The 56,442-nt window shown below is 59.6% G+C and carries 48 protein-coding genes, 2 tRNA genes, 2 pseudogenes and 1 riboswitch; of the genes and pseudogenes, 28 read left to right on the forward strand and 24 right to left on the reverse strand.

Annotated features, from left to right (window positions below):
• Positions 1–822 precede the first annotated feature (822 nt).
• On the reverse strand, positions 823–1,845 hold the full coding sequence (locus tag ACLBW8_RS00005) for a transporter (protein ID WP_064453826.1): 1,023 nt from the start codon (positions 1,843–1,845) through the stop codon (positions 823–825).
• An 846-nt stretch (positions 1,846–2,691) separates the two neighbouring features.
• Between ACLBW8_RS00005 and ACLBW8_RS00010 the strand changes: the two are divergent.
• Together ACLBW8_RS00010 and ACLBW8_RS00015 are read left to right on the forward strand one after the other, a co-directional pair.
• Positions 2,692–2,802 (forward strand): annotated as a pseudogene (locus ACLBW8_RS00010) (hypothetical protein); the annotation flags it as partial.
• A 228-nt stretch (positions 2,803–3,030) separates the two neighbouring features.
• Positions 3,031–3,735, forward strand: coding sequence for a methyl-accepting chemotaxis protein (locus ACLBW8_RS00015; protein ID WP_447804999.1), 705 nt, complete (start codon positions 3,031–3,033; stop codon positions 3,733–3,735).
• A 191-nt stretch (positions 3,736–3,926) separates the two neighbouring features.
• Here the strand turns inward: ACLBW8_RS00015 and ACLBW8_RS00020 are convergent, their stop codons facing one another.
• Complete coding sequence (locus tag ACLBW8_RS00020) at positions 3,927–4,232, reverse strand: PepSY domain-containing protein (protein ID WP_016974715.1); 306 nt, start codon at positions 4,230–4,232, stop codon at positions 3,927–3,929.
• A 99-nt stretch (positions 4,233–4,331) separates the two neighbouring features.
• On the reverse strand, positions 4,332–5,459 hold the full coding sequence (locus ACLBW8_RS00025) for a glycerophosphodiester phosphodiesterase (RefSeq protein ID WP_221295516.1): 1,128 nt from the start codon (positions 5,457–5,459) through the stop codon (positions 4,332–4,334).
• 232 nt (positions 5,460–5,691) lie between these two features.
• On the opposite strand from ACLBW8_RS00025, the gene ACLBW8_RS00030 reads away from it, so the two are divergent.
• A complete protein-coding gene (locus tag ACLBW8_RS00030) occupies positions 5,692–6,015 on the forward strand; it encodes a DUF2025 family protein (protein ID WP_064453822.1) in 324 nt (107 codons plus the stop codon).
• A 72-nt stretch (positions 6,016–6,087) separates the two neighbouring features.
• Here the strand turns inward: ACLBW8_RS00030 and ACLBW8_RS00035 are convergent, their stop codons facing one another.
• Entirely contained in the window at positions 6,088–6,408 is a 321-nt protein-coding gene (locus ACLBW8_RS00035) for an antibiotic biosynthesis monooxygenase family protein (RefSeq protein ID WP_064453821.1), read from the reverse strand.
• Positions 6,405–7,112, reverse strand: a complete 708-nt coding sequence (locus tag ACLBW8_RS00040) for a CTP synthase C-terminal region-related (seleno)protein (RefSeq protein WP_447804269.1) — start codon at positions 7,110–7,112, stop codon at positions 6,405–6,407. Before ACLBW8_RS00040 ends, ACLBW8_RS00035 begins: the two co-directional genes overlap by 4 nt.
• Before the next feature lie 80 nt (positions 7,113–7,192).
• Here ACLBW8_RS00040 and ACLBW8_RS00045 point away from each other — a divergent pair, with 80 nt between their 5' ends.
• The gene (locus ACLBW8_RS00045; RefSeq protein ID WP_064453819.1) at positions 7,193–8,077 is read left to right on the forward strand and encodes a LysR family transcriptional regulator; all 885 of its coding nucleotides are present in this window, start codon (positions 7,193–7,195) and stop codon (positions 8,075–8,077) included.
• Here the strand turns inward: ACLBW8_RS00045 and ACLBW8_RS00050 are convergent.
• The 5 genes and pseudogenes from ACLBW8_RS00050 to ACLBW8_RS00070 form a co-directional block, all read right to left on the reverse strand.
• Positions 8,074–8,607 (reverse strand): DUF1003 domain-containing protein, encoded by a 534-nt coding sequence (locus tag ACLBW8_RS00050; RefSeq protein WP_407017282.1) that lies wholly within the window; start codon positions 8,605–8,607, stop codon positions 8,074–8,076. The genes ACLBW8_RS00045 and ACLBW8_RS00050 overlap by 4 nt on opposite strands.
• A 76-nt stretch (positions 8,608–8,683) precedes the next feature.
• The gene (locus ACLBW8_RS00055) at positions 8,684–9,178 is read right to left on the reverse strand and encodes a methyl-accepting chemotaxis protein (RefSeq protein ID WP_447805000.1); all 495 of its coding nucleotides are present in this window, start codon (positions 9,176–9,178) and stop codon (positions 8,684–8,686) included.
• A 54-nt stretch (positions 9,179–9,232) separates the two neighbouring features.
• A pseudogene (locus ACLBW8_RS00060) lies at positions 9,233–10,042 on the reverse strand (PAS domain-containing protein); the annotation flags it as partial.
• A 224-nt stretch (positions 10,043–10,266) separates the two neighbouring features.
• A complete protein-coding gene (locus tag ACLBW8_RS00065) occupies positions 10,267–11,325 on the reverse strand; it encodes a diguanylate cyclase (protein ID WP_447804270.1) in 1,059 nt (352 codons plus the stop codon).
• A 190-nt stretch (positions 11,326–11,515) separates the two neighbouring features.
• Positions 11,516–12,142: a TetR/AcrR family transcriptional regulator gene (locus tag ACLBW8_RS00070; protein WP_447804271.1), complete on the reverse strand. Its 627-nt coding sequence runs from the start codon at positions 12,140–12,142 to the stop codon at positions 11,516–11,518.
• Positions 12,143–12,264: 122 nt separating this feature from the next.
• On the opposite strand from ACLBW8_RS00070, the gene ACLBW8_RS00075 reads away from it, so the two are divergent.
• From ACLBW8_RS00075 to ACLBW8_RS00085, 3 genes are all read left to right on the forward strand, one after another.
• Positions 12,265–13,323 (forward strand): MBL fold metallo-hydrolase, encoded by a 1,059-nt coding sequence (locus ACLBW8_RS00075; protein WP_064453814.1) that lies wholly within the window; start codon positions 12,265–12,267, stop codon positions 13,321–13,323.
• Between the two features lie 108 nt (positions 13,324–13,431).
• The gene (locus ACLBW8_RS00080) at positions 13,432–14,160 is read left to right on the forward strand and encodes a hypothetical protein (RefSeq protein WP_447804272.1); all 729 of its coding nucleotides are present in this window, start codon (positions 13,432–13,434) and stop codon (positions 14,158–14,160) included.
• A 182-nt stretch (positions 14,161–14,342) separates the two neighbouring features.
• Entirely contained in the window at positions 14,343–14,900 is a 558-nt protein-coding gene (locus ACLBW8_RS00085) for an AAA family ATPase (RefSeq protein WP_128589733.1), read from the forward strand.
• Here the strand turns inward: ACLBW8_RS00085 and ACLBW8_RS00090 are convergent.
• From ACLBW8_RS00090 to argH, 7 genes are all read right to left on the reverse strand, one after another.
• A complete protein-coding gene (locus ACLBW8_RS00090; protein ID WP_082895945.1) occupies positions 14,830–15,210 on the reverse strand; it encodes a helix-turn-helix domain-containing protein in 381 nt (126 codons plus the stop codon). The two genes, ACLBW8_RS00085 and ACLBW8_RS00090, sit on opposite strands and share 71 nt — an antisense overlap.
• Before the next feature lie 106 nt (positions 15,211–15,316).
• Positions 15,317–16,264, reverse strand: coding sequence for a hypothetical protein (locus ACLBW8_RS00095; RefSeq protein ID WP_447804273.1), 948 nt, complete (start codon positions 16,262–16,264; stop codon positions 15,317–15,319).
• A 92-nt stretch (positions 16,265–16,356) separates the two neighbouring features.
• On the reverse strand, positions 16,357–17,532 hold the full coding sequence (locus ACLBW8_RS00100) for an MFS transporter (RefSeq protein WP_259763503.1): 1,176 nt from the start codon (positions 17,530–17,532) through the stop codon (positions 16,357–16,359).
• A 177-nt stretch (positions 17,533–17,709) separates the two neighbouring features.
• A complete protein-coding gene (locus ACLBW8_RS00105; RefSeq protein ID WP_064453808.1) occupies positions 17,710–18,531 on the reverse strand; it encodes an ABC transporter substrate-binding protein in 822 nt (273 codons plus the stop codon).
• A gap of 25 nt (positions 18,532–18,556) precedes the next feature.
• Positions 18,557–19,321 carry an amino acid ABC transporter ATP-binding protein gene (locus ACLBW8_RS00110; protein ID WP_447804274.1) on the reverse strand — a complete coding sequence of 255 codons (765 nt, stop codon included), beginning with the start codon at positions 19,319–19,321 and terminating at the stop codon, positions 18,557–18,559.
• 24 nt (positions 19,322–19,345) lie between these two features.
• Positions 19,346–20,224, reverse strand: a complete 879-nt coding sequence (locus ACLBW8_RS00115; RefSeq protein WP_017134649.1) for an amino acid ABC transporter permease — start codon at positions 20,222–20,224, stop codon at positions 19,346–19,348.
• A gap of 105 nt (positions 20,225–20,329) precedes the next feature.
• Complete coding sequence (gene argH, locus ACLBW8_RS00120) at positions 20,330–21,757, reverse strand: argininosuccinate lyase (RefSeq protein WP_432750962.1); 1,428 nt, start codon at positions 21,755–21,757, stop codon at positions 20,330–20,332.
• 228 nt (positions 21,758–21,985) lie between these two features.
• Here argH and ACLBW8_RS00125 point away from each other — a divergent pair, with 228 nt between their 5' ends.
• Complete coding sequence (locus ACLBW8_RS00125) at positions 21,986–22,945, forward strand: LysR family transcriptional regulator (RefSeq protein ID WP_447804275.1); 960 nt, start codon at positions 21,986–21,988, stop codon at positions 22,943–22,945.
• Between the two features lie 240 nt (positions 22,946–23,185).
• Here the strand turns inward: ACLBW8_RS00125 and ACLBW8_RS00130 are convergent, their stop codons facing one another.
• The 5 genes from ACLBW8_RS00130 to ACLBW8_RS00150 all read right to left on the reverse strand — a co-directional run bounded on the left by ACLBW8_RS00130 (position 23,186) and on the right by ACLBW8_RS00150 (position 27,725).
• Positions 23,186–23,830, reverse strand: coding sequence for an HAD-IB family hydrolase (locus ACLBW8_RS00130; RefSeq protein ID WP_064453804.1), 645 nt, complete (start codon positions 23,828–23,830; stop codon positions 23,186–23,188).
• A 69-nt stretch (positions 23,831–23,899) separates the two neighbouring features.
• Positions 23,900–24,613 carry an HNH endonuclease gene (locus ACLBW8_RS00135; protein ID WP_447804276.1) on the reverse strand — a complete coding sequence of 238 codons (714 nt, stop codon included), beginning with the start codon at positions 24,611–24,613 and terminating at the stop codon, positions 23,900–23,902.
• Positions 24,614–24,679: 66 nt separating this feature from the next.
• Positions 24,680–25,291, reverse strand: coding sequence for a BRO-N domain-containing protein (locus ACLBW8_RS00140; RefSeq protein ID WP_447804277.1), 612 nt, complete (start codon positions 25,289–25,291; stop codon positions 24,680–24,682).
• Between the two features lie 313 nt (positions 25,292–25,604).
• Entirely contained in the window at positions 25,605–26,855 is a 1,251-nt protein-coding gene (locus tag ACLBW8_RS00145) for a ribonucleotide-diphosphate reductase subunit beta (protein WP_447804278.1), read from the reverse strand.
• A 600-nt stretch (positions 26,856–27,455) separates the two neighbouring features.
• Positions 27,456–27,725 (reverse strand): DUF2790 domain-containing protein, encoded by a 270-nt coding sequence (locus ACLBW8_RS00150; RefSeq protein ID WP_447804279.1) that lies wholly within the window; start codon positions 27,723–27,725, stop codon positions 27,456–27,458.
• A gap of 397 nt (positions 27,726–28,122) precedes the next feature.
• On the opposite strand from ACLBW8_RS00150, the gene acs reads away from it, so the two are divergent.
• The 7 genes from acs (at position 28,123) to argR (ending at position 36,168) form a co-directional block, all read left to right on the forward strand.
• On the forward strand, positions 28,123–30,078 hold the full coding sequence (acs, locus tag ACLBW8_RS00155; RefSeq protein WP_064453800.1) for an acetate--CoA ligase: 1,956 nt from the start codon (positions 28,123–28,125) through the stop codon (positions 30,076–30,078).
• Between the two features lie 696 nt (positions 30,079–30,774).
• The gene (locus ACLBW8_RS00160; protein WP_017138432.1) at positions 30,775–31,560 is read left to right on the forward strand and encodes an ABC transporter substrate-binding protein; all 786 of its coding nucleotides are present in this window, start codon (positions 30,775–30,777) and stop codon (positions 31,558–31,560) included.
• A 91-nt stretch (positions 31,561–31,651) separates the two neighbouring features.
• A complete protein-coding gene (locus ACLBW8_RS00165) occupies positions 31,652–32,341 on the forward strand; it encodes an ABC transporter permease (protein ID WP_053257623.1) in 690 nt (229 codons plus the stop codon).
• A complete protein-coding gene (locus tag ACLBW8_RS00170) occupies positions 32,338–33,036 on the forward strand; it encodes an ABC transporter permease (RefSeq protein ID WP_064453799.1) in 699 nt (232 codons plus the stop codon). The genes ACLBW8_RS00165 and ACLBW8_RS00170 overlap by 4 nt, the downstream gene beginning before the upstream one ends.
• 1 nt (position 33,037) lies before the next feature.
• Positions 33,038–34,150, forward strand: coding sequence for a succinylglutamate desuccinylase/aspartoacylase family protein (locus tag ACLBW8_RS00175; RefSeq protein ID WP_064453798.1), 1,113 nt, complete (start codon positions 33,038–33,040; stop codon positions 34,148–34,150).
• Positions 34,151–34,177: 27 nt separating this feature from the next.
• Positions 34,178–34,942, forward strand: a complete 765-nt coding sequence (locus tag ACLBW8_RS00180; RefSeq protein ID WP_128588444.1) for an ABC transporter ATP-binding protein — start codon at positions 34,178–34,180, stop codon at positions 34,940–34,942.
• Positions 34,943–35,187: 245 nt separating this feature from the next.
• Positions 35,188–36,168, forward strand: coding sequence for a transcriptional regulator ArgR (gene argR / locus ACLBW8_RS00185; RefSeq protein WP_064453797.1), 981 nt, complete (start codon positions 35,188–35,190; stop codon positions 36,166–36,168).
• Here the strand turns inward: argR and ACLBW8_RS00190 are convergent, their stop codons facing one another.
• On the reverse strand, positions 36,169–41,214 hold the full coding sequence (locus tag ACLBW8_RS00190) for a dermonecrotic toxin domain-containing protein (protein ID WP_447804280.1): 5,046 nt from the start codon (positions 41,212–41,214) through the stop codon (positions 36,169–36,171). It lies immediately after the preceding gene.
• Between the two features lie 305 nt (positions 41,215–41,519).
• Here ACLBW8_RS00190 and ACLBW8_RS00195 point away from each other — a divergent pair, with 305 nt between their 5' ends.
• The 7 genes from ACLBW8_RS00195 to astE all read left to right on the forward strand — a co-directional run bounded on the left by ACLBW8_RS00195 (position 41,520) and on the right by astE (position 49,416).
• A complete protein-coding gene (locus ACLBW8_RS00195) occupies positions 41,520–42,740 on the forward strand; it encodes an aspartate aminotransferase family protein (protein WP_447804281.1) in 1,221 nt (406 codons plus the stop codon).
• 245 nt (positions 42,741–42,985) lie between these two features.
• Positions 42,986–44,005 (forward strand): arginine/ornithine succinyltransferase subunit alpha, encoded by a 1,020-nt coding sequence (gene aruF, locus ACLBW8_RS00200; RefSeq protein ID WP_064453794.1) that lies wholly within the window; start codon positions 42,986–42,988, stop codon positions 44,003–44,005.
• Positions 44,006–44,056: 51 nt separating this feature from the next.
• Entirely contained in the window at positions 44,057–45,082 is a 1,026-nt protein-coding gene (astA, locus tag ACLBW8_RS00205) for an arginine N-succinyltransferase (RefSeq protein WP_053257616.1), read from the forward strand.
• Positions 45,082–46,548 carry a succinylglutamate-semialdehyde dehydrogenase gene (gene astD, locus ACLBW8_RS00210; protein ID WP_447804282.1) on the forward strand — a complete coding sequence of 489 codons (1,467 nt, stop codon included), beginning with the start codon at positions 45,082–45,084 and terminating at the stop codon, positions 46,546–46,548. The genes astA and astD overlap by 1 nt, the downstream gene beginning before the upstream one ends.
• Positions 46,549–46,723: 175 nt before the next feature.
• A complete protein-coding gene (gene astB, locus ACLBW8_RS00215) occupies positions 46,724–48,070 on the forward strand; it encodes an N-succinylarginine dihydrolase (protein ID WP_447804283.1) in 1,347 nt (448 codons plus the stop codon).
• A 39-nt stretch (positions 48,071–48,109) separates the two neighbouring features.
• A complete protein-coding gene (locus ACLBW8_RS00220) occupies positions 48,110–48,400 on the forward strand; it encodes a topoisomerase II (RefSeq protein WP_447804284.1) in 291 nt (96 codons plus the stop codon).
• 11 nt (positions 48,401–48,411) lie between these two features.
• A complete protein-coding gene (gene astE / locus ACLBW8_RS00225; RefSeq protein ID WP_262666072.1) occupies positions 48,412–49,416 on the forward strand; it encodes a succinylglutamate desuccinylase in 1,005 nt (334 codons plus the stop codon).
• Between the two features lie 163 nt (positions 49,417–49,579).
• Here astE and ACLBW8_RS00230 read toward each other — a convergent pair whose 3' ends face one another.
• On the reverse strand, positions 49,580–50,089 hold the full coding sequence (locus ACLBW8_RS00230; protein ID WP_064453790.1) for a 6,7-dimethyl-8-ribityllumazine synthase: 510 nt from the start codon (positions 50,087–50,089) through the stop codon (positions 49,580–49,582).
• 113 nt (positions 50,090–50,202) lie between these two features.
• Positions 50,203–50,372: riboswitch (FMN riboswitch) on the reverse strand.
• Between the two features lie 190 nt (positions 50,373–50,562).
• On the opposite strand from ACLBW8_RS00230, the gene ltaE reads away from it, so the two are divergent.
• The 6 genes from ltaE (at position 50,563) to ACLBW8_RS00260 (ending at position 56,372) form a co-directional block, all read left to right on the forward strand.
• Complete coding sequence (gene ltaE / locus ACLBW8_RS00235) at positions 50,563–51,567, forward strand: low-specificity L-threonine aldolase (protein WP_447804285.1); 1,005 nt, start codon at positions 50,563–50,565, stop codon at positions 51,565–51,567.
• A gap of 146 nt (positions 51,568–51,713) precedes the next feature.
• The gene (gene alaS / locus ACLBW8_RS00240; protein WP_064453788.1) at positions 51,714–54,332 is read left to right on the forward strand and encodes an alanine--tRNA ligase; all 2,619 of its coding nucleotides are present in this window, start codon (positions 51,714–51,716) and stop codon (positions 54,330–54,332) included.
• Between the two features lie 97 nt (positions 54,333–54,429).
• Entirely contained in the window at positions 54,430–55,671 is a 1,242-nt protein-coding gene (locus ACLBW8_RS00245) for an aspartate kinase (RefSeq protein WP_064453787.1), read from the forward strand.
• 174 nt (positions 55,672–55,845) lie between these two features.
• Complete coding sequence (csrA, locus tag ACLBW8_RS00250) at positions 55,846–56,034, forward strand: carbon storage regulator CsrA (protein WP_003175645.1); 189 nt, start codon at positions 55,846–55,848, stop codon at positions 56,032–56,034.
• Between the two features lie 62 nt (positions 56,035–56,096).
• Positions 56,097–56,187, forward strand: a tRNA-Ser gene (locus ACLBW8_RS00255).
• Positions 56,188–56,295: 108 nt separating this feature from the next.
• Positions 56,296–56,372: transfer RNA gene (locus ACLBW8_RS00260), tRNA-Arg, on the forward strand.
• Positions 56,373–56,442: the final 70 nt, after the last annotated feature.

The following is a 56,442-nucleotide window of genomic DNA, read 5'->3' on the forward strand; positions in this document are numbered from 1 at the left end:
CCCAGTGCGGCTAACCCGGCGTCCTGCCGGGTTAGCCACGGATTCAAGCCTGCGTTCGGCCATCGTGGTTAACGGGGCCTGTCAGATCAAGATCAACAGCAGATCAAAAGCAGAGCACGGCGGCCTAGTAGCCGACCTGAGTGGTAGAAGCAAAAGCAGATCAATAGCTGGGCAGAGCGACACTACTGCTACCTGATGTAATGAGATCCAACTGTGGGAGCGGGCTTGCTCGCGAATGCGGTGTGTCAGTCACAAATAAGTTGACTGACACACCGTATTCGCGAGCAAGCCCGCTCCCACATTTGATTGGGTTCAGTTTCCAAGATCAGGTCGGCTGTAAGGCCGCCTCAGCTTTGCTTTTGATCTAACCACTCAGGTCGGCTACCAGGCCGCCGTGCTCTGCTTTTGATCTTGATCTGCTGTTGATCTTAGGCGCCCCGTTAACCACGCTGGCAGGACGCCGGGTTAGCCGCGATGGGCCAAGGATGGCCCATGGCGGCGGCCCACGGTCCAAAGCCGGAGTGAGGGCACACCGAGCCTAAGCGAGGTGCCGAGTGGTGGGGCAAGAGCCCTTTTGGTTACTTTTGGGGCGTTTGCCAAAAGTGACCCGCCGTAAGGGCGGAACCCATGTCAGCCGTAACCCAAACAACGGATATGTACTCAGCGCCCCCCGACAACCACAGCACTCAACCCGTAAAAAAAGATGTGTAGATACCTATGCTGCGATGACGGTGGTTCAGTCAATATATTTGTCGACTGAAACTCCGCTATCGCAGGCAAGCCAGCTCCCACACTTGATCCCCTTTCAGGTCGAGATGGGGTTCAGTAATCTTTGCGTTTGCGGAACGCCCAGCGCCCGGCAATCAAGGTAAACGTCGCCACCAACGCCACCAGAATCCAAAACCCTTCCGGGTCAGTCGACAGCGGCACGCCCCCCACGTTCATGCCGAAAAAACCGGCAATGATATTGATCGGCAGCGCCAGCACCGTCACCACCGTGAGGGTGAACAGCGTGCGGTTGCTTTGCTCGTTGAGGTTGGCGGCGATCTCTTCCTGCAACAGCTTGATGCGCTCGCCCAAGGCCATCAGGTCGTTAATGATCAGTGCAAACTCCTCGGTGGATTTGCGCAATTCCTTCACGTCTTCTTTTTGCAGCCACTGCGGCGGGCGATTGAGCAGGCGCAGCAGCGACCCCGGTTCCAACGCCAGCAGGCGTTGCAGGCGCACCAGCACGCGGCGCGCAGCACCGAGTTCGGCGCGGTTGGTGGAGAGGCGTGAGGACAGCAACTGGTCTTCGATTTGGTCGACGCTTAGGCTGGTTTTACGCACGATCTGCGTCAGCACTTCGCCCTGGTCGCGCAACAAATGCACCAACAATTCCAGCGGCGAACGGAAGCGTTCACCGGCCTTCACCGACGAGCGCAATTTATCCACCGAGTGCAACGGTTGCAGGCGCGCACTCACCAGCAAGCGGCTGCGGGCGCACACCCACAGCGTGGAGATATCCGAGGAGACCATGCTGCTGAAGTTGAACACCACGTCGTTGACCACCGCCAGCAGGGCCGAGTCGACATGCTCGATACGGGTGGAGCGCGAGCCTTCGTGCAGGGCTTCGAAAAACTCATCCGGCAATGCCAGGTTGGCCTTCATCCAGCGCTCGCACGCCGCGTGAGCCAGATTCAGGTGCAGCCAGAGGAACTCTTCCGGGTCTTGCGGTGCTTTCAACGCCGCCAGCGCAGTCGCTGAGTCAATCTGCTCACCTTTTTCACCGGGGCGAAAACGAAAACCGTAAAGCAGGCCAAACAGATCGGGATCCTGATGGCCGTGGTCGATGCTGTGGTTCATGGAGGCTCGCAGAGAAAGCGCCTGTAGGACGTTTCACAGGTTCGCGTGGGCGAATCATTGCAAGGAAATTTGACAAAATTGTGACGCTTTGCGGTTTCTTTCGTTTAGATGACATTTTATTGACCGCCCGTCTGTCACCGTTCAAGAAGCGTCTAGCGCAGCCGATTCAAGGCATAAGGACCGCTGCGAATGGGCTGAGCCTTGATGACAGGGACGTTATGGCGTGCTTGCACCTTTTTCCTTGTTTTGAGGCTTCTCCCCATGAATATTTTGCGCACTTCCTTGAGAGCACAAATTTTGTCGCTGCTCAGCGGCAGTCTGCTGGCGATTTTGTTGATCGCACTGGCTTGTTTCAACTTCCTCTCTAACGGCGTGCAAAGTTATCGCAGCCTGATCGATGGGCCCTTGCTCACCTCTCAATTGATTGACGAAGCCAACCTGCAATTCAAGGTGCAAGTGCAGGAGTGGAAAAACGTATTGCTGCGCGGCAAACAGCCCCAGGACCTGGAAAAATACTGGGGCCAGTTCCAGGACCGGCAACGCGATGTGCAGGGCATTCTCACTCGGCTGGTCAGCCAGACTCAGAATGACCCCGGCCTGAGCCGGCGCATTGACAGCCTGCGCCAGGAACACTTGCAGTTGGGTGTGGCTTACCAGAAGGGGCGTGATGCCTACATGGCTGCCGGTGCCGACCCGACTGCCGGCGACAACGCTGTCAAAGGTGTGGACCGTGCCACCAGCGAGCAGATGAGCACCCTGGTCAGTGACCTGCGCGCGCAGGGCAGCCAGCAGTCCCAAGCCATCAGCGCCTATACCGAACGCACGGTGATGGTGGGGCTGGCAATCATGTTGCTGTCGGGTGTGGTGATCGGTCTGTTCAGCTTGTGGCTGATCAACCGCAACCTGATCCTGCCGATTCGCGGCCTGATCGACTACGTGACCCAACTGAGCCACGGTCGTTTTGCCGAACGTGTCGCCAGTCGCCGTCAGGATGAACTGGGCCATCTGGCCGCCGCGGCCAATACGCTGCGTGACTTCCTCGCCGAAACCTTCAACCGCTTGCAGCGCAGTGCCACCGACCTGGTAAGTGCCAGCGGCGAGTTGAGTTCGATCGCCGGGCAGATGGCGAACGGTACCCATGAACAATTCAACCGCACCGACCAGGTGGCCACCGCCATGACCGAGATGTCAGCCACCGCCCAAGAGGTTGCACGCCACGCGGCCAGTGCCTCGCGCGCCGCCGATGAGGCGGATCATTCGGCCCGCGAAGGTGGCGAAGTGATGAAGGTCACCATCGCCACCATTGGCCAGATGCGCAATGAAATCCTCAACACCGGCACCATCATCCGTCGCCTGGAAACCGACAGCGTGCGCATTGGCAAAGTGCTGGAAGTGATCCGCGGCATCGCCGAGCAAACCAACCTGCTCGCGCTCAATGCCGCCATTGAAGCGGCGCGGGCAGGCGAAGCGGGCCGTGGGTTTGCGGTGGTGGCCGATGAGGTGCGCAGCCTGGCGCAACGCACGGCGGCGTCGATCATCGAGATCAACCAGATTATCCACGCGGTGCAAACCGGCGCGGTGGATGCGGCCGAGGCGATTGTCAGTGGCCAGTCGTGCAGCGATGAGAGTGTGGAAAAAGTCTCCCAGGCCGGTGCGATGCTCAATCACATCACGCTGGCCGTAGAGGCGATCCGTGACATGAATCGCCAGATCGCCACGGCAGCCGAGGAGCAGACCTCGGTGGCCGAAGATATCTCGCGCAATATCACGCAAATCACCACTGTGGCCACGGCGAACATGGACAATGTGCAGCGCACTGAAGCGGCCAGCCAGAACCTGCGAGGGTTGTCGGCCGAGCTCAATCAAGTGACGGCGCGTCTGGGCGCCTGATCAGAGGGGCGGCAGGCTGAAGCTGAACACCGTGCCCTGCTAGGTGGACACGCTCAGTTCACCGCCGTGGGCCTGGGCGTTCTGCTCGACGATGTATAACCCCAGGCCGGTCATGATCACTGATCACTTGGCGAGCGCCCATAAAAAAACCGCGCCACGTTAAACGTGGCGCGGTTTTTTTGGCAGTTGACTCAGGTGTCTTGCTTGTTTTCCAGCACGGCGCCGGTCTTGGCGTCGAGCTTCACTTCAAAGCGCTTGCCGGCGGTGTCGGTCAGGTCAACTTCGTAAACCAGTACACCGTTTTTGTGGTCCAGCTCAGTGTCGGTGATGCTCGCTCCGGCGTGGGTGGCCACGGCGGCGGCATTGAGTTTCTCAAACGGCATGACGGCGCCGGACTTGAGCAGGCCTTCAATGTGATCCGGACGAACGTCAGCCTGGGCCAGGCCGGCAGTCAGGGTCAGGGCGGTTGCGGCGAACAGGGCGGTCAGGGTTTTCATGGTGTATGTCCTTCTGGGTGAGCTGTTTAAGTGGCGCCAGATTAACCGGCGCAACTTAACTCATCCTTAATGGCGCACTGACACCAAAGCCCGACTCACTCAGTAGCCGTTGTCCTTCAGCAAATCCTGCACACTCGAGGACGGCCAGCGCTTGTAGAACTTCAGCAGTTCGGCGGCGCGGTTGGTGAAAATGCCATCGACGCCGGCTTTCATCACTTTTTCGAAGTCCACCGGCTCATCGACGGTATAGACGTGCACCAGCAGGCCCTTGTCGTGGGTCAGCTTGTTCATCTCAGGCTTCACCAGGTCGGTGTAGCTCTGGTCGCCATGGTTGGTCAGCTCGGCCGAAGGGCCAGTGCCGATGGCGCCGAGGCTCTTGGCCTCATCGACCCATTTTTCGAACTCGGCCGCGTCTTTCGGCTCTTGCTTGGCGTAGTAAGCGGCTTTGGTCGGCTCGCCGGATTCAGCGAAGGTCTGCGCGGATTTCGGCTCGATGCTGCCTGGGCCCACCCACAGCAACAGGATTTTCGGGGTGTTCGGCATTTCTTTCTGCAGCTCTTTCAAGCTGTCTTTTTCAAACGTTTGCAGCACCACACGGCCTTTGCCCTGGCCCACACCCGTGTTGCTCTTGCCCAGCTTGGAGCCGGCGGAGCTCAACCAGCCCTTGTCCAGCAGCTTGTTTTTCAGGTCGGCTTCGATGCCCGGGAATTGCTTGGGCTCTTTGGTCTCAATGTACAGGCCGGGTTTGTGCTGCGGGTTGCCTTCGGCGATCTTGATGATTTCGTCCAGGCTCTGGATTTTCAAGCCAACGAACGCCGGGCGGGCGCGGTCCGGGTAGGCGGCGTTGAACCAGCTGCCGGCGTCCAGGGTGCGTAATTCAGCCCAGGTGAATTCGTTGGCGGTAGCGTCTTTGCGCTCCGGGAATTTGGTGGCCACGTCGGTGGTGCGCTGCAGGTTGTTGTCGTGCAGGGCGAACAGCACGCCGTCCTTGCTGCGTTGCAGGTCCATTTCCAGGTAGTCGGCACCCAGGTCGCGTGCGAGCTTGTAGGAAGCGGCGGTTGATTCGGGGGCGTCGTAGGAAGCGCCACGGTGGGCGATGACGGCCGGGTACGGAATGCCTTCGTTTGTCGCCAATTCAGCCGGGCTGATCGGGTCGGCAGCCTGTGCCTGGCCAAGGCCGAGCATCAGAGCGAGCAGCAAGGCGCTCTTGGAAAACGTGACAGGCATATGCGAAGTCCTTTCGTGGAGGTAACTTTGAGAAGGCGTCCTTTTTAACAATTGATTGCGAAAGGCGCTATCACCAAACCGACATTAACGTGCGCAGTGGCCATTTTTCTGGGTTTTTTTGTGGTGCATTGCAGTATTCTTGGACCAAGCTGCCCCATTAGAGGGCGGTATTTTCTGCCACGCGTGTAAACCATCTTTCCAGTCCCAGTGGGACTTTTCAGTGAGGTTTACCATGCGCATCACGTCCGAACTTATCTGCCAGGCGGCCGACCACCTCCACGGTTTTGTCGGCCTTAACCGCAAAACCGGCCAGTACATCGTGCGTTTCAGCGAAGACTCTTTCGGCATGGATGTGGCCGATGACGGCATCATTCCCACCGCTGAGTTTGTCTGGCTACCCGCCGCCGACGACACCATGACCCTGTCCCGCGAACGCCTTCAGTTGTTGCTGGACCAGAACATTGACGACCGCATTAACATCAGCGAGCCATTGCGCGTGTACATGCGCCGGGTGGAAATCCCGCAGATCAGCGCATTGCGCAGTTTGGTCAGCTAAGCGAACGCTGCTCTACAGACGATGAAGACCCAAGGTGGGAGCTGGCAAGCCAGCTCCCACAGGAGCACATTTTCAGCGCTCAAACAGGTAGGCCCGCTCCACTTTGCACACGCGCGTATGGCATGCCGAATACCAGGTCGCACGCCCTTGCTCGCGCACGGCGCGATGTTCGGCTTGCTGTTTCCAGGCCAGGATCGCCGCCTCGCTGTTCCAGTAGGACACGGTGATCCCCAAGCCGTCTTCACGTGCCGATTCCACCCCCAGAAATCCCGGTTGTTCGCGCGCGAGTTCAAGCATGCGGGTAGCCGCCTGGCCGTAGCCTTGATCACCCTCGGTGCGCAATGAGCTGAAAATCACCGCGTAATAGGGGGCAGCGGGCGTGTTGGCGATCATCGGTACACCGCCTGGCAGGCCTTGAGCAAGGCAAGCGCCAACGGCGGAGTGACGCCCTTGAGTGCTGCGCGTTCCGGCTGGAACAGGGTGGCGACGAAAAACGGGTGGTCCAGCAGTTCTACGGCGCGCAAATCGCCCGCCGAGTCATGGCCACTGGGGATCAAGTCGCCTTCGAGCAGGGCACTGGCGAAGTCCGGGTTCACGCCGTAGCGGCAGCGATAGCCTTCGTGGATATCCAGCGTACCGTAGGCCTCGGCGATGCGGGTGTAGGGGGCCAGACGCACAGTGTCGGTGGCCTCAACCAGCGTGCAGCTCAGTGGCGTTATCACCGCGCGCTTGGCCTCGGGCGCCAGCTCGCCGTGTTCCGCATCCGCCCATCCCAGCACGTGGCGGGCATATTCCAGCACCGCGTGTTGAAAACCACCGCAAGTGCCGAGGAAAGGGCGCCGTTGCTCGCGGGCAAAACGGATCGCGCGCAATGCGCCGTCGGTGTCGCGGTAGGGGCTGGCGGGCACACACCAGAAGCCGTCAAAGCCATGCAGTTCGCGGGCGGGGGTGATCGAGTCGGTATCGAGCCATTGCACGTGAACGCTCAAGCCCAAGGTGTCGGCTGCTTGTTGCAGCGCCACGGGTATCGCCTGGTGTGCAATCACGTCGGGGTTGTAATCGCCGATCAGGGCGAGGTGCAGGGTTGTGGCTTTCATCGTGTACGTCCCATGGCTTGTTGTGTCCTGGGTCACACTATAGATTGGCGCTCACGCAATCAAAATTGGCGTTTGCCCATATGCTCAATGCAGCCACGCACTATCAAATTGACTACTCCGACCTGTCGCTGATCCTCGCTCTGGTTCGCGGCGGCACCCTGGCACGGGCCGCGGCACTGTTGCGGGTGGATGTGTCCACGGTGTTCCGCGCGGTGCGGCGATTGGAAGCGGCGCTGGGCCAGACCTTGTTTGAAAAAAGCCGCGCCGGCTACCTGCCCACCAGCTTGGCCAGCAATCTGGCGCAGCAGGCCGAGCATGCAGAACAAGCGTTGGAGGCGGCGCGCATTGGGGTGGAGCAGGGCGGTGAAGTGATCAGCGGTACCGTGCGCCTGACCTGCACCGACTCAGTGTTGCAAGGCCTGCTGTTGCCGGCGTTGGCGCGGTTCATGCCCGATTACCCGGCGTTGACGCTGGAACTGAGCACCTCCAACGATTTTGCCAACCTCAGCCGTCGCGATGCGGATATCGCCCTGCGCCTGACCAAGACACCGCCGGAACATCTTGTCGGCCGTTGCCTGGGCACGGTGGCCTATCAGGTGTGCGCCAGTGCGGATTTCGTGCGGCGGCACGAAGGGCGGGAGCTGGCTGATTTGGCTTGGATCGCACCGGATGACTTCCTGCCCGACCACCCCACCGTCGCCTGGCGCCGCGAGCACTTGCCGGGTGTGCGCCCCAGTTATCGCTGCAACAGCATGTTGTCGGTCACCGAACTGGTGCGCGCGGGCCTGGGGGTGGCTGCGCTGCCGGATTTTCTACTGGCGGATGGTTTGCAGCCCTTGGGCCCCACTCTGGCGGGACGTGACACGGCGCTGTGGTTGTTGACGCGCCCGGATTGCCGGGCGCTGCGTTCGGTGGTCGCGTTGTTTGATGAATTGGGACGGCATGTGCGCTGGTCGCGTCGTTAGGGTTTTCGCACAAAGTGTTCATGCATTTCGCACGTCAGGGTCTCAATACGCTCGGTGAGCTTCTTGGTCATTTCCGTCAGCCGCGTGTTCTGCTCCAGCAAATCCAGCAGTTGCTGGGTGGTCTGTTCGGCCTGGGCCTGGCGTTCGGTGTTGGCGATGGCGATGGCTTCGCGGTGTTGCGCGTCGGCATCGGACTGGGCTTTGTCGCGGGCGGCCTGACGCGTCTGGGCCAGCAGGATCAATGGCGCGGCATAGGCAGCTTGCAGGCTGAAAGCCAGGTTGAGCAGGATGAACGGGTACACGTCGAATTGGGTGATGCCGGTGATGTTCAGCACGATCCACACCAGGACGATCACGGTTTGCGCGCCGAGGAACGTCGGGGTGCCAAAGAAGCGCGCGAAGGCTTCGGCCTTCAGGGCGAACGTGTCGTTGCCGAAGGTCGTCGCCAGGTGGGCGTGGCCTCGGTGGAAACGCAAGTGGTCGACGGGCGCAGCTTGCGGCTTTGCAGGGGGCGTGACGTCTGGGGTCATGGCGGGCTCGAATCCTAAGCGTTAAGACAAGCAAGCACTATAGACCGAGCCCCCAGCCAGGCACATGAAGAACCGGTCAGTGATTGCCCCGCTCGTTGGCAAACGCGCTCACCGCTTGCACCGCCTCGGTAGTGCCCTCGCGAATTTGCAGGATGACCGTGCCTGCACGGTTGGCCAGGTCGACCCCAAGCGCCGCACGGTCGCGGGTGCTGTCCATGCTCTCGATGGCTTGGCGGGTTTCGTCCTGGATCATCGCGATCATGCTGGAAATTTCCGCCGTCGAGCCGCTGGTACGTGCCGCCAATTGCCGTACTTCATCGGCCACCACGGCAAAGCCACGGCCTTGCTCACCGGCGCGCGCCGCTTCGATGGCCGCGTTCAGCGCCAGCAAGTTGGTCTGGTCGGCAATCCCGCGAATGGTGTTGACGATGGCGGTGATTTGTTGCGAACGCTCACCCAGCTTGGCGATCAGTTGCGAGGAACCGTCAATGTCGGCAGCAATCGCGCGCATGCCGCTGGCGGTTTGCTGAATCACGTCCGCGCCTTTTTCGGCAATGTCCCGGGTGTTCATGGAGATGTGGTACGCCTGATTGGCGCTCGCGGCGTCGGCGGCATGTTGTTGCACCCTGGCGGTGACGTCGGAGGCGAATTTGACCACTTTGCACAGGCGCCCGCTGGCGTCGTAGACCGGGTTGTAGTTGGCTTCGAGCCACACGGTCTGGCCGTTTTTATCAATGCGCTCGAACTGGCCGCTGAACAGCTCGCCCTGGTTCAAACGTTTCCAGAACTCGCTGTATGCCGAGCTATTCGCCAGCTCCGGTTTGCAGAATACGCGGTGATGCTGGCCCTGGATCTGCGACAGGGTGTAACCCATGCGCTGCAGGAAGTTTCCGTTGGCCGTGATGATGGTGCCGTCGAGGTTGAACTCGATCACCGCCATGGCGCGGTCGATGGCGCCCAGTTTGGCGTTGGCTTCGCTTTCGGTTTGCAGGCGCGGTGTGACGTCCATGGCGTACTTCACCACTTTGATCACCTGGCCCGTGTCATTGCGCACCGGGTTGTAGCTGGCCTCCAGCCACACCGACTGTCCGCTGCCAGCCGCCCGTTCGAAGGTGCCGGACTGAAATTGGCCATTGCGCAATTGCGTCCACAACTGGTTGTACTCGGCGCTGCGGGCGAAGGCGGGCGTGCAGAACATTCGGTGGGGCTGGCCCACGATCTGTTCGGCGCGGTAGCCCATGGTCTTGAGGAAGTTGTCATTGGCCCGCAGCACGACGCCCTGCAGGTCGAATTCGATCACTGCCATGGAGCGTTCGATGGCATCCAGCATGCTGGCTTGCTGGGCGTTGGTGTGTTGCAGGGTACTGATGGTTTTTTTATGGGCGTTGAATAGCATGTTCGAGGGCTCGGGGAAGCACGCGTCTAAAGTATCCATGAATGTGCGCCTGACCCCGTACGGCCCTGGGCCTTACGGTTGACTTGCTCATTGTCAGCTTCCTGATGCTGACAGAGGGGGTTGAACAACGGACTCAGAGTGATAAGCCTGCCAAGAAGTTCGCTGCCAGAGCAGGACCATCATGGGGTAGGCGACCAATGGAGGCATTATGCTATCGCTGTGGGGTGCTGACAGAAGATTCAGACGAGATGTTGTATGACAACTTAGGCGGAATGAGCGATGACGTAGTCGCTGACAGTAACCCGGTTACGGCCTGTGTCCTTGGCCGCGTACAGCGCGCGATCCGCGGCGTTGAGCCACATGGCGGCATCGCTGTAGACGGGGCGGAAGTCTGCCAGGCCGATACTCAGGCTCACGCGCAGCTCAGGGATCTGCGGATTACGATAGTTACTAAATAGTTCGCGTATGTGTTCCATGACCTGCGCCGCTTCTTCAAGCGGCATTTGCGGAAGAATCACACAGAACTCATCGCCGCCATAACGGCCAGCCAAGTCGTTTTGTCGCAGGTGCAGGCGTAATTTCTGGCTCAACTGACGCAATACCGCATCCCCGACGATATGGCCGTAAGTGTCATTGATCTGCTTGAAGTGATCGATATCGATCAGGGCGATCGTGGCTTGGCCGTGTTGCTGCTGGCACTTATGGAACTTGAGGTTCAGCAGGTCTTTCCACGAACCATGGTTGAGCAGGCCGGTCAGGCTGTCGATGCGGCTCTGGGCACTGAGGGCGCGCTTGTGTTCCGACAGCTTGATCGCCAACTGATAGCAGACCATGCCAATGGCCACCGGGTAGAGCGCCAACATCGGCAGGCAGGTGTAGACCTGGATGAGGCTGACGCTGGGGTTGAACTTGATGCCGAACAAGCCCCACGCCATGCCGACGCCGGCGGCCTGTGCCAGCAGCCCGCGCAGAAACAGGCGCTTGCCGCCGGCGGCGACATTGTTCATGGTCATCATTGACATAATGGTCACGGCCGTCAGAGGGCTGAACTGGGCGGCGGCGGCCCAGAAGCCGACGAACAACGAGTCATAAAGCAGGTTGCGCTGTTCGGCTTGGTACGGAAACGGCGAGTGAACGGACACTTGGTACGCCACATGTGCCCAGGCAAAACCATTGAATAGCAGGAACGCCCAGACCCAGCCTGGCATCGCCAGAGGGTAAAGAGCGCCGACGACACTGATACAACCAACCCCCAGGCCGATGATTCTTGGCTTGTAGATACGTCTGGCAAATGACAGCCCTTTGCCTAATCTGTTTTCCATAGTGTTCCGGGTCAGCTCTTTTGTGCAGATGCAACAGCATGCGTCAGCGGTTAGAGCCGTTGCTCGAATAATAAGTGTGAATATTGTCAGTTATTCGAGTGGGAATAATCAGTGTCCTTCCAAGCCATTTGCGCAGCACAACGGGTGAAAGCGCCAAAAGGGCCCGGAATGTTGCTCATGCAATCGGGTTTTACTGCGGGCGGGGAGTGCTGACTTCATAACCTGCCAGGAACAGGTCGATAGCCGATTCGATCACGTTCGCCTGGCTGGCGGCATCCAGGACAGGTTGGCCCAGGGTGATTTGCGGCCAAAAGGCGAATGCTTTGAGCAGACTTTGTATCTGGTGGGCAGCGAAGGCCGGGTCGGTGCAGGAAAGTCGGCCATCGTCCTGTGCGGCACGTACCCATTGGGTGAAGCCTTCTTCGCGTTTACTCAGACGGTTGACCATGTCTTGCGCGCGTTCCGGGGAATGGATAGTGGCGGCAATCGCGACACGGGCGAGGTCGAGGAAATTGGTGTCCGACATCATCTGCATCTTCGCTTGCAGTAACCCGCGCAATTGATCGCGCAGCGGTCGGTCGCTGGCGTAGCTCACGTCCAACTGCGCAACGCTGCTGGCCCACAATTGGTGGAGGATTTCTGCGAACAACTCTTCCTTGCTGGGGAAGTGGTTGTACACCGTGCGCTTGGAAACACCTGCAGTGGCGGCGATTTTGTCCATGCTGGTGACCTCGAACCCGTTAGCCCGAAACTCGGCGATGGCAGCTGCCACGATGGCTTCGCGTTTACGGTCGGTGAGGCGCAGGGGAGCAGTCATGGGGGGCGTTCGGCTCTTAGAGGAAATTACACTCGGTAGTTTACTTGCTTCGCGTTTTGTTGCAATCTAGAAACTACACTGTGCAGTGTAGTTCATGAGCGGACCGTAGGAGTCACTCTGCAATGGCCACGATATCAACCCGTCTCGACCCAGCGCCTGCGGCGCTCAAGCCTGCCGAGCAGGCGCAAGGAAATTTCAGCAACGACGCCCCGGTTCAGCATGGCGGCTTTGGCAAGACGTTGCGTATTTTCTGGAACATGCTGTTCAACAAGCCGCGCAGTACGCGCCCGGTGGGCAAGATCCCGGTGCAAGCCTTGACGCGTGAGTTGCTGTTGGCCGCTCCCGATCACAGCGTGTTCCGCCTGGGGCATTCCACCGTACTGCTGAAAATGCGCGGTAAATTCTGGGTCACCGACCCGGTGTTCGCCGAACGTGCCTCACCGTTCAGTTGGGCCGGCCCCAAGCGCTTCCACCAGCCGCCTATCAGCCTTGAAGACTTGCCGCCGCTGGAGGCGGTGATTCTTTCCCACAATCATTACGACCACCTTGACCGCAACGCCGTGGTCCAACTGGCCGACAAAACCCGTTACTTTCTCGCGCCGTTAGGCGTGGGCGACCTTCTGGTCAAATGGGGCGTGGATGCCAGCAAAGTCCGGCAACTGGATTGGTGGGAAGGCACCGAGGTCGATGGCATTCGGTTTATCGCCTCGCCGGCGCAGCATTTTTCTGGGCGCGGCCTGTTTGATGGCAACCAGACCTTGTGGTGTTCCTGGGTAATGATCGACGGCGCGCGGCGGATCTTTTTCAGCGGCGACACGGGTTACTTCGATGGCTTCAAACGTATCGGCGAACAATATGGCCCGTTTGACCTGACGTTGATGGAAACAGGCGCTTACAACGTCGATTGGCCCCACGTGCACATGCAGCCGGAACAGACCCTGCAAGCCCATATCGACCTCAAGGGCCGCTGGCTGCTGCCGATTCACAATGGCACCTTTGACCTGGCGTTTCACGCCTGGCACGAACCGTTCGACCGCATCATGGCCCTGGCCTGGGAGCGCAACGTGTCGATTACCACGCCGGCGATGGGGCAGGCGTTCAGCTTGAACCAGCCCGAACGCGGGCATGCCTGGTGGTTGGACGTGGAAACTCAAGGCGCGCAAGAGCACGCTGCGGGCTGAGGCAAGGGGCTTTTAAAAAAGGTCTTTTCAGGGTGTTTCCGCCCTGCGACAAACGCCAGATGAGAGTGCGATCATCCCGGGAAAGTTATTCCCGGGGTGCAGGTTTTGATGGAAAAAGATTGTAGGACGCATTGGCAATTGGGTATGCCCTGTCACCTGGAGCCATTGACTGGCGAAGAGATGAGCTCGGCGCATGTGCCCGTTCATTCTCACCCCGATAAAGCGAACCTGGCGGGTATCGTCTTCGCTGCCGAGCACTCCAGGGGCGTCGCGCCCATTCCTGGCTATAACACCCTGGCGCCACTCATGCGAGCCGTGCGGGACCCTGCCTTATCCCTCATCGCCGTGAGTGATGTCGACCCCACTGGGCCGGTGATGGTGGAGGTCCCCCTGGTGCTGAACAACACCACCTTCACGCCTTCCCAAATGCTGTCGGGGTGGCGCATCGGGTTTGCGGATCGGTATGTGTGCGGCGATCATCGCGAACCCGTCGAACACAGCGCGGCTTTGCGCCGTGCCTTTGAGGTTCTGCGTCAGGCCGGTGCGCAATTGGTGCCGGTGGACGCCCGACGTGAGAGTTACAACCTTCAATTCAGCCTGCAGCGTTCTAATGAAATTGATGAGCTGGTGACCGCGCATCGCCTGGACGCCTTGGTATCTGACGAGCAGAGCGCCGCGTTTCACGGGGCTTGTACAAACGGGTATCCCTCGCTGTGCGAACCCTTGGAAGAGGGGGCCAAACTCTGGGTGTATGGCGCCCGGTGGGCGCGTGATGCGCTGCCCACGCTGCTGTGCGCGTTTCGACAGATGAGCGCTTGCGTGTCAGGCCATCCGTAGCAACTACGTGGCGCGCTGAACTCTCCTACGATGTGAGTGGCGAGGGTCTTAACGTCTTAGGGGCTGCAGTTCTTAGACTAGCGTCGAGCAGGTGGCTCAAATCAGCGCGAAACCTGGGCTTTAAATGTTGCGCCGGGCGCGGCAAGCCTGACTGATGACACTCAATGCCATTGAGGGAAGCCATGACCTACAGAGTCCACATTCTCGGCGCGGCGGGTGCCGGTACCACAAGCTTGGGAAGGGCCTTGGCCGAATGCCTGAATGTCGCTTATTTTGACTCCGACGACTTCTACTGGCAGCAAACTTCAGAGCCCTTCACCGTCGCTCGGCTGAGGGATGAACGCACCCGCCTGCTGGTGGAGCAGAGTGCCAACCTCGAGGGCTGGGTGGTGTCCGGCTCACTGTGCGGCTGGGGCGATGCCATGATCCCGCAGTTCACGCATGTGGTATTCCTGCGTGTGGACCCGCAAATACGCCTGAGCCGCCTGCGCCTGCGTGAAGTGCAACGCTACGGCGACCGGGTACTGGCGGGAGGCAGCCGCCATGAAAACAGCGTGGCTTTCCTCGCCTGGGCTGCCCGTTACGATGACGGCAACCACAGCCTACGCAGCCTGCGTCGGCATGAAAGCTGGCTGAAACCATTGACCTGCCCGGTGATCCGGCTGGACTCTACGCACCATTCGGTTGCGGCGTTGGTGAATCAATTGATGCCGCTGTTGAGCCCATCAGTCGCGAAATGATGCCTTGTGCGCTGGGCTCGGCCTGGGGGCGGTCAAACCTGCGTGCACTCATGCCCCACCCCGGCGCAAACCCCGGGAAAAACACCAGCCCTTCAGCCTCCAGCCGAAATGCCAATGCCAAGCGGGTTTCATCAGCCGCATCGGCCTGGCTTTCAAAGCGTTGAACCGCTTCCACCGCCAGCCCGGCCTGGCGGGCCAGGTCTTCCCGGCTCCAGCCCAGCATCGCGCGAGCCTGCACGCTGTGCTTGGCGGTGAATTGATGCAGGACGATCTGTTGTTCTACGAAAGAGCTCATTGCCAGAGAGGACATGGGGTTTCTCCAGGATTCGACGGGGGAGGGCAAACTATACTGTGTTTTTGTACAGTTGTTTTGACCGCTCATCAACTGGATTTTTTTATAGCGTTTCAGCTATCCCTCATTCCACCCCTGGCGCCTCCCGAATGATCAGGTGATCGAGGTTTTCGATATTCGCGCTGAACACCCCGAACGTCTGCTCGGGGTTCTTCTTGCTGGGCACCTGTTTCAACGCCGGCGTTACGCCGTAGAAGAAGCAGTACAGCGGCCGCTCACTGTCCACCGCCGCCTTGATCTGCTCAAGGAACGCCTTGCGCTTGCGGTAGTTCTCGATGAGTTTTTTGCTCAGGTAAACATTGACCGAGTAGGGCTTCTTGTCGAGCCACACCTTCTTTTCGAAGTCGATGCGAAAGCTGCTGGTGTAGTCCTTGATCGCCTTGATCCTGCCCCAGTAGATCAGGCCGTTGTTGTCCTGCAGGTATTCGATTTTCTTGAAAAACGTCCAGTAGGTCGCGGTGTGCTCGCCGATCTTCAGCGGCATGGCCTTGAGCCTGTCCTTGTCGTCGATGTTCGACACGTAGCATTCCACCGGGTGGGCGAATACGCTGGTTTTGTCCGGGGTTGAATCGCTTGCTCTGTGGGATGGTTCGGAGCGGGTTGAAGGCGCTTTCGTTGGCTCTTGTGGGGCGCTGGCCTCGGACCCAACCCGTGGCGTTTTACGTTCGTACTGACGCCGTGTCAGCACAAATTCCGATGGGAAATTGTCCTCGCGCTCGTCGTCACTTTCGCCGGCTGCGGTCTTGTGCGTGCTGGCATAGCGGCAGCCGTCGATATGCCGGGTGCTGGTCTTGTTCTTGAAGTGCGGTGTGCGCAGGTAATTGACGTTTTTCGCGTTGAATGTGCTCAACGTATTGCCCGTATCAAATGCCGCGCGGCATTCATCGTTGGGGCACAGGAAACGGTCCTTGTCGGAGTCGAAGTCGGTCGTTTCGTCGAAATTCAGGTCTCGTACGTCGTAGATCGACAGCTTGTCATCGAGACTCAGGCTGTAGGCCGTGTCGAATTTCATGGGGCTCGGGTCCGTGAGATGAATTGCTGGATATTACGCAAAACTTCGCCGTTAAGGAGATCAAAAGTGTGGGAGCGGGCTTGCTTCCACATTTAGATATGAGGCGTGCTGGCTACACGCCTTCCACTCAGGAAACACAAGGTGCCGCCCACGGCGGTCAGTGCGCCGAGGGCATAAAACATGCTGACGGGTGCCGCATTGATCAGTAGATAACCGCAAATCACCGGGCTCATCGCCCCGCCAAACGCGGCCAGATTCTGCGCGCCGTAGTAGCTGCCGCGCAGGGCATCCGGGGCGATGGTGTCGATAAACAGGAACTCCGAGGGGTAGATGATCATCTCGCCCAAGGTGAACACGAACATCGCCAGGCACCACGTGAGCAAGCTGTGCGCCTGGCTGAAGCCGATCAGCCCGGCAATGAACAGCAGGGTACCCAGCACGATCCAGTAGCGCAGTTGTTCGCGCTTGAGGAAGCGGCCGATCTGGTACTGCATCAAAATCACGGTAATGGCATTGCAGGCCAGCACCGCCGACAGAATCTTCAGCGCCTCGGCCGGCTTGTAGGCCACCAGCAAAAACTGCGACAGATAAAGGGTGTAGCGCCCGTGGACAATGGTGCTCAACAAACTGCCGCTGGTGAACAGGATCAGCGTGCGGTCGCTGCGCAACGTACGCAGGGTGGTCAGAAAACTTAAGGGTTTGTTGCTGTCGTCCCGCTGGGTGGGCGGGATGCCGATCATCAGGAACAGGCTGCCAAACGCAATAGCGCTGGCGATCAGGAACGGCGCCAGTTGCATGTGGCCGGCGATCACCACGCCGACCATCGGGCCGGTGGCGTAGCCGACGTTGGTCAGTGTGTAGCGCAGCGAAAATACCTTGGCGCGATCCCCGACGGGCAGGTTCTCGCTGATGATGGCCTTGGAGCCGATCAGGAATAATGCCGACGCGGCTTCGGTGATGACCAGGGTCAGGGTGGTGAGGTAGAGGTTGCTGGCAAAGGTCAGCAACAGAAAACCGATGGAGCTGGAGAGCATGGCCAGGATCAGCAGCTTGCGCTTTTCCAGGCGGTCGATGATGTAGCCGCCGTAGAGGCCGAGCAGTGTGGCGATGAACACCGCGATGCCCATCAGCAGGCCGATGTCCTGTTGATTGAGACCCAGACGGGTGCTCAGCAGCAAGGCCAGCAAGGGACTGGTCATGGCGCGGCTGACCACGATGGTCACCGAGCAGATCATCAGGCGGCGGATTACCAGGGAGTAGGTGGCCACGGTGGGGCGGATGTCCTTGTCATAAATGCGCAGCCGAGCCGAGCACTGTTCTAAAGCTCAATGGAGATCCCCTGTGGGAGCCGGGCTTGCCCGCGATGGCGGTGAGTCAGGCGATGTAGATGCAAGCTGATCCACTGCTATCGCAGGCAAGCCAGCTCCCACAGGAGTTTGTGGTGTTTACTGGCCGGCGTTGATGCTGATTTTCTCGACCGCACCCTGCTCCAGGTCCCATTTCTTCAGGATCTTGCCGTACGTCCCATCCTCAATCATGCCCTGCAACGCTTCACTGATCGCCGTGACCAATTCGGTGTTGCTCTTCTCAATCCCCAGCCCCGTGAACTGCTTGGAAATCGCCAGGCCCACCGGCTTGTACTTGCCCTTGTCCAGCGACATCAAATAAGGAATCGTCTCGCTGCCCTGCATCGCCGCATCCAGGCGATTCTGCTGCAACTGCGCCCGTGCATCCGCCGAGCCTTCAGTGCCGATCACCACGATGGCCGGCTTACCCGCCGCTTCGCAGTTTTCCTTGCTCCACGCGGCAATTTCCGACGGCCAGGTAGTACGGCGGCTGGTGCCGACTTTTTTACCGCACAGGTCAGTCAACTCCTTGAGGTCTTCACGCTTGGCCAGGGTGTACAGTTGCGGGCCGCTGGTGAAGTAGTCGATGAAGGTCACAGCCTTTTGGCGTTCGGCCGTGTCGCTCATGCCCGACAGCACGATGTCCACACGCTTGGTGGTCAGGCCGCTGAGCATCTGCTCGAAGCCGGTTTCCTGCCACTTGATCTTCACGCCCAGACGTTCGGCCAGGGCGTTGCCCAGGTCGAAGTCCAGGCCGGTGAGCTTGTTGGTGGCGGTGTCCTTGAAGTCCATCGGCGGGTAGTTCGGCACGATGGCCGCGCTGATCTCGCCTTTTTCCTTGATTGCTGCCGGCAATGCCGCCAATACACAGGTGGAAGCCATCAGGCCTGCGAGCAACGTTGGGATAAACAATGTTTTCATGGGGGCGTTCTCGTTAGTTTTTTAGTTAAGTGCGAACGGCAGAAATAAAGCTTTGGGTACGCGGGTTTTGTGGGCTTATTAGAATTTCTTCGGGGCTGCCGGCTTCCACAATCTGGCCGGCGTCCATAAACACCATGCGGTTGGAGACTTCGCGGGCAAAGCCCAACTCATGGGTGACCACAATCATGGTCATGCCGCTGGTGGCCAAATCGCGCATCACCGACAGCACTTCGCCTACCAGTTCCGGGTCGAGGGCTGACGTGGGTTCGTCAAACAACATCAACTTGGGGCGCATGGCCAACGCACGGGCAATGGCCACACGCTGTTGCTGGCCGCCGGACAACTCCACCGGGTAGGCATTGCGCTTGTCCGCCAGGCCAACGCGGGCCAGCAACTCCAGCGCATCTTCGATGGCTTCCTTGGGCGAGCGCTTGAGCACCTGCACCGGGCCTTCGATGATGTTCTGCAGCACGGTCATGTGCGGGAACAAATTGAAGCGTTGGAACACCATGCCGGTCGCCAGACGCTGGCGGGCGATCTGTGATTCATTCATCTCATGCAGCTTGTTGCCGACGACGCGGTAACCCACCAGTTCGCCGTCGACCCACAGGCCGCCCTTGTTGATTTTTTCCAGCTGGTTCACACAGCGCAACAGCGTGCTTTTACCCGAGCCGGACGGGCCGATGATGCACATCACTTCGCCTTGCTCGACCTCGATATTGATGTCGCGCAGCGCGTGATATTCGTCGTAATACTTGTTCAGGTTGACGGCCTTGACGATGCTTCTCATGGGGCAAATCTCCTCAACCCAGGCTTACGAACGCTTGCCGGCGCCGCGGGCAAAACGACGCTCGAGGCGGCTTTGACCAAATGAAAGAACAGTCACCACCGCCAGGTACCAGATGCCGGCCACAATCAGCAGCTCCATGACCCGGGCGTTGGCGTAGTAGATGTTTTGCGCGTTGTGCAACAGCTCCGAATACTGGATCACGCTGGCCAGGCTGGTCATTTTCACCATGCTGATGAACTCGTTACCTACCGGCGGAATGATCACCCGCATGGCCTGCGGCAGAATCACCCTACGCAGCGCTTGCAAGCTCGGCATGCCGATGGACTTGGCTGCCTCGTACTGGCCGGTGTCGACCGACAGCAAGCCGGCGCGCACCACTTCGGCGGTGTAGGCGCCCTGGTTGATACTGAGGCCGAGCAGGGCGGCCACGAACGGCGTCATCAGGTCGACGGTGTCGATGCTGAACAGGCCCGGAATCGCGATCACCGGGAAAATCAGCGCCAGGTTGAACCACAGCAGCAGTTGCAGAATCAGCGGCGTACCGCGAAACAGCCAGGTGTAGGTGATGGCCACATACCGCAGGATCGGGTTGGCCGACATGCGCATGATCGCCGTGATCACCCCGATCACCACGCCCAGTGCCATCGCCAGAATCGACATGACGATGGTGTTGACCAGGCCCCACAGGATGGCCTCAGACGTGAGGAACTGCCCGATGTAGGACCATTCGATCTGGCCATTGGCAAATGCGCGCAACAACGCGGCCAGGGCGATGACGATCAACGTGGCAAAAAACATCCGCCCGTAATAGCGACGCGGCACGTGCTCGTACTGCGTGATATCGAACTGGTTCTCGGACAACTTACGCTCGGCTTCCAAGCGCTCCGCCGGGGTTTGGTTCATGGTGTTACTCCAAAACTAATAACGCTCTAACTGCTGTACGCGGTCCAAATGTGGGAGCTGGCTTGCCTGCGATAGCGCCAGTGAGCTCACCACACATGCCCAGACTTAAATCCGAAACCCCTGATAACTCTCAGCCCACTTTTGCTGCTCAGCCAACGCCACCTTCAACCGCCCAATCTGCTCGCGAACCCGCTCCGGCGCCGTCCCACCCCAACCACTGCGCGCCGCAATCGCTGCCTCCAGGGTCAAGCAGTCACGCACTTCGGGCAGCAACCGAGCATCCACCTCCGCCAACATCGCCGGCGAGGCTTCCCACAACTCAATCTCATGCTTCTCACAGGCCTGCACCAAGGCGCCGGTAATCTCATGCGCCTCCTTGAACGGCACACCGCGCGTGGCCAGCCAATCCGCCACCTCGGTCGCCAAGGTGAAGCCCATCGGCGCCTGGCGCCGCAGCTCTTCCACCTGCACCTTCATCGTTGCGACCATCCCGGCCATCGCCGGCAGCACCAGCAGCAAGGTGTCGACGCTGTCCAACACGCTGTGTTTGTCTTCACTCAAATCGCGGTTGTACGAGAGCGGCAACGACTTGAGCGTCGACATCAGCCCGGTCAGGTTGCCAATCAAACGCCCAGCCTTGCCCCGCGCCAGTTCGGCAATGTCCGGGTTCTTTTTCTGCGGCATGATCGAGCTGCCGGTGGCGTAGGCATCGTCCAATACAACCCAGCGAAACTGGCGTGACGACCACAAGCAAAACTCCTCCGACAGGCGTGAAATGTTCACCCCGAGCATGCCCGCCACAAACAGAAACTCCGCCACATGGTCACGGCTGGCGACGGCGTCGATCGAGTTTTCACACGGCCCGGTGTAGCCCATTTCCTTGGCCGAATGCTCCGGCTGGCGCGCAATCGCCGAGCCTGCCATTGCGGCAGCACCCAACGGCGACAACGCCGTGCGCGCATCCCAATCCACCAGGCGCTGCACATCACGCAACATCGACTGCGCGTGCGCCAACAAGTGGTGGGCAAACACAATCGGTTGCGCCTGCTGCAAGTGAGTGAAGCCTGGGCAAATGCTGTCGACGTGCTGCTCAGCCTGCTCCACCAGCGCCTGCTGCAAACCCAGCACCTCGGTGGTGATGGTGCGCGCATGGTCACGTAGGAAAAGGCGCAGGTCGTTGGCCGTTTGGTCATTGCGCGAACGCCCGGCGCGCAGCTTGCCGCCCAAGGCGCCCAGGCGCTCGGTCAAAACGCGTTCGATAAAGGTGTGTACGTCCTCGTCATCCAGGGTTGGATGCAGGCGCCCAGCGGCGAAGTCCTCACCGATACGGTCCAGGGCCTCGACGGTGCGCTGGGTCTCTGACTCATCCAGCAAACCGGCGCGCTGTAACTCACGGGCATGGGCACGCGAACCGGCCAGGTCGTAGGGCGTCAGGCGGAAATAGTGCTCAGGGCAACGCGACAACGCGGCCAGTGCAGCAGACGGACCGGTCTTGAAACGAGCGCCCCAAAGGCGGTCGGTGGGCTGGGACATGGGTGTTCCTCACGCTTGTTTTTAGAAGAGTCGGAGGCAGTCAAAAAGTAAAAAGTCCTGATCGTAGTGTCAGGTTTTGCGAGGTGTTAAATCAGCCTCTGTGTGCTGTTCAACCCGCTATATTCAAGGTTGCCAAGGGCGGATGTTTATGTTCATTATCGCCGCCTGGCTATGTTCAAGGATTGGGTTGAAGCCTGTTGAATATGGCACTTGAGGTCAACGCGTATTATGGAAACCCCACTTTCCACTTCTGGAAACATACCGCCAAAACCCGGCACGCGACCGCCCTTGCAACTGAGCGGGCTGGACTTCAAATTGCTCCGCGTGTTCATGGCCGTGGTCGAAGCCGGCGGCTTCAGCGCCGCGCAAAACGAGCTGAACGTGGGCCTGGCGGCCATCAGCAAACAGATCTCCGACCTGGAAATCCGCATCGGCATGCGCCTGTGCACACGGGGCCGCGAAGGCTTTGGCCTGACCGAAGAAGGCAAGTTGGTGTATCAGGCTTCCATCGAGTTATTTACCTCGGTGGACAGTTTTCGCGACAAACTTAGTTCGGCACAAAACGAGCTTATTGGTGACCTTAGTGTCGGCGTTATTGATAACACCGTCTCCGATGTTAATTCGCCGTTAGTTACCGCTTTAGGGAAACTGCACAGCGAATCGCCAAAAATTAGATTGCGCCTACAGGCCTCGCAACTGGACGAAGTTGAACGCGGCGTGGTGGAAGGGCGGCTGATCGTCGGCATCGTGCCGGTGTACCAACGCCGCGAAGAATTCGACTACTTCCCGCTATACGAAGAAAAAGCCCACGCCTACTGCGCCGTAGGACACCCACTGTTCAATGCGAGCGACATTACGCCGGAAGTGCTGCGCCAATACGAAGTGGTCAACCACCGGTATGCGATCCACCGCGACAAGGCCAACTTCGTCACCTACGACAGCCAGTCCGCCTCGGCCTCACAGGTTGAAGCCGTCGCCATCCTGATCCTCACCGGCCGCTTCCTCGGCTTCCTGCCGGAACACTACGCCGCGCCACTGGTGAGGGAAGGGCGCCTGCGCGCACTGTGCCCGGAACAGGTTCACCTGGGCACCGCGTTCAACCTGATCCTGCGCCACAACGCGCCAAGAAGCCCGATGGTAAAAGCCTTCGCAACAGCCCTGGGCGTAGACCTCAAGGCCGCGACATAAAGCGCATGCCAAGCGCCGATCCCCGAGCCACAGAGATCAAATGTGGGAGCTGTCGAGCCCCAGCGAGGCTGCGAAGGGATCACCTCGGTCTACCTGCCGAACCCATCCATCTGCATCGCCCCCAGCACCCCATGCTAGTGCGCTATCCATCTGGCACCGATCAAAATGTGGGAGCTCTCGAGCCCCAGCGAGGCAGCGATGGGATCGACTTGGTCCACCTGCCGACCCCATCCACTCGCATCACCGCTGCAACTTGCCCTGCTTCTTCTTCGAATGAAAATGCCGAAAATGCGCATCCTGCGCCGCGGCCAACAACTCCCGATCCCCACGCGTATCGCCCCAGGCCCGCAGCCGATACTCGCCCAAATCCCCATACACCGCCTCAAGGCGCAGCACCTTGTTCTCACAGCGGCAATTATTCCCCGTGAGCTTGCCCGTCAACACCCCGTCGACCACCTCAAGCTCAGTGCCAATCAACTTGATCCCCAGCCGATTCGCAAACGGCTGCAACACCAACGCCGGCGACGCCGAACACAAGGTCACTACCGCGCCGGACTTCACCTCATCTTCCACCGACTGCAAGCCCTTGGGGCGCATCAGCTTGGTCCAATAGCGCTGGCAATACGCCTCAGCCTGCTGCTGAACCCACGCCTTCTCCACACCGGTCATAAAGGTGCGGATCAACTGCGCCTTCAACTCATCCCGGCTGATCTGCCGCAGCAAAAAGCGCAGCCCAGGCACCGCCAGCTTCGCCATCCGGCCGTAGAACTCACCGGTGCCAAAGGCAAACTTGAGGAATGGCACGAAACTGTCGTGATGGGTCAGGGTGCCGTCGAAGTCAAAGACGGAGAGTACTTTGGCGTCTACGGGGCCGGCTTCGAGCATGTCTGGGTTCACGGGGGCCTCGGTCCTATCTAGTATTTTTAAGCGTGCATCAGGTGTGACAGCAGGAGTTTACTCCCGTGCCAATCTTCCGATCTTGGCGTAAAGCGTCTCGGTGAAAGCATCCCGGTCACTCGACCGGTGACAACGCTGATGGCAATTGGGGCACAAGGCTACAGCATTGGTCGTGCGATCCGAACCCTTCTGGGCGAGGTGCTTGACGTGATGTACTTCAAGAAATGGCAAACCATCGACCTCGAAAGGCGCGTTTGAACCGCAGCCTTCGCAGATGCCCTTGGCTTCTTTGAGTACCCAGGCGCGTACCTTTGGGTCGCGGACAAAGGCAGTGCTGACGGTCGACACTTTCTGCGGATTGGCGATGCCATCCGGTAGCTTTTGGAAAGGTTGCTGCTGCAGTTTGGATGCGCGGCGGATAAGCGTTTGCTCATCTGCCGTTTGGGCTGCGTCTTCGGATTCGAATACACCCTGCGCGGCAAGCGCTTGGCGGATGCGTTGCTCTACGCCCGTACCCACGTTCTTTGCGGGCTTATAACCTTCAATACGGTCCCAGCCCAGACGAACGAGCACGGTGGAAATATTTTGCATGCGAAATTCAATAGAACCCTTCGCACGGCCTGCCACTGGGCCTTCACGAAGCAGGCGGTTTTCGAGTGCTTTGTTGAAAGACTGGCCGCTCTTTTCCCAGGCCAACATCTTCAAGTACGCCTCGACTGCCGCTGCCAGCTCGGCGTCGTTCCAGTCCGTTTTGTCTTTCGCAATATCCATACAGCCGCCGAGGGTAGAAAACCCTCGGACGATACTGAGTAGCCATTATGGCGTCTACGAAATTTCCTACGAGTCTGTCGGATTTGGTTGTCGTCGAATTTGGTGAAGTCGCTGCGTCATTCGGAACAGTTGAATGAGCTTTCTCCACCATGCAGTCTTTGCTGATTCTCTCCGATAGGTCCGATTCACCAACAAATACGGCATATCTCGAAGCCTAATCCAGCCTTCATCCTGCCAATGCAACAGATTCAACGACATCTCCGGCCAATCCAACATGCTCAACAACGGCCGCTCCATCGTGCGTGGCTGACGCTCGTCCCGTAAAGTTGGAACGACTTCATGAGTGAGCCAACTACGCAGTAGCCGATTCCCAGGTGTGTAGTGATAGACCAGCAGCGCGTAGGCACCGGATTCACTGATCATCAGCATTTGTTCCGGTTGACCGTGGAACAGCAGGTTTAAGGTTCTTCGTTGATCCTCATCGAGCTTGCGAGTCGTCCGCTCATCGAGATACCACCCCATCAAACGCCCAAGGTCACGCGCGCAGAACCACGCTTGGTTTTCTAGAAGGAGAGCGTGTAATTGAAGATTATGGTGGGTGAACACGACGGCAATAGAAGGTTCAGATGTGACCAAACTCGTGGCGCTAGGCAAGTCGAGCAGATATCGGCTAGGCATTTTCTATGATCTCTACGTGATTTACGGAAGGGCGCGAACCCAACGTAGAGAGCGGATTTAAGAAACTCCAACTTGCTTGACCTCAATACAGCATTTGTTCCGCATGATAGGCCATGCGGATTTTGGGCTGTGTGAATGAGGCTAGCTTCTACGTTGGGCGTTTCTTAGGCACCGGCTGACGAGACTATTCAGCCTCGAAATTCGTATCAACCCTTCTGTGGATGATCTTGGTGTAAGAAGGCTCCTATACAGTTCACTGGGCATAAAAAAGCCCTGAACGAGTCAGGGCTTCTTGATGTTACCGGCTTAGGCGTTAATCCCAGCTTAAAGCGCCGCCGGTTTGATACTCGATCACGCGGGTTTCAAAGAAATTCTTCTCTTTCTTCAAGTCCATAATCTCGCTCATCCACGGGAACGGGTTAGTCGTCCCTGGATACTCTTCCTTCAACCCAATCTGCGACAGACGACGGTTAGCGATGAACTTCAGATAATCCTCCATCATCGCCGCGTTCATGCCCAACACGCCGCGCGGCATGGTGTCGCGTGCGTACTCGATCTCCAGCTGCGTCCCTTGCAGGATCATCTGGGTCGCTTCTTCCTTCATCTCGGCATCCCACAAGTGTGGGTTTTCGATTTTGATCTGGTTGATCACGTCGATACCGAAGTTCAGGTGCATCGACTCGTCGCGCAGGATGTACTGGAACTGCTCGGCCACGCCGGTCATTTTGTTGCGGCGGCCCATGGACAGGATCTGGGTGAAGCCGCAGTAGAAGAAGATGCCTTCGAGGACGCAGTAGTAGGCGACCAGGTTGCGCAGCAGTTCTTTGTCGGTTTCGACGGTGCCGGTTTCGAACTTCGGATCGGAGATCGAACGGGTGTACTTCAGGCCCCACGCGGCTTTTTTAGCCACCGATGGGATCTCGTGGTACATGTTGAAGATCTCGCCTTCATCCATGGCCAGCGATTCGATGCAGTACTGGTAGGCGTGGGTGTGGATCGCTTCTTCGAAGGCCTGGCGCAGGATGTACTGGCGGCACTCCGGGTTGGTGATCAGGCGGTACACGGCCAGGACCAGGTTGTTCGCGACCAACGAATCGGCAGTGGAGAAGAAGCCCAGGTTGCGCATGACGATGCGGCGTTCGTCGTCGGTCAGGCCTTCGGGGTTTTTCCACAGGGCGATGTCCGCGGTCATGTTGACCTCTTGCGGCATCCAGTGGTTGGCGCAGCCGTCGAGGTACTTTTGCCAGGCCCAGTCGTACTTGAATGGCACGAGTTGGTTGAGGTCGGCGCGGCAGTTGATCATGCGCTTTTCGTCAACGGCGACGCGGGCGGCGGAGCCTTCCAGCTCAGCGAGGCCTTCGGCGACGTCGAGTTTGTCCAGGGCGGCCTTGGCGCGCACGATGGCGGCGGAGTCACTGGCGGTGACGGCGCGGGCTTCGATGGCGGCGGCAGAGCCGGCACCGTCAAGGCGGTCCATGTTGGCTTCGGTGGCGTGGCCGGCGTTGGCGCCTTTAGCGGCTACTTCGCCTTCTTCTTCTTTGTCGAATTCGTCCCAGCTCAGCATGACGTGTCGTCTCCTGCGTGAGGGCTCAAAGGTGCCCGTGTGAAACCGGATGGTTGGGTGTTCACACGGCCCTCGGGCCGCGGTGGATCTTAAGGAATCGTTTGTTGCAACCGCTGGCGCAGGCATTAAACGCAATTGGGTGAACGGGTGCTCTGCGTGAGGCTTGAGGGGGGGAGCGACAGATGCATGCTCCTGCGGAGGCCTCAGGTCTGGCTCTTCATCCCGGTGTAAAGGGATATTGCAGGCCCGATTTACCCGCGCATTATAGGGAAAAATTCGGCTTTGTGTTGCGGCGGATGGTCACGACAGAGCGCCAAAATGGTGTGGTTTTCGGCCAAGGCGTGTGTTTGCAAGGCTTTGCTGGGCTAGGATTTTTTTGACGGGCGGTGGGATGTTTTTTGTAGGGCGGGGGAAGTGGGCTTCCGGGGAGTAAAAATGCTGGGAAGGGTGCAGGGTTTTGAGGTGTTGGTGTGGCGGGTATCGCTTTCGCGAGCAAGCCCGCTCCCACATTTGGACCCAGGTGTGTCAGCTGGCTCTTTGCCGCAAGAACGATTTCTTGCGGCGAATAAGATCAGGGTTTAACGCCTTTATAAGAAGTTATTATCCGTTAGAGCAACCGTTGCCCATTACCTGGTAATTAAGAATATGGCGTTGACCTTGTGAGTCTTCATATTCCATTTGTACCGGTACAACTTGGCAGACTTCCGGAATCGTGCTCATTGACAATACTTTGGCCACATCCAAGTGCGTGCTGTACGTGTAGTCCTCAACAATCGGGGTGTTCTGGCCAGCCAGCTCAGTCGGGGCTTCGTCGGCCAGGGCGGCGGTTGCGCACAAGCTGCTGAGGGCCATCACTACTAAAGCTTTCATTTCTCTTTTTACCTTCTTCGGGGCGAAAGGGGTCACGGGGCCCTTATGAGGCCGCGTGTGTAACTTAGGGTGGGTGAGTTCGGATTAACGTTGCCTTCGTGGGGGCTGTTACGTTGTTAATCACAGTGCCGTGTTGGCGGAGCTGATTTTAGGCGTGCGGGTTATATTCATATACCCGTGCTTTTGATAAACACTATTGGCGGTTTTTGTAACAATCCCGTGGTAAAGGTTTTTTCATGCAGCGCCAAAGCCACGCAGGCCGCAGGCCAGAGCCATAAACGTGGATAGCAGGGCGTTTTGTAGGGTCTTGTTACTACCATCGTCGAATGGTTCTATAGGCCCACCCCGGCTACAACAGGGGCCATACAACAACAACTATGTCACCGAGGTAAGAAAGATGAGTGCGGCTTCCCTGTACCCCGTTCGCCCCGAAGTAGCAGCCAACACGCTGACCGACGAGGCAACCTACAAGGCCATGTACCAGCAGTCGGTGGTCAACCCCGATGGCTTCTGGCGCGAGCAAGCCAAGCGCCTTGACTGGGTCAAGCCTTTCACCGTGGTGAAGCAGACCTCTTTCGACGACCACCACGTCGACATCAAATGGTTTGCCGATGGCACCCTGAACGTTTCCTACAACTGCCTGGACCGTCACCTCGCCGAGCGTGGCGATCAGGCAGCGATCATCTGGGAGGGCGACGACCCTGCCGAAAGCCGCACCATCACTTACCGCGAGCTGCATGAAGAAGTCTGCAAGTTCGCCAACGCCCTGCGTGGCCAGGACGTGCACCGCGGCGATGTAGTGACTATCTATATGCCGATGATCCCCGAAGCCGTGGTCGCCATGTTGGCCTGTACCCGCATCGGTGCGATTCACTCCGTGGTGTTTGGCGGTTTCTCGCCTGAGGCCCTGGCCGGTCGCATTATCGACTGTAAGTCGAAGGTAGTTATCACCGCCGATGAAGGCATTCGTGCCGGTAAGAAAATTCCGTTGAAGGCCAACGTCGACGACGCCCTGACCAACCCGGAAACCAGCAGCATCCAGAAGGTCATTGTGTGCAAGCGCACCAATGGCAACATCAAGTGGAACCAGCATCGCGACATCTGGTACGAAGATTTGATGAAAGTGGCGGGCACTGTGTGCGCGCCGAAAGAGATGGGCGCCGAAGAAGCGCTGTTCATCCTCTACACCTCCGGCTCCACCGGCAAGCCTAAAGGCGTGCAGCACACCACCGGCGGCTATTTGCTGTACGCAGCCCTGACCCACGAGCGCGTGTTCGATTACCGCCCGGGCGAAGTCTACTGGTGCACCGCTGACGTCGGTTGGGTCACCGGCCACACCTATATCGTCTATGGCCCGCTGGCCAATGGCGCGACCACGCTGCTGTTCGAAGGCGTGCCGAACTACCCGGATATCACCCGTGTTGGCAAGATCGTCGACAAGCACAAGGTCAATATCCTGTACACCGCGCCAACCGCGATCCGCGCGATGATGGCTTCCGGCACCGCTGCCTGCGAAGGTGTAGATGGCAGCAGCCTGCGCTTGCTCGGTTCGGTGGGTGAGCCGATTAACCCTGAAGCGTGGGACTGGTACTACAAGAACGTCGGCCAATCCCGTTGCCCGATCGTCGACACCTGGTGGCAGACCGAAACCGGCGCCACCCTGATGAGCCCACTGCCGGGTGCTCACGCCCTCAAGCCGGGTTCCGCTGCACGGCCGTTCTTCGGCGTGGTGCCGGCGCTGGTCGACAACCTGGGCAACATCATCGAGGGCGCTGCCGAAGGCAACCTGGTGATCCTCGATTCGTGGCCAGGCCAGGCGCGCACGCTGTACGGCGACCATGACCGATTCGTCGATACCTACTTCAAGACGTTCCGTGGCATGTACTTCACTGGTGACGGCGCCCGTCGCGATGAAGATGGTTACTGGTGGATCACCGGTCGTGTGGATGACGTGTTGAACGTGTCCGGCCACCGCATGGGCACCGCCGAAATTGAAAGTGCCATGGTTGCTCACCCTAAAGTCGCCGAAGCGGCGGTGGTGGGTGTGCCGCATGACATCAAGGGCCAGGGCATCTATGTGTATGTCACCCTGAAAAACGGCGAAGAGCCAAATGAAGCGTTGCGCCTGGAGCTGAAAAACTGGGTGCGCAAAGAGATCGGGCCGATTGCTTCGCCGGATGTGATCCAGTGGGCGCCGGGCTTGCCGAAAACACGCTCGGGGAAAATCATGCGCCGTATCCTGCGCAAGATTGCCACGGCTGAGTACGACGGGTTGGGGGATATCTCCACCCTGGCGGACCCGGGTGTGGTGGCGCATTTGATTGAGACGCACAAGACCATGAACGTCGCGTAAGGCGAGGTGGGTGGTACAAAGCCCCATTCGGCGTGAGCCGGGTGGGGCTTTTTTGTGGGTTCTGAAAACCGATGCAAATCACCTGTGGGAGCGGGCTTGCTCGCGAATGCGGTGGGTCAGCTATACATCTGCTAACTGATACACCGCATTCGCGAGCAAGCCCGCTCCCACATTTGGACGGTATTTCAAGCTGGCTGAAGTGGTGGGCTGACAGACCTGCATCACCCTCAAGCCAATAAATATCGACTTCTCTCGTAGGACGTTTCTGAATGTTACCGAGAAGCCTAAATGTGTAACCCCAGGCCCAAACCTGGGGCAAAGTGCTACGCCAACGCCCCTAAAAACCGCGTTTTAGACACCCCATGAAATAAGATTAAACGCCAGACTTGCCGTGCTAGAAGGGTTTGCGAATAATAGGCCCGCAATTTGCAGCATCAACAGGTTTAATATCTTTTGTCTCTGCATAAAATTCAGAGGCTGTCAATGTGCTGGAACCGCTTTCTCAGTGCTTCTGTAAATTGTTGTCGCATTGAGGAAATATCGGCTTCCGGCCTGTCGTTAGAATGCCGATCACTCGCTCGTCGTCTCCAGTGTTGAAACGGGGTAGGACGCAGCACCGCTATTCGGTTTCACTTAAGTCGCATCGTGGGCCACGGCTCATACTGCTTTTTTGCCCTATACCGATGGAGTCCCAAGATGAAGAAACTTGTGCTGTTGGGCGCCCTGGCGCTGTCCGTGCTGTCCATGCAGGCCTTCGCTGATGAAAAGCCCCTGAAGATTGGTATCGAAGCGGCTTACCCTCCGTTTGCCTCGAAGGCGCCGGATGGCAGCATCGTCGGTTTTGACTACGACATCGGCAACGCCCTGTGCGCCGAGATGAAGGTCAAGTGTGTGTGGGTCGAGCAAGAGTTCGACGGCCTGATCCCTGCGCTCAAAGTGCGCAAGATCGATGCGATCCTGTCGTCCATGTCCATCACTGAAGACCGCAAGAAGTCCGTGGACTTCACCAACCGCTACTACCTGAGCCCAGCGCAGCTGGTGATGAAGGAAGGCACCACGGTCAGCGACAGCCTGGATGAATTGAAAGGCAAGAAAATCGGCGTGCAGCGCGGTTCGATCCATGATCGCTTCGCCAAGGAAGTCCTGGCCCCTAAAGGCGTCACGGTTGTTCCTTACAGCTCGCAGAACGAAATCTACCTGGACGTGGAAGCCGGTCGCCTTGATGGCACCGTGGCTGACGCTACCTTGCTGCAAGACGGTTTCCTGAAAACTCCGGCCGGTAAAGGCTACGCGTTCGTGGGCCCACAGTTCACCGACGCCAAGTACTTCGGCGACGGCATCGGCATCGCTGTACGCAAAGGCGACAAGGCTGAGCTGGACAAGATTAACGCGGCCATCGCGGCGATCCGTGCCAACGGCGAATACAAGAAAATCCAGGACAAGTACTTCGACTTCGATATTTACGGCGCTGACCCTAAGTAACTCGACGCAGCTGTCTGTCCAGAATGGCGCAAGCAACAGAATTCCTGCGGTTTGCGCCATTTTTTCATCCCCCTTTTCGAGGACCTGAATCATGTTGAAAGGCTACGGGGCCGTCATCCTCGATGGCGCATGGTTGACGCTTCAGCTCGCCTTGTCGTCCATGGCCTTGGCCATTGTTCTGGGTCTGATCGGGGTCGCGTTACGCCTGTCGCCGGTGCGCTGGTTGGCCTGGCTGGGTGACTTGTACTCCACGGTGATCCGCGGGATCCCCGACCTGGTGCTGATCCTGCTGATTTTCTACGGTGGTCAGGACTTGCTGAACCGCGTCGCGCCGCTGCTTGGCTATGACGACTATATCGACTTGAACCCCTTGGCCGCCGGTATCGGCACCCTGGGTTTCATCTTTGGCGCCTACCTCTCGGAAACCTTCCGTGGCGCCTTCATGGCTATTCCCAAGGGCCAGGCCGAGGCCGGCCTTGCGTATGGCATGAGCAGCTTCCAGGTGTTTTTCCGGGTGATGGTGCCGCAGATGATTCGGCTGGCGATCCCCGGTTTCACCAACAACTGGCTGGTATTGACCAAGGCCACTGCGTTGATTTCGGTGGTGGGCCTGCAAGACATGATGTTCAAGGCCAAGCAGGCGGCAGATGCCACCCGCGAGCCTTTTACCTTCTTCCTCGCAGTGGCGGCGATGTACCTGGTGATTACCAGCGTGTCGTTGTTGGCGCTGCGCTATCTTGAGAAGCGCTACTCGGTAGGCGTAAGGGCGGCTGATCTATGATCTTCGACTACAACGTCATTTGGGATGCCATGCCGCTGTACCTCGGCGGCTTGGTGACCACCCTGAAATTGCTCGCCATCTCCTTGTTCTTTGGCCTGCTCGCCGCCTTGCCCCTGGGCTTGATGCGCGTGTCCAAGCAGCCGATCGTCAATGGCGCTGCCTGGCTCTATACCTACGTGATCCGCGGCACGCCGATGCTGGTGCAGCTGTTTTTGATCTACTACGGGTTGGCGCAGTTCGAGGCCGTACGCGAAAGTTTCCTGTGGCCGCTGTTGTCCAGCGCCACCTTCTGCGCGTGCCTGGCCTTTGCGATCAACACCAGTGCCTACACCGCCGAGATCATTGCCGGTAGCCTCAAGGCCACGCCCAATGGCGAGATCGAAGCGGCCAAGGCCATGGGCATGTCGCGCTACAAGCTATACCGCCGCATCCTGCTGCCGTCGGCCCTGCGCCGTGCGCTGCCGCAGTACAGCAACGAAGTGATCATGATGCTGCAGACCACCAGTCTGGCCTCCATCGTCACCTTGATCGACATCACGGGTGCCGCGCGCACGGTGAACGCCCAGTTCTACCTGCCGTTCGAAGCCTATATCACGGCCGGCGTGTTCTACCTGTGCCTGACCTTTATCCTGGTGCGCCTGTTCAAGTTGGCCGAAGGCCGCTGGCTGAGCTACCTGGCTCCAAGGAAGCATTGATATGGAACGTATCGATCACCTGTTGCCCTGGGGTCACCTGGGCTGCGAGCGCCAACTGAGCGTGTTTCGTTTTGGCAGTGGCGAGCGCAAGGCCTATATCCAGGCCAGCCTGCATGCCGATGAATTGCCGGGGATGCGCGCGGCGTGGGAGCTGAAAAAGCGCCTCACCGAACTGGAACAGCAAGGCGCGCTCAATGGCGTGATCGAGCTGGTGCCGGTGGCCAACCCGATGGGCCTGGGCCAGTTGCTGCAAGGCAGCCACCAGGGGCGTTTCGAGATTGGCAGCGGCAAGAATTTCAATCGCGATTTTGTCGAGCTGAGCGCGCCGGTTGTCGAGTTGCTCAAGGGCGCGTTGGGCGATGATCCGCATGCCAACGTGCGCTTGATCCGCCAGGCGATGACCGATGCGCTCGACGCGTTGCCCGAGCCGAGCAGCCAGCTGCAAGGCATGCAACGGGTGCTGCTGAGCCACGCGTGCACCGCCGATATCGTCCTCGACCTGCATTGCGACGCCGACGCCGCGCTGCACATGTACGCGCTGCCCCAGCATTGGCCGCAGTGGCGTTCGCTGTCGGCGCACTTGAATGTGAAAGTCGGCCTGCTGGCGGAAGATTCCGGCGGCAGCTCGTTTGATGAAGCCTGCTCGTTGCCGTGGTTGCGTCTGTCCCGGGCGTTCCCCGAGGCGCAGATTCCGCTGGCGTGTTTGGCGACGACCCTGGAATTGGGCGGCCAGGCCGACACCGGTCGCGACGAAGCCATCTTCCACGCTGAAGGCATTCTCGCGTTCCTCGCAGAACAAGGCCTGATCAAGGGCGAATGGCCTGCGCCGCAACACGAACCCTGCGAAGGCTTGCCCTTCGAAGGCACCGAGTTGTTGTTTGCGCCCCACGCCGGCGTGATCAGTTACCTGCGTAAAGCCGGTGACTGGGTCGATACCGGCGAGCCGATTTTTGAAGTGATTGATCCCCTGACCGACCGCGTCAGCATTGTCTGCGCGGGCACCTCAGGGGTGTTGTTTGCCGTTGAACGGCTACGTTATGCCCAAGCGGGTTTCTGGCTGGCCAAGGTGGCGGGGCGCGATGCGCTGCGTCACGGGCGCTTGCTCAACGACTGACCACCTGTTTTTGTGAGAACCGACCGCATGTACAAACTTGAAGTCCAAGACCTGCATAAACGCTATGGCAGTCATGAAGTGCTCAAAGGTGTGTCCCTGGCCGCCGCGGCCGGCGATGTGATCAGCATCATCGGTTCCAGTGGTTCGGGCAAAAGTACCTTTTTGCGCTGCATCAACCTGCTGGAGCAACCCCACGCCGGCAGGATTCTGCTCAATAACGAAGAGCTGAAACTGGTGGCCAACAAGGACGGCGCCATGAAGGCCGCCGACCCCAAGCAACTGCAACGCATGCGTTCGCGCCTGTCGATGGTGTTCCAGCATTTCAACCTGTGGTCGCACATGACCGCGCTTGAAAACGTGATGGAAGCGCCGGTGCATGTGTTGGGCATGTCGAAAAAAGACGCCCGTGAAAAGGCCGAGCACTACCTGGCCAAAGTCGGCGTGGGCCATCGCAAGGATGCGTTCCCGGGCCACATGTCCGGCGGCGAGCAGCAACGCGTGGCGATTGCCCGTGCCTTGGCGATGGAGCCTGAGGTGATGCTGTTCGACGAACCCACCTCGGCCCTCGACCCCGAGCTGGTTGGCGAAGTGCTCAAGGTGATGCAGGACCTGGCCCAGGAAGGCCGCACCATGGTGGTGGTGACCCACGAAATGGGCTTTGCCCGTGAAGTGTCAAACCAACTGGTGTTCCTGCACAAAGGCATCGTCGAAGAACGCGGCAACCCGCGCGAAGTGCTGGTTAACCCGCAGTCCGAGCGTTTGCAGCAGTTCCTTTCGGGCAGCTTGAAATAGTCAAGACTGCTTTTGTGCACCGAGTTAGTGCATGCTTGCCAGTCTTGAGATCGGCTCAATCCCCTGTGGGAGCGGGCTTGCTCGCGAAAGCGGTGGATCAGTCAGCAGATGTGTAGCTGGCCCACCGCATTCGCGAGCAAGCCCGCTCCCACATTGGATCTCCATATGTTTTGAGATTTGTGTTCGTTTACGGGCTAGCATTGGCCCTTGTCTTCATTACCGTTCTTCGCTTCGGATAGCATTCCATGACCGCCCACAGAATTGGTTTCCTGATTTGGCCCAGCACAAAAGCCCTGACGCTTTCGCTGGCTGAGGAGGCTTTGCGCGTTGCTCAGCGGGTGCATCCGGACGTGGTGTACGAACTGTCTTTTTTGCTGGCGGAACCGCGCACCGATGGCGCTTGGCAATTACCCGGTGAGCCGTGGGCCGGCAAGCTTGAAGGCTTCCAGAAACTGTTCCTGCTGGCGGATGAGCCGCCCACCGTCATTGCTTCGCAACTGAGCACCGCGCTCAAGCAGTTGGTGCGCGCCGGTTGTGTGATCGGTGGCCTGTCGGCCGGTGTGTATCCATTGGCGCAGCTCGGCTTGCTGGATGGTTATCGCGCTGCTGTGCACTGGCGTTGGCAGGACGATTTTGCCGAGCGTTTCCCCAAGGTCATCGCCACCAGCCATCTGTTCGACTGGGACCGTGATCGCCTGACCGCCTGCGGCGGCATGTCGGTGCTCGACCTGCTGCTGGCGGTGCTGGCCCGTGACCACGGCGCCGAGTTGGCCGGTGCGGTCTCCGAAGAACTGGTGGTGGAGCGCATCCGCGAAGGCGGCGAGCGCCAGCGCATTCCGCTGCAAAACCGCCTGGGCTCCAGCCATCCAAAGCTGACCCAGGCGGTGTTGTTGATGGAAGCCAACATCGAAGAACCGCTGACCACCGACGAAATCGCCCAGCATGTGTGCGTGTCGCGACGACAACTGGAGCGGATCTTCAAGCAATACCTCAATCGCGTCCCCAGCCAGTACTACCTGGAACTGCGCCTGAACAAGGCGCGCCAGATGCTCATGCAAACCAGCAAGTCGATCATCCAGATCGGCCTGTCGTGCGGCTTCTCCTCGGGGCCGCACTTCTCCAGCGCCTACCGCAACTTCTTCGGCGCCACCCCGCGTGAAGACCGCAACCAGCGGCGCAGCAGCAGCCCGTTCGAATTATCGTCGGTGCCTTCCGAGCGCGGCTGATCATTCTTCCATCGGCTGCGGCCCCACTACGACGATGGGCACGCCTTCCTCATCCACGGTGGCGGCATCTACCTGAAAATCAATGCCGGTGCGCGCGTAGTGCTGCCTCAGATAATTCAGGCTTTGTGGCGACAATGGGTTGCGGCTGAAATCGCAATCCTGACCATAGGCCGTGGTCGCTTCCAGCAGGTCGGCGGGAATGTCGCTGATCAGGTTGTCGCTCAGGTCCAGCGTCTCCAGTTCCGGAAGGCTGAACAGCCCGCGGGGCACCTGGTCTATCCCGGTGTTGCGCAGATGAAGCGCGCTCAACTGATGCAGGTTACTGATGTCAGGTGCCAGGCTCAGCGGGTTACTGGTCAGGCTCAGGTACTCGAGTTGGGTCATTTCGCCCAGCAGGTTGATGTCCGGCGCGGCCAAGGTGATCCCGCATTCTTCAAGGTTCAGGGTGGAGAGCTTCGGCATGCGGGCCAAGGCCACCGGCAACTTTCCGAGCCTGCAATGGCTGAGTGTCAGTGTTTCCAGTTTGGTGAAGCAGCGCAAAGTGCCATCGACACCGTGAGTGACGCCATTGCCGTCGATTTCAAGGTTGGTGACATGATCGAACGAGGCGTTCAGTTCCGGCAGTTGGCCTATGATTGATGTTTCGATGGTCACTGAATGGGTCAGGTCATCCGACAGGCTTTCCTGGTCCACCTCGCTTTCACGACGCCAAGCCTCTTCCAGCAAGGTCTTGACGCGCTGGCGCGCCAGTTGCTCCTGGGCGATGGTCTGTTCATCTAGCAGGATGCCGAGGACGGGATGGCGGTCAGGTACGTTCAGGGCCCATTGTTGAAGGTCGGTGCCCAGTTGAGCGTACTCGGCTTCAAGCAGGGTTAATGCCGGGGCAACGGCGTCCATGTCGCCGGGCAGGCGGAAGATCGCGAGATCAGCTTCGGCGTCCGAAAAGGTCGGGTACAGGCTCATGACTCTGGCACGTGCTGTATTGGGGGCTTGGGCGCTGAAAGACTCGCCGTGGGTCTGGCAGTAGGTCTTGATCTGGTCCAGTGTCTGCCGTGAAAGCGGGTTGCCGGAAAGGTCGAACTTTCTTGCGGTTTCGGGCGTCACGCTGAAAAGGGCCGGGGGGAGCTCGGTCATTTCATTGTCGTTCAGCATAACCGCCTGCATCTGAGGGCGATCAAGCACGCCGTTGGGCAAGCGGTCGATGCCGGTGGCCGACAAGTCCAGCAGGGTCAGCTCGGGCATGGCCTGGACATCGGGTATGAGGCCCAGTGGATTGTTGTGGAGGTCCAGCGCGTGCAAGGCACTGATTGCGTTTAATCGGGCATGGCTCTGCGGGGTGAGGGTGATGTTGCAGTCGTTCAGGATCAGGCTGTTCAGAGTGGATAGCGTGCTGACGTGTGGCGGCAAGTCTCCCAGCGGGATGGACCTGAGTTCGAGATGGCGCAACCAGGGGAAGCCTTGCAAAAAACTGCCTATTCCCCGCATACGGCTTCCTCCGGCGACAGAAAGCAGTGAAACGTGGTTCAAGGTTGAGCCCAGGTCCGGCAGGTCGGCTAACCCTGGGGCCTCGAGTCTCAGGGTATAACCGTTGAGAGATCGGTCCGTAAAATACTCGTCCCGCTCGGTTTCCCGGCGCCAGCACGCTTCCAATTGTTCGGCGACCAGGCGGCGGGTTCTTTCCTCGTAATCCCGTCGTTCAGGGGGCATGGCAACCCCGGTTTCGGGGTCGGTGGTGGGGATAGCTTGCTGCCAGGCTTGCAGGTTTTGGCGCAATACCCGTCGCTCCTCTCGCAGGCGGGCAAGCTCATTGCTGGCACCGCCTGGTTGCGTTTGCATGTGCTGGAGCGCGGTCTGTACTTGTGTATCGTCGAGCGCGGGAAACAGTTCGCGTACCTGAGCAGGCAGCGGCGGTGGTCCGTCACCGTAGGCCGCCTGGGCCTGGTAGCCATCCATGCCGCCCAGAAGCTTCATGAGGGTCGGGTCATACGTCGGTTTACGGACTGGGTCTGCGCTGAGCAGTTCGCGCAGTTGATTGCGCGCCACGGGGTGTTGGCGAATGCGCTGGCGCAGGCGTGAACCTTCACCGACATCCACCTGAAGGGCCTGGCGTTGGCTGTCGGGCAGCGCACTGAGAAGGGCCGAGTAAAAATCGGTGGGGGAGTTGAGCGTACCGAGTGTGTCATGGAGCGTGTAGTCGCCGGTTTCGCTACGCACCAACGTACGCACGATCGGCGCCTCGGCAGCGCCGACCTGGTCGCGCAGGTTGCCGGTGGCGGAGTAGTCCCTGAGCTCCAGGCGCACCTGGTCTGACCAGCCCGGCAGTGAGGGCAGCGAGTGCAGGGCCGCACGTTGGGTGTCCAGGCTCTCGCCGCCAAAATGCAGGCCTTCATAGGCTCGGCTCAGGCGTACCTCTTCGAGGGCGTTGCGCGCAAGCTGGGTCAGGCGCGGTGGCGTGCGTTGGTTATCGAGTTCTTCCAGGTCCTGTGCGGTGGCGCGTTCCAGCAGTTTCTCCGCAACGCTGGCGGGCAGGTCTGGGGCGGCGTCCATGAGGCGCTGTGCCCGCGGGTTGCGGGTGGCTTGCAGGGTTGCGTAATGTGATTCGAACAAGGAAACGCGCTTTTCCTCGGCAATGGCCGCGAGTTTTTTTCGCAGATGATCGGCGCGTGTGTCCAGGTTCAGGCGCGAATCACCCACCGCTGCGCCAAACGCACCGGCGGCCTCCTCAGGTGGCAGTTGGGTGAGTATTGCCTTGAGCAGGCCGCCATTGTTCAACAGGCTTTCGGGTATTTGGATGGCGGGCAGTGAGGTGTCGCCAAACGTCCAGGCGGTTTTCCCTTGGGTATCGATAAATTGCAGGCGCCGGGTTTCAGGCCAGTAGCCGTAGCTGGTCAGTAACTGCAGGTTGGTCTGAGGGTCCACCTTGCCGTATGCCTGGGGGTCGTCGCTATCAAGCCGGTCGATCAGCGTTTGAATCTCCCGGTCGAGCCGCAAGCGGTCCAAGGCATCCGTGAGCAGGGCGGGGGGCGTCTCGCTGTTGACGTGCATTTTGCGTAACGCGTTTTCGTCAACGCCGCTGATGTTCAGTGCCAGCGCCTGGTCTGCTTCGCTGATGCCTTCCACGCTGTACCCCAGACGGCGAAGCAGCGTTTGCCGGTCCCATTGCAGCGGATGCTCCAGTTCTGTGTGCCAGGCGCCATGGCCGTTGTGATGCACGGTTGGGCGGTAGGCGTCGGGACGCGAAGGGTGCTCGATGAGCAGAGCCTTGGAAGCCGGGGCTTTTTCCACGGCATAGACCCCGGTGCCCACGGGCAACAGGCTTTGCTGGCGATGCTGGAACAGGCCGGCCTTATCACGATAGGTTGCGGGAGGCACGCTGATCGGCTGTTCGTACACCGTGAGGTCGGGTTTCCAGTAGAGCGTGCGGCCATTGGCGAGCGTGACCGGTTTAAGGCGGTCGATGAAGGCGACCAGGCGCTTGGGTAAAACCCTGCGGAACTCGCTGAGGGCAATGGTGCTGCCGACGGCGAAGGCCCCCAATTGCACCAGCGCTTCAACCGCGCCCACCAGGTGCTCGACGGCCTCACTGCCCACGCCTTCGCTCCAGTCGATGATCCCTTCGAACACCTCGTCGAGCAGTTGGTAGGCCATATAGCCCATCATCAATTCGCCGGCAAACGGCACAAACGGCGCGATGATCAGCGCGGCGGCTTCCAGGATTGACGACGCGACGTTGACCCATGAATCCCACCGCGCCCATCGGGCATTGCGGTCGACGGTTGCCGTGGCGATTGCGGTGGTACGACCGTCGTTGAGGAGTTGATTGAGTTTGCGCTGGTACTGATGGCGCTTGAGGTCGCCGCTGCGTGGCGTCGCAACAAAGCGCAGCCGTGGATTATTTGTGGGCGTCTCCCGCCAGGTCGGCAGGCTGCTGCCCTGGACGTAAGGGTGCCAGGTCACCTTGCTCAGCAATTGGCCCAGGTTGGCAAAGAAAAAACCGCGCTGGTCATGGGCCACAAAACGGCTGAAGAACTGTTGATAGCGTAGGTCGCGCAGTTGGCGCACCAGCTCTTTTTGCATCGCCTGGGAGGAGGGGTATTCCTTGATCGGGTGATCGGGGTCGCCAGGTACGTAGGCCACGACACGCGCCGCTGAGCGGGTGGTCTCCAGGTTGGGGGCAAACACGATGATGCCGGGCAAGTCCGCGCCCATCAGGCTCAGGTCGTGATAGTGCAGCGCCTGGCCGTCCAGGCGCATGCCGGCCAGGCCATCGAGCAGGCCCTGGATCAGGCGCAAATAATCCGGCTGGATGTCGCCGGTGATCAAGGCCCACTGCAGTGCAGTCTGTAATTCGGTTTTCTGGCTGTGTTCAACCTTGCTACGCACGACGGCCTTGGCGACGGGCTCGTTCAGGCCGAGCTGTTCTCGCAGGTAGGTGGCGTACAGTGCGCCGATGTCCAGATCGCGGCAGAGCTGGGCAAAGGCGCTGATGGACAGTGCGCGCTTGATGGCCGGCAACGTGTCGAAATGGCCCCTGGCGTCGGGGCGAGTGATGAAGGTCGACTCCGCTTCATAGGCATCTGCCTGGGTTTCCTCGGGTTCAAAGTTGTGCAACACGGCGTCCAGCAGCGACACCGTCCAGGTGCGCGCCGCGCCCGAAAGGATCGGGAAGCCGGGAATCGTCTGCGGAATGTAGAGGCGCAGGAAGGTGTTTTTGACGTCCAGGTCCAGGTCGAACCGTGTCTTCAGTGCCAGGGTGAGGATCGGCTCGGCAAAGTCTGGGGCATCGAGCACATTGGCCAGGGCGTGTTCGACGGTGTTCTGGGCGTCCCATTGGGCGCTGGCCAGGCGTTTGAGTTCGGCGCGGTTGCCCGGGCTCGCATCGCGCACGGATTGAGGCAGGCGCGCAACGTTGCTGCTCAAGGCTTGGCGGTGGCGCGGGGAGGTTTCGCCCAGCCAGCGTGGCACGGCGTTTTGCAGCGGTTGGTAGTGGCTATCAGGTTGGTTCGATAGGGTGGCTTGCGGCGTTTGTTGTGCAGAGTCGAGCATGTTGCCAATCCTTGAGCGTCATAAAAGAGCACCAGTAAATCGGCAAGCGATGGGGCGGCGGCGTTATTGGGTTATTGCAATAGGCATGGGTTGTTCTGATCCCGGGGCGTTGTGCCGAAAAATCTGCCGCTGGTTTACACTGCGCCATTGCGACGCTATTTGTCGCATTGCCGTAAACCCGCGTAAAACCGGGGTTGGCGCTATAAGAAGTTGTCGCTTGGCGGCAAGGCCGCACTGAAAACTGTCCTTACAATCCCTGCATCGCCCGCCAGTTCCAGGCAGGCGTTCCTCTTCAGGAGACTCCGATGTCCGTTGAGCAAGCCCCGGTGCAACGTGCCGATTTCGACCAGGTCATGGTTCCCAACTACGCACCTGCCGCCTTCATCCCCGTGCGTGGCGCAGGTTCGCGCGTATGGGACCAGGCGGGCCGCGAGCTGATCGACTTTGCCGGCGGCATCGCGGTTAACGTACTGGGCCACGCCCACCCGGCGCTGGTCGGTGCGCTGACCGAACAGGCCAACAAGCTGTGGCACGTGTCCAACGTCTTCACCAATGAGCCGGCCCTGCGCCTGGCGCATAAGCTGATCGACGCCACCTTTGCCGAGCGCGTGTTCTTCTGCAACTCCGGTGCCGAAGCCAACGAGGCCGCCTTCAAGCTGGCCCGTCGCGTCGCGTTCGACCGTTTCGGTACTGAGAAGTACGAGATCATCGCTGCGCTGAACAGCTTCCACGGGCGCACCCTGTTCACCGTTAACGTCGGTGGCCAGTCGAAGTACTCCGATGGTTTCGGGCCTAAAATCACCGGCATCACCCACGTTCCTTATAACGACCTGGCGGCGCTGAAAGCCGCTGTGTCGGACAAGACCTGCGCCGTGGTGCTGGAACCGGTCCAGGGCGAAGGCGGCGTATTGCCGGCCGAACTGGCTTACCTGCAAGGCGCCCGCGAGCTGTGCGACGCGAACAACGCGCTGCTGGTGTTCGACGAAGTGCAAACCGGCATGGGCCGCAGTGGCCACCTGTTCGCCTATCAGCACTACGGCGTGGTGCCGGACATCCTCACCAGCGCCAAGAGCCTGGGCGGCGGTTTCCCGATTGCGGCGATGCTCACCCGTGAAGACCTGGCCAAGCACCTGGTGGTCGGCACTCACGGCACCACGTACGGCGGCAACCCGCTGGCGTGTGCGGTGGCGGAAGCAGTAATCGACGTGATCAACACCCCAGAAGTGCTGGCCGGTGTGAACGCCAAGCACGACCTGTTCAAGGCGCGCCTGGAGCAGATCGGCAAGCAATACGGCATCTTCACCGAAGTGCGCGGCCTGGGCCTGCTGATAGGTTGTGTGCTCAGCGATGCCTTCAAAGGCAAGGCCAAGGACGTGTTCAACGCGGCCGAAAAACAAAACCTGATGATCCTGCAAGCCGGCCCCGACGTGGTGCGTTTCGCCCCGAGCCTGGTGGTGGAAGACGCAGACATCCAGGAAGGCCTGGACCGTTTTGAACGTGCTGTGAAGACGTTGACGCAAGCTTGATACGCCGTTCGGTGCTCAACCGATTGGGCATCGAACCTAAATTTTTGTGCCGGGCCTCTTGATTGGAGCCGTGAAGATCCAATGTGGGAGCGGGCTTGCTCGCGAAAGCGGTGTGTCATTCAACATTTCAGGTGACTGAACCACCGCATTCGCGAGCAAGCCCGCTCCCACACTTGTCCTTCGCTGGTTTCAAATTCGTGCCTGGCATTTTTTCCTGTGAGTTTTTCGAGTTAAGGAGTGACACCATGCTGGTGATGCGCCCCGCGCAAATGGCTGATCTGGGCGAGGTACAGCGTCTGGCTGCGGACAGCCCGATTGGTGTCACCTCCTTGCCGGACGATGTGGAACGCCTGAGCGACAAGATCGCCGCCAGCGAAGCGTCCTTCGCGGCCGAGGTCAGTTTCAACGGTGAAGAGAGCTACTTCTTCGTGCTCGAAGACACCGACACCGGCAAGCTCGCCGGCTGCTCGGCCATCGTCGCGTCGGCCGGTTACTCGGAGCCGTTCTACAGCTTCCGTAACGAAACCTTCGTGCACGCCTCCCGCGAGCTGAAGATCCACAACAAGATTCACGTGCTTTCCCAGTGCCACGACCTCACCGGCAACAGCCTGCTCACCAGTTTCTACGTGGTGCCGGAGCTGGTCGGTTCAGCGTGGTCGGAACTCAATTCCCGTGGCCGCCTGTTGTTCGTCGCCAGCCACCCCGAGCGCTTTGCCGACTCGGTGGTGACCGAGATTGTCGGCTACAGCGACGAGAACGGCGACTCGCCGTTCTGGGACGCCATTGGCCGCAACTTCTTCGACCTCAACTACGCCGCCGCCGAGCGCCTGTGCGGGCTGAAAAGCCGCACGTTCCTCGCCGAGCTGATGCCGCATTATCCGATCTACGTGCCGCTGCTGCCGGACGCAGCGCAGGAAGCCATGGGCCAGGTGCACCCGCGTGCGCAGATCACCTTCGACATCCTGATGCGCGAAGGCTTCGAGACCGACCATTACATCGACATCTTCGACGGCGGCCCAACGCTGCACGCGCGGGTTTCGGGCATTCGTTCGATCGCGCAGAGCCGCGTGGTGCCGGTGAAGATCGGCGAGATGCTCAAGGGTGTCGGCCGCCAGTACCTGGTGAGCAACGCGCAGTTGCAGGATTACCGTGCGGTGATGCTGGACCTGGACTACGCGCCCGGCAAACCGGTGACCCTGGACCTGGACACCGCTGAGGCCCTGGGCGTCGGTGAAGGTGCCAGCGTGCGTCTGGTTGCGGTTTAAACACAGAGTTTCGCGGGTGGCTGGCAACAGCGGCCTGTTTGAGGAGATAGCATGATCGTTCGTCCCGTACGCAGCAGCGATTTACCGGCCCTGATTGATCTGGCGCGCAGCACCGGCACCGGCCTCACCACCTTGCCGGCCAACGAAGAGCGCCTGACCCACCGGGTTGGCTGGGCGGAAAAAACCTTTCGCGGCGAAGCCGGGCGGGGTGATGCCGACTACCTGTTCGTGCTGGAAAACGACGAAGGCCGCGTGGTGGGTATTTCTGCCATCGCCGGTGCCGTCGGCCTGCGTGAGCCTTGGTATAACTTCCGGGTGGGGCTGACCGTCAGCGCTTCCCAGGAGCTGAACATCTACCGTGAGATTCCGACGCTGTTTCTGGCCAACGACCTCACCGGCAATTCTGAGTTGTGCTCGTTGTTCCTGCACGCCGATTACCGCAACGGCCTCAACGGCCGCATGCTGGCCAAGGCGCGCATGCTGTTTATCGCTGAATTCCCGCAGCTGTTCGGCAACAAGATCATTGCCGAGATGCGCGGCGTGTCCAACGAAGCCGGGCGTTCGCCGTTCTGGGAAAGCCTGGGCCGGCACTTCTTCAAGATGGAATTCAGCCAGGCCGACTACCTGACCGGCGTGGGCAATAAGGCGTTTATCGCCGAGTTGATGCCGAAGTTTCCGCTGTACAGCTGCTTCCTTTCCGAAGACGCGCGCAATGTGATCGGCAAGGTCCACCCCGATACCGAGCCCGCGCTGAGCATGCTCAAGAGCGAAGGTTTCAGCTATCAGGGTTATGTCGATATCTTCGACGCCGGCCCGGCGGTGGAATGTGAGACCAGCAAAATCCGTGCGGTGCGCGACAGCCAGTCGCTGGTGTTGGCCATCGGCACGCCGGGGGACGACGCCACGCCGTTCCTGATTCATAACCGCAAGCGCGAGGAGTGCCGCATTACCGCCGCACCAGCCCGTCTGGCGGCAGGCACCCTGGTGGTCGATCCGTTGACCGCCAAACGCCTGCAACTGGTGGTGGGTGATCAAGTGCGCGCTGTTCCGTTGTCTGCTGCCCGGGAGTCCAAGTAATGAATTCGCTGTATATCGCAGGTACTTGGCTGACCGGCCAGGGTGAACTGTTTGAATCGCGCAACCCGGTGACCCAGCAGGTGCTGTGGGCCGGCAATGGCGCCACCGCCGAGCAGGTCGAGTCCGCCGTGCAGGCTGCGCGCCAGGCATTCCCGGGCTGGGCCCGGCGCCCGTTGGAAGAACGCATCAGCGTGCTGGAAACCTTCGCCGCCACGCTGAAAAGCCGTGCCGATGAAATCGCCCGTTGCATCGGTGAGGAAACCGGCAAGCCACTGTGGGAATCGGCCACCGAAGTCACCAGCATGGCCAACAAGATTGCGATCTCGGTGCAAAGCTACCGTGAACGTACCGGCGAAAAGAGCGGCCTCCTGGGCGACGCCACCGCCGTGCTGCGCCACAAACCCCACGGCGTGGTGGCAGTGTTCGGCCCTTATAACTTCCCGGGCCACTTGCCGAACGGGCATATCGTCCCGGCGCTGCTGGCGGGTAATACCGTGCTGTTCAAGCCGAGCGAGCTGACCCCTAAAGTCGCTGAGCTGACCGTGCAGTGCTGGATCGAAGCCGGTTTGCCGGCAGGTGTGCTGAACCTGCTGCAAGGTGCGCGGGAAACCGGCATCGCGCTGGCGGCCAACCCGGGTATCGACGGTTTGTTCTTCACCGGTTCGAGCCGCACCGGCAACCACCTGCACCAGCAGTTCTCCGGGCGCCCGGACAAGATCCTGGCCCTGGAAATGGGCGGCAACAACCCGCTGGTGGTCGACGAAGTGGCTGACGTGGATGCGGCGGTCTACACCATCATCCAGTCGGCGTTTATTTCTGCTGGCCAGCGTTGCACCTGTGCACGCCGCTTGCTGGTGCCGGAAGGCGCCTGGGGCGATGCGTTGCTGGCGCGCCTGGTGGCGGTCAGCGCGACGATTGAAGTGGGCGCATTCGACCAGCAGCCGGCGCCGTTCATGGGCTCGGTGATTTCCCTTGGTGCGGCGAAAGCCTTGATGGACGCCCAGGAACTGATGTTGGCCAATGGTGCTGTGGCACTGCTGGAAATGACTCAGCCGCAGGATCAGGCCGCGTTGCTGACCCCAGGCATCATCGACGTGACCGGTGTGACCGAGCGCGAAGATGAAGAGCTGTTCGGCCCACTGTTGCAGGTGATCCGCTACGCTGATTTTGCCGCGGCGATTGCCGAGGCCAACAACACCCAGTACGGCCTGGCCGCTGGCTTGTTGTCGGATTCCGAAGCGCGTTACCAGCAGTTCTGGCTGGAAAGCCGTGCCGGTATCGTCAACTGGAACAAACAGCTGACCGGCGCCGCCAGCACCGCGCCGTTCGGTGGGGTAGGGGCCTCGGGCAACCACCGCGCCAGTGCCTATTACGCAGCGGATTATTGCGCGTACCCGGTGGCGTCCCTGGAAACGCCGAGCCTGGTGGTTCCAGCCACGCTGACGCCAGGTATAACGCTGAAGTGAAGCTGACACTGATCTAAATGTGGGAGCTGGCTTGCCTGCGATAGCGTCACCTCGGTTTTACTGAAAGACCGAGTCGCCTGGATCGCAGGCAAGCCAGCTCCCACAGTTGAATGGGTTTACAGCTATAGATCTGCACCAGATGCCTATAAAAACAGATGTTCGTGGAGCCTCGCCGATGAAATCCTATGAAGTCAATTTTGACGGTCTAGTGGGGCCGACCCATAACTACGGCGGTTTGTCCTACGGCAACGTCGCGTCCCAGAGCAACAGCCAGCAGTCTTCGAGCCCGAAGGAAGCGGCGTTGCAGGGCCTGCAGAAAATGAAAGCCCTGATGGACATGGGCTTTGTGCAAGGGGTGCTGGCGCCGCAGGAACGACCTGACGTGGCCGCCTTGCGTAACCTCGGTTTCAGCGGTACCGACGCCCAGGTGATCCAGCAAGCAGCCAAGCACGCCATGCCGCTGCTGGTTGCCAGTTGCTCGGCGTCGAGCATGTGGGTGGCCAACGCCGCCACTGTCAGCCCGAGTGCCGATACAGCGGATGGCCGCGTGCATTTCACCGCCGCCAACCTCAACTGCAAATACCACCGCAGCATCGAACACCCGACCACCAGCCGTGTGCTGGGGGCGATGTTTGCCGACCAGAAGCACTTTGCCCACCACGCCGCGTTGCCGGCGGTGGCGCAGTTCGGCGACGAAGGCGCGGCCAACCACACGCGCTTCTGCCGTGACTATGGCGAAGCCGGTGTCGAGTTCTTCGTGTTCGGCCGCAGTGCGTTCGACACCCGTTACCCGGCCCCGCAGAAATACCCGGCGCGCCAGACACTCGAAGCCTCCCAGGCCGTCGCACGCCTGCACGGCTTGAAGGATGACGGCGTGGTCTACGCCCAGCAGAACCCGGCGGTGATCGATGCCGGCGTGTTCCATAACGATGTGATCGCCGTGGGCAACGGCGAGGTGCTGTTCTATCACGAGGATGCCTTCCTCAATACCGAACAGATGCTGGGCGAGCTGCAAGGCAAGTTGGGCAAGCTGGGCGGCAACTTCCAGTCGGTGTGCGTGCCTCGCGCTCAAGTCAGTGTCGAAGACGCGGTGCGGTCCTACCTGTTCAACAGCCAGTTGCTGACCCGCGCCGACGGTTCGATGCTGCTGATCGTGCCGGAAGAGTGCCGCGCCAACGAGCGCGTCTGGCAGTACCTGCAAGGCCTGACCGCATCCGGTGGGCTGATCCGCGAAGTGAAAGTCTTCGACCTCAAGCAAAGCATGCAGAACGGCGGTGGCCCGGCGTGCCTGCGGCTGCGTGTGGCGTTGAACGAAACTGAACTGGCGGCGGTGAACCCAGGCGTTATCATGACCGCGCCGTTGTACGAAACACTGACCCAATGGGTCGACAAGCACTACCGCGACAGCCTGCGTGAAACCGACCTGGCTGACCCGCAGTTGCTGCTTGAGTGCCGGACGGCACTGGATGAACTGACGCAAATCCTTAAACTGGGCTCGGTTTATCCTTTCCAGATCAATTAACGCCACCTCTTTTTACACCCTAGGGCTGAGAACTATTTTATGACCACCGACAACCTGAAACTGATCCTTGAAGACACCGATGGCACCCAGCTGGAAACCTCCTGCACCCGCGTCGCCGTGGTCTGGCAGGGCAAGGAAATCTGGATTCAGCACGACGGCCGTGGCCAGCTGCTGATCGGTGTGGATGTGGAAGAAGGCGACGCCGAGTACGCCAACCTGCTGATGCGCCCATTGGCCACCAACCTGATGAGCCTGCAACTGGAAATGGAACCGGCCGACGTCGAAGGTGACGACGACGATCACGTCCACGGCCCAGGCTGCAACCACTAAGGAAGCTGCTTATGCTCGCCCTCGGCAAATTGCTTGAACTGACCCTCGCCGGTCGTGAACCGGCGCAAAAAATTCAACTGACTGTCGACGGCGTGCAGATGCGCTGGCTCAGCGAGGGCGCACTGGAAGTGCGCCCGCCGCAGGCCCTGGACAATGGCAGCGACGTGCTGCTGTCATCCGGCATCCATGGCAACGAAACGGCGCCGATCGAACTGCTCGACCGCCTGTTGCATGGCATCGCCCGTGGCGAGATCAAGCCCCGCACCCGTATTCTGTTCCTGTTCGGCAACCCCGAGGCCATGCGGCGCGGCGAGCGTTACCTGGAACTGGACGTCAACCGGCTGTTCAACGGCCGTCATGAACAAAACATCGGCCCGGAGGCCATGCGCGCCGCCGAGCTAGAGCAACTGGCCCGCAGCTTTTTCAGCCTGCCCGGCCGTTCGCGCCTGCATTACGACCTGCACACCGCCATTCGCGGCTCGAAGATCGAGCAGTTTGCGCTGTACCCGTGGAAAGACGGGCGTCAGCATTCGCGCCACGAACTGGCCCGACTGTGCGCTGCCGGCATGCAAGCAGTGCTGCTGCAGAGCAAGACGTCCATCACTTTCACGGCGTTTACCTACGAGCAGCTGGAGGCCGAAGCCTTCACGCTGGAACTGGGCAAGGCGCGGCCGTTCGGGCAGAACCAGGGTGTGGATGTATCCCGCCTGGAAACCCGGCTCAAGCAGATCATCGAGGGCACCGAGCCCGAGACCGCGAGCCTGGATGGCTTGCAGCTGTTTGCCGTGTCCCGTGAAGTCATCAAGCACAGCGATGCGTTCCTGCTGCACTTGCCGGCGGATGTGGAAAACTTCTCACCGTTGGCGAAGGGGTATCTGCTGGCCGAAGACGTGGCCAAGACCCGTTGGGTGATCGAGGAGGAGGGTGCTCGCATCATCTTCCCGAACCCGAAGGTGAAGAATGGTTTGCGCGCGGGGATATTGATTGTGCCGACCACGGATGCCGGGTTGGCATAGAGCTTAAGGCTTAACCGGATCTACATGTGGGAGCGGGCTTGTGTGGGAGCTGGCTTGCCTGCGATAGCATCACCGCGGTGTGGCTGACACACCGAGGTGACTGCATCGCGGGCAAGCCCGACTCCCACACAAGCCCGCTCCCACATTGGTTTTGCGGTGTAGCTTAAACGGCTAAGGCGCGTGGCTCACTGCGACGGATCGCGCGGACCTTGTGCAGGGTGTCGGCGCAGGTGCGCGCAGCTTCCTGGCCCTTGTGCACGAAGTGCTCGTAGAAGAACGTGTGGTGTTCGCTGCCAGCGTGGAAATGGTGCGGGGTCAGGGACACCGAGAACACCGGCACTTCGGTTTCCAGCTGCACCTGCATCAGGCCGCTGACTACCGACTGGGCCACGAATTCGTGGCGGTAGATCCCGCCGTCCACCACCAGTGCGGCGGCAACGATACCGGCGTAACGGCCGGTCTTGGCCAGCAGCTTGGCGTGCAGGGGCATTTCAAAGGCGCCGCCGACTTCGAAGAAATCGATGTCCGATTCCTGGTAGCCCTGGGCGATCATTTCGGCGAGGAAACCTTTACGCGATTGGTCGACAATATCCTTGTGCCAGCAGGCCTGGATAAACGCGACGCGCTCGCCGTGATGGTTTTTGCTTTTGCTGTCGATTGCGGTGGGTTGCATGTTCTGACTCCTGTTTAAGAAAAAAACAGGGCGTTATGAATCGAATGGGATTTAAGGGTACGAACAGCCACGTCATGCAAGCATGAACCCGGCGCGCGGCCCTTAGGTGCCAATCCCGTTCTCTCTTCATCCGGACTATGACCGTCGGCCCCGGGATCACACCGGGTCTGCTGACCTTGCCGCCGTCCTGCGTGAGCAGTTCAAGGCGCCAAGCGCTCGCGGGCTATGCACGTTGCGTGCAATTACCGCCGGTGGGGAATTACACCCCGCCCTGAGAACGTTGCCGCCAGAACCCTGGCGGCGGAGAGTTTTTAACATGGTTTTTCAAAAACTGCACGATCGCCTTATCGATAACCTATATCGGTTTGTTTGGTTGGTATTCGATTGAAGCTAACGGGGGCTTGATATTCCGTGGCTTTACCCGCAGTAATCATCCATAAAAGGAACTTACATACCCGTTAGAGGCTTGTTTCATGTCTGTGATCGACCTGCGTAGCGACACCGTGACCCAACCCACCCCCGGCATGCTCGACGCGATGGCCAGTGCCGTCAGTGGCGACGATGTCTACGGCGAAGACCCCAGCGTCAACCATTTGGAGGCCGAGTTGGCCAAGCGCCTGGGCTTCGAGGCAGCGTTGTTTGTGCCCACCGGCACCATGAGCAACTTGCTGGCGTTGATGGCCCACTGTGAGCGCGGCGAGGAATACATCGTCGGGCAACAAGCCCATACCTACAAATATGAAGGCGGCGGCGCGGCCGTCCTCGGTTCGATCCAGCCGCAGCCGCTGGAGGTGCAGGCGGACGGCTCCCTTGACCTGGACCACGTGCTGGCGGCAATCAAGCCCGATGATTTTCACTTCGCCCGCACCCGTCTGCTGGCCCTGGAAAACACCATGCAGGGCAAAGTGCTGCCGCTGGAGTACCTGGCGAAGGCGCGAGCGTTCACGCAGGAGCACGGCCTTGCGCTGCATCTGGATGGCGCGCGTATTTATAACGCGGCGGTCAAGCTTGGGGTGCCGGCGCGGGAGATTGCCCAGCATTTCGATTCCGTATCGGTGTGCCTGTCCAAAGGCCTTGGCGCGCCGGTGGGTTCGGTGTTGTGCGGTTCCACGGTCTTGATCGCCAGGGCGCGTCGCTTGCGCAAGATGGTCGGCGGCGGTATGCGTCAGGCCGGTTCCCTGGCGGCAGCGGGGCTGTATGCGCTGGATCATCAGGTGCAGCGCCTGGCCGACGACCACGCCAATGCCCAATGGCTGGGTGAGGCGTTGCGCAAGGCCGGTTACGCGGTGGAGCCGGTTCAGACCAACATGGTGTATGTGCAGGTCGGCGACCAGGCACAGGCGTTTAAGGCGTTTGCTGCTGAGCGCGGGATCAAGTTGAGCGCCGCGCCGCGCCTGCGCATGGTCACTCATATGGATGTCAGCCGGGCGCAGATCGAGCAGGTCGTGCAGACATTTGTCGAGTTTTCCCGGAAATGACAGTGCAGACCGTCTAATTGACTGTTTCTATCACATAAACACGCTGTACCACTGGCAAAGGGCCGATATAATGCGGCCCTTTGCCGTCGCTCCGTCTGATGATGTTGCGCACTGGCCTTTGGCCGCAGACTCCGTGGAAGAACCTAATGAAAAGCGCAGAAATCCGTGAAGCCTTCCTTCGCTTCTTCGAAGAGCAAGGTCACACCCGTGTAGCCTCCAGCTCCTTGATCCCAGGCAACGACCCAACCCTGCTGTTCACTAACGCGGGGATGAACCAGTTCAAGGACTGCTTCCTGGGCCAGGAAAAGCGCGCTTATACCCGCGCGACCAGCAGCCAGAAGTGCGTACGCGCCGGCGGCAAGAACAGTGACCTGGAAAACGTCGGCTACACCGCTCGCCACCACACTTTTTTCGAGATGCTGGGTAACTTCAGCTTCGGCGACTATTTCAAGAAAGATGCGATTACGTTCGCCTGGACCTTCCTGACCGGCGTGTTGAAGCTGCCGAAGGAAAAGCTGTGGGTCACCGTCTACGCGACGGACGACGAAGCGTATGACATCTGGACCAAAGAAGTCGGCGTACCGGTCGAGCGCATGATCCGCATCGGCGATAACAAGGGCGCGCCCTACGCTTCCGACAACTTCTGGACCATGGGCGATACCGGCCCGTGCGGCCCCTGCACCGAGATTTTCTACGATCACGGCGCCGACATCTGGGGCGGCCCACCCGGCTCGCCGGAAGAAGATGGCGACCGTTACATTGAAATCTGGAACAACGTGTTCATGCAGTTCAACCGCACCGCCGATGGCGTGTTGCATCCGCTGCCGGCGCCTTCGGTCGATACCGGCATGGGCCTGGAGCGGATCAGTGCGGTGATGCAGCACGTTCACTCCAACTACGAAATCGATCTGTTCACCAACCTGCTGAGTGCTTCGGCGGCGGCCATTGGCTGCGCCAACGACAACCAGTCTTCGCTCAAGGTGGTGTCGGACCATATCCGTTCCTGCAGCTTCCTGATCGCTGACGGTGTACTGCCGTCGAACGAAGGTCGCGGCTATGTGCTGCGCCGTATCATCCGTCGCGCCTGCCGCCACGGTAACAAGCTGGGCGCCACGGGTAGCTTCTTCTACAAAATCGTTGCCGCGCTGGTGGCCGAGATGGGCGATGCCTTCCCGGAACTCAAGCAGCAGCAGGCCAACATCGAGCGCGTGCTCAAAGCTGAAGAAGAGCAGTTCTCCAAGACCCTGGAACATGGCTTGAAGATTCTGGAGCAGGACCTGGCCGAGCTCAAAGGCACCGTGGTGCCGGGCGACGTGGTGTTCAAACTGTATGACACCTATGGTTTCCCGATGGACCTGACCGCCGACATCGCCCGTGAGCGCGAGCTGACCGTCGATGAGGCCGGTTTTGAGCGTGAGATGGAGGCCCAGCGTGTACGCGCCCGTTCCGCCAGCTCCTTTGGCCTGGACTACAACACCTTGGTCAAGGTTGATGTACCTACCGAGTTCGTCGGCTACCAGGCGACCGTTGGTTCGGCCAAGATCGTTGCCCTCTATAAAGACGGTAAATCGGTCGACGTGTTGAATGAAGGCGAGGAAGCGGTGGTGGTCCTCGACCAGACCCCGTTCTACGCCGAGTCCGGTGGCCAGGTGGGTGATTGTGGTTTCCTGAGCTCGACGTCGGGCCGTTTTGAAGTGCGCGATACCACCAAGACCGGCGGTGCATTCCTGCATCACGGTGTGCTGGTACTGGGCAACCTGACGGTCGGTGCGCCGGTCGATACTCAGGTCGATGCTGACGTACGGCATGCAACCGCTTTGAACCATTCGGCCACTCACTTGCTGCACGCCGCGTTGCGTCAGGTGCTGGGTGAGCATGTGCAGCAGAAGGGTTCGTTGGTCGATAGCCAGCGCCTGCGTTTTGACTTCAGCCACTTTGAAGCGATCAAGCCTGAGCAGATCAAGGCGCTGGAAGACATCGTCAACGCTGAAATTCGCAAAAACACGCCGGTGGAAACCGAAGAAACCGATATCGAGACCGCCAAGAAAAAAGGCGCCATGGCGCTGTTTGGTGAGAAGTACGGCGACGAAGTGCGCGTACTGAGCATGGGCGGCAGCTTCTCCGTAGAGCTGTGTGGCGGTATCCACGCCAACCGCACCGGCGACATCGGTCTGCTGAAAATCATCAGCGAAGGCGGTGTGGCGTCCGGTGTACGTCGTATTGAAGCGGTGACCGGCGCTGCGGCCCTGGCCTACCTCAATGCGGCTGAAGAACAACTCAAGGAAGCGGCCGGCCTGGTCAAGGGCAGCCGCGACAACCTGATCGACAAGCTGTCGGCCGTTCTGGAGCGCAACCGTGCGCTGGAGAAACAGCTGGAGCAGTTGCAGGCCAAGGCGGCCAGCGCGGCGGGCGACGATTTGTCGGCTTCCGCCCTGGACGTCAAGGGTGTGAAAGTTTTGGCGGTGCGCCTGGATGGTCAGGATGGCAAGGCGCTGTTGGCCTTGGTCGATCAGTTGAAGAACAAGCTCGGCCGCGCAGTGATCCTGCTCGGCGGTGTCCATGAGGAAAAGGTCGTTCTGGTTGCCGGTGTAACCAAGGACCTGACTGGCCAACTCAAGGCCGGTGATTTGATGAAGCAAGCCGCCGCGGCAGTGGGCGGGAAGGGCGGTGGTCGTCCGGACATGGCGCAAGGCGGTGGTGTAGACGCCGGTGCCCTGGACGCGGCCCTGGCCCTGACCGTGCCGTTTGTCGAGGCTGGCATTTAAGGCACTGTTAACGAGCCCATGGTCTAGTCATGGGCTTGCTTAGGTGCTGGACGATTTGTTTATTGGGCGCCCCTTTACGGGCTGAGGCGGCTTAGAAATGGCTTTGATCGTACAGAAATTTGGAGGCACCTCGGTCGGCTCTGTCGAAAGAATCGAGCAGGTCGCCGACAAGGTTAAGAAATTCCGCGATGCCGGCGACGACCTGGTGGTGGTGCTGTCGGCCATGAGCGGCGAGACCAATCGCCTGATCGAACTGGCCAAGGCAATCAGTGGTGATCAACAGCCACTGCCGCGTGAGTTGGATGTGATCGTGTCCACCGGTGAGCAGGTGACCATCGCGTTGCTGGCCATGGCGCTGAACAAGCGTGGTGTGCCGGCGGTGTCCTACACTGGCAGCCAGGTACGCATCCTCACCGACAGCGCGCATACCAAGGCGCGCATCCTGCAGATTGATGATCAGAAAATCCGCACAGATCTGAAAGCCGGGCGCGTGGTAGTTGTAGCTGGCTTCCAGGGTGTGGATGAGCAGGGCAACATCACCACCCTCGGTCGTGGCGGTTCGGACACTACCGGCGTGGCGCTGGCAGCAGCCCTCAAGGCTGATGAGTGCCAGATCTATACCGATGTGGACGGCGTGTACACCACCGACCCGCGTGTGGTGTCCGTGGCCCAGCGTCTGGACAAGATCACCTTTGAAGAGATGCTGGAAATGGCCAGCCTCGGTTCCAAGGTGTTGCAGATCCGCGCGGTGGAATTCGCCGGCAAGTACAACGTTCCGCTGCGCGTATTGCACAGCTTCAAAGAGGGTCCGGGCACCCTCATTACTATTGATGAAGAGGAATCCATGGAACAGCCGATCATTTCCGGCATCGCTTTCAATCGCGATGAAGCCAAGCTGACGATCCGTGGCGTGCCAGACACCCCGGGCGTGGCCTTCAAGATTCTCGGGCCTATCAGCGACGCGAATGTTGAAGTCGACATGATCGTGCAGAACGTTTCGCACGATAACACCACCGATTTCACCTTCACCGTGCACCGCAACGAGTACGATGCGGCTCACAAGATCCTGGAGCACACCGCGAGCCAGATTGGCGCCCGTGAAGTGATCGGGGATATCAAGATTGCCAAGGTGTCGATCGTGGGTGTGGGCATGCGTTCCCATGCCGGTGTTGCCAGCCGTATGTTCGGTGCCCTGGCCAAGGAAAGTATCAACATCCAGATGATCTCCACTTCGGAAATCAAAGTCTCGGTGGTGATCGAAGAGAAGTACCTGGAGCTGGCTGTGCGCGCGCTGCATACCGCTTTTGAGCTGGACGCTCCGGCCCGACCGGGCGAGTGATGCGATGCCAGGAAGGCGCGGTTTACCGCGCCTTTCATTTTTTGTGGGGCGCATGGTCTTTTGCGTGCGCTCGACGATACTTAGGCCGTTAGGGCTATGGCCATCAGGCTGTAGGTCGAACGCCTTTTTTTTGCAGACTGTTGTTCCTGAACTGAAATGCGTGAGGAGAAAGGTATGCTGATTCTGACTCGTCGGTGCGCAGAAAGCCTGATTATCGGTGATGGCGAAATCACCGTGACCGTGCTCGGCGTCAAAGGCAATCAAGTACGTATCGGGGTTAACGCCCCGAAAGAGGTAGCTGTCCACCGCGAGGAAATCTACCTGCGGATCAAGAAAGAGAAGGACGAAGAACCAAGCCTTTAATTTTTATCGTTTTTTATGTTTGCAAACGGGGATGAACGTGGTTAATATACGCCCCGTGTTGCGGAGAGCTGGCCGAGTGGCCGAAGGCGCTCCCCTGCTAAGGGAGTACACCTCAAAAGGGTGTCGGGGGTTCGAATCCCCCGTTCTCCGCCATTATTTGCTTAGTACGTTGCAATCTGGTTTTTTCGGTAAGTTATTGAAATTACTCGAAAAAATAGCTTTACATAGAGATTGAACGGCCTATAATGCGCGGCAACAAATGCACTCGTAGCTCAGCTGGATAGAGTACTCGGCTACGAACCGAGCGGTCACAGGTTCGAATCCTGTCGAGTGCACCATTTAAGAGTCAGTTGCAGTAATGCAGGTGATTCGGCTTCAACCAGTTGTGATCTGGTCTAAAAACACAAT

The sequence above is a fragment of the Pseudomonas sp. M5A4_2d genome, assembly GCF_053345295.1.

Bases quoted from the DNA above. Each gene is read 5' to 3' on its own strand.
- ACLBW8_RS00005 (WP_064453826.1), bottom strand. From the start codon at position 1,845: ATGAACCACAGCATCGACCACGGCCATCAGGATCCCGATCTGTTTGGC.
- ACLBW8_RS00015 (WP_447804999.1), top strand. From the start codon at position 3,031: ATGTCAGCCACCGCCCAAGAGGTTGCACGCCACGCGGCCAGTGCCTCG.
- ACLBW8_RS00020 (WP_016974715.1), bottom strand. From the start codon at position 4,232: ATGAAAACCCTGACCGCCCTGTTCGCCGCAACCGCCCTGACCCTGACT.
- ACLBW8_RS00025 (WP_221295516.1), bottom strand. From the start codon at position 5,459: ATGCCTGTCACGTTTTCCAAGAGCGCCTTGCTGCTCGCTCTGATGCTC.
- ACLBW8_RS00030 (WP_064453822.1), top strand. From the start codon at position 5,692: ATGCGCATCACGTCCGAACTTATCTGCCAGGCGGCCGACCACCTCCAC.
- ACLBW8_RS00035 (WP_064453821.1), bottom strand. From the start codon at position 6,408: ATGATCGCCAACACGCCCGCTGCCCCCTATTACGCGGTGATTTTCAGC.
- ACLBW8_RS00040 (WP_447804269.1), bottom strand. From the start codon at position 7,112: ATGAAAGCCACAACCCTGCACCTCGCCCTGATCGGCGATTACAACCCC.
- ACLBW8_RS00045 (WP_064453819.1), top strand. From the start codon at position 7,193: ATGCTCAATGCAGCCACGCACTATCAAATTGACTACTCCGACCTGTCG.
- ACLBW8_RS00050 (WP_407017282.1), bottom strand. From the start codon at position 8,607: ATGACCCCAGACGTCACGCCCCCTGCAAAGCCGCAAGCTGCGCCCGTC.
- ACLBW8_RS00055 (WP_447805000.1), bottom strand. From the start codon at position 9,178: ATGAACACCCGGGACATTGCCGAAAAAGGCGCGGACGTGATTCAGCAA.
- ACLBW8_RS00065 (WP_447804270.1), bottom strand. From the start codon at position 11,325: ATGGAAAACAGATTAGGCAAAGGGCTGTCATTTGCCAGACGTATCTAC.
- ACLBW8_RS00070 (WP_447804271.1), bottom strand. From the start codon at position 12,142: ATGACTGCTCCCCTGCGCCTCACCGACCGTAAACGCGAAGCCATCGTG.
- ACLBW8_RS00075 (WP_064453814.1), top strand. From the start codon at position 12,265: ATGGCCACGATATCAACCCGTCTCGACCCAGCGCCTGCGGCGCTCAAG.
- ACLBW8_RS00080 (WP_447804272.1), top strand. From the start codon at position 13,432: ATGGAAAAAGATTGTAGGACGCATTGGCAATTGGGTATGCCCTGTCAC.
- ACLBW8_RS00085 (WP_128589733.1), top strand. From the start codon at position 14,343: ATGACCTACAGAGTCCACATTCTCGGCGCGGCGGGTGCCGGTACCACA.
- ACLBW8_RS00090 (WP_082895945.1), bottom strand. From the start codon at position 15,210: ATGTCCTCTCTGGCAATGAGCTCTTTCGTAGAACAACAGATCGTCCTG.
- ACLBW8_RS00095 (WP_447804273.1), bottom strand. From the start codon at position 16,264: ATGAAATTCGACACGGCCTACAGCCTGAGTCTCGATGACAAGCTGTCG.
- ACLBW8_RS00105 (WP_064453808.1), bottom strand. From the start codon at position 18,531: ATGAAAACATTGTTTATCCCAACGTTGCTCGCAGGCCTGATGGCTTCC.
- ACLBW8_RS00110 (WP_447804274.1), bottom strand. From the start codon at position 19,321: ATGAGAAGCATCGTCAAGGCCGTCAACCTGAACAAGTATTACGACGAA.
- ACLBW8_RS00115 (WP_017134649.1), bottom strand. From the start codon at position 20,224: ATGAACCAAACCCCGGCGGAGCGCTTGGAAGCCGAGCGTAAGTTGTCC.
- argH (WP_432750962.1), bottom strand. From the start codon at position 21,757: ATGTCCCAGCCCACCGACCGCCTTTGGGGCGCTCGTTTCAAGACCGGT.
- ACLBW8_RS00125 (WP_447804275.1), top strand. From the start codon at position 21,986: ATGGAAACCCCACTTTCCACTTCTGGAAACATACCGCCAAAACCCGGC.
- ACLBW8_RS00130 (WP_064453804.1), bottom strand. From the start codon at position 23,830: ATGCTCGAAGCCGGCCCCGTAGACGCCAAAGTACTCTCCGTCTTTGAC.
- ACLBW8_RS00135 (WP_447804276.1), bottom strand. From the start codon at position 24,613: ATGGATATTGCGAAAGACAAAACGGACTGGAACGACGCCGAGCTGGCA.
- ACLBW8_RS00140 (WP_447804277.1), bottom strand. From the start codon at position 25,291: ATGCCTAGCCGATATCTGCTCGACTTGCCTAGCGCCACGAGTTTGGTC.
- ACLBW8_RS00145 (WP_447804278.1), bottom strand. From the start codon at position 26,855: ATGCTGAGCTGGGACGAATTCGACAAAGAAGAAGAAGGCGAAGTAGCC.
- ACLBW8_RS00150 (WP_447804279.1), bottom strand. From the start codon at position 27,725: ATGAAAGCTTTAGTAGTGATGGCCCTCAGCAGCTTGTGCGCAACCGCC.
- acs (WP_064453800.1), top strand. From the start codon at position 28,123: ATGAGTGCGGCTTCCCTGTACCCCGTTCGCCCCGAAGTAGCAGCCAAC.
- ACLBW8_RS00160 (WP_017138432.1), top strand. From the start codon at position 30,775: ATGAAGAAACTTGTGCTGTTGGGCGCCCTGGCGCTGTCCGTGCTGTCC.
- ACLBW8_RS00165 (WP_053257623.1), top strand. From the start codon at position 31,652: ATGTTGAAAGGCTACGGGGCCGTCATCCTCGATGGCGCATGGTTGACG.
- ACLBW8_RS00170 (WP_064453799.1), top strand. From the start codon at position 32,338: ATGATCTTCGACTACAACGTCATTTGGGATGCCATGCCGCTGTACCTC.
- ACLBW8_RS00175 (WP_064453798.1), top strand. From the start codon at position 33,038: ATGGAACGTATCGATCACCTGTTGCCCTGGGGTCACCTGGGCTGCGAG.
- ACLBW8_RS00180 (WP_128588444.1), top strand. From the start codon at position 34,178: ATGTACAAACTTGAAGTCCAAGACCTGCATAAACGCTATGGCAGTCAT.
- argR (WP_064453797.1), top strand. From the start codon at position 35,188: ATGACCGCCCACAGAATTGGTTTCCTGATTTGGCCCAGCACAAAAGCC.
- ACLBW8_RS00190 (WP_447804280.1), bottom strand. From the start codon at position 41,214: ATGCTCGACTCTGCACAACAAACGCCGCAAGCCACCCTATCGAACCAA.
- ACLBW8_RS00195 (WP_447804281.1), top strand. From the start codon at position 41,520: ATGTCCGTTGAGCAAGCCCCGGTGCAACGTGCCGATTTCGACCAGGTC.
- aruF (WP_064453794.1), top strand. From the start codon at position 42,986: ATGCTGGTGATGCGCCCCGCGCAAATGGCTGATCTGGGCGAGGTACAG.
- astA (WP_053257616.1), top strand. From the start codon at position 44,057: ATGATCGTTCGTCCCGTACGCAGCAGCGATTTACCGGCCCTGATTGAT.
- astD (WP_447804282.1), top strand. From the start codon at position 45,082: ATGAATTCGCTGTATATCGCAGGTACTTGGCTGACCGGCCAGGGTGAA.
- astB (WP_447804283.1), top strand. From the start codon at position 46,724: ATGAAATCCTATGAAGTCAATTTTGACGGTCTAGTGGGGCCGACCCAT.
- ACLBW8_RS00220 (WP_447804284.1), top strand. From the start codon at position 48,110: ATGACCACCGACAACCTGAAACTGATCCTTGAAGACACCGATGGCACC.
- astE (WP_262666072.1), top strand. From the start codon at position 48,412: ATGCTCGCCCTCGGCAAATTGCTTGAACTGACCCTCGCCGGTCGTGAA.
- ACLBW8_RS00230 (WP_064453790.1), bottom strand. From the start codon at position 50,089: ATGCAACCCACCGCAATCGACAGCAAAAGCAAAAACCATCACGGCGAG.
- ltaE (WP_447804285.1), top strand. From the start codon at position 50,563: ATGTCTGTGATCGACCTGCGTAGCGACACCGTGACCCAACCCACCCCC.
- alaS (WP_064453788.1), top strand. From the start codon at position 51,714: ATGAAAAGCGCAGAAATCCGTGAAGCCTTCCTTCGCTTCTTCGAAGAG.
- ACLBW8_RS00245 (WP_064453787.1), top strand. From the start codon at position 54,430: ATGGCTTTGATCGTACAGAAATTTGGAGGCACCTCGGTCGGCTCTGTC.
- csrA (WP_003175645.1), top strand. From the start codon at position 55,846: ATGCTGATTCTGACTCGTCGGTGCGCAGAAAGCCTGATTATCGGTGAT.